General features: G+C 68.0%; 43 protein-coding genes, 1 tRNA gene and 2 pseudogenes (1 of these 46 cut by a window edge). 26 read left to right on the forward strand and 20 right to left on the reverse strand.

Translation table 11 applies throughout. The annotated features are described in order from the left end of the window. The 4 genes from KW835_RS22510 to KW835_RS22525 all read left to right on the forward strand — a co-directional run. Positions 1-1,154, forward strand: the 3' portion of a protein-coding gene (locus KW835_RS22510) for a SulP family inorganic anion transporter (protein WP_218386589.1). It extends 532 nt beyond the left edge of the window; only the last 1,154 of its 1,686 coding nucleotides appear in the window; its start codon lies beyond the left edge, outside the window; the stop codon is at positions 1,152-1,154. An 82-nt stretch (positions 1,155-1,236) separates the two neighbouring features. Continuing rightward, positions 1,237-2,007 (forward strand): GGDEF domain-containing protein, encoded by a 771-nt coding sequence (locus KW835_RS22515; RefSeq protein ID WP_218386590.1) that lies wholly within the window; start codon positions 1,237-1,239, stop codon positions 2,005-2,007. 10 nt (positions 2,008-2,017) lie between these two features. Then, on the forward strand, positions 2,018-2,872 hold the full coding sequence (locus tag KW835_RS22520) for a MinD/ParA family protein (RefSeq protein ID WP_218386592.1): 855 nt from the start codon (positions 2,018-2,020) through the stop codon (positions 2,870-2,872). Between the two features lie 143 nt (positions 2,873-3,015). Then, complete coding sequence (locus tag KW835_RS22525; protein WP_339385469.1) at positions 3,016-3,819, forward strand: sulfurtransferase; 804 nt, start codon at positions 3,016-3,018, stop codon at positions 3,817-3,819. 121 nt (positions 3,820-3,940) lie between these two features. Here the strand turns inward: KW835_RS22525 and KW835_RS22530 are convergent, their stop codons facing one another. The 5 genes from KW835_RS22530 to KW835_RS22550 all read right to left on the reverse strand — a co-directional run bounded on the left by KW835_RS22530 (position 3,941) and on the right by KW835_RS22550 (position 7,281). Beyond that, positions 3,941-4,831 carry a pirin family protein gene (locus KW835_RS22530; protein WP_218386594.1) on the reverse strand — a complete coding sequence of 297 codons (891 nt, stop codon included), beginning with the start codon at positions 4,829-4,831 and terminating at the stop codon, positions 3,941-3,943. Positions 4,832-4,898: 67 nt separating this feature from the next. Beyond that, positions 4,899-5,306 carry an OsmC family protein gene (locus KW835_RS22535; RefSeq protein ID WP_218386596.1) on the reverse strand — a complete coding sequence of 136 codons (408 nt, stop codon included), beginning with the start codon at positions 5,304-5,306 and terminating at the stop codon, positions 4,899-4,901. Between the two features lie 94 nt (positions 5,307-5,400). Then, the gene (locus tag KW835_RS22540) at positions 5,401-5,955 is read right to left on the reverse strand and encodes a flavodoxin family protein (RefSeq protein WP_218386597.1); all 555 of its coding nucleotides are present in this window, start codon (positions 5,953-5,955) and stop codon (positions 5,401-5,403) included. A 132-nt stretch (positions 5,956-6,087) separates the two neighbouring features. After that, on the reverse strand, positions 6,088-6,501 hold the full coding sequence (locus KW835_RS22545; RefSeq protein ID WP_218386598.1) for a DoxX family protein: 414 nt from the start codon (positions 6,499-6,501) through the stop codon (positions 6,088-6,090). Between the two features lie 78 nt (positions 6,502-6,579). Then, positions 6,580-7,281, reverse strand: coding sequence for a pirin family protein (locus KW835_RS22550; protein WP_218386600.1), 702 nt, complete (start codon positions 7,279-7,281; stop codon positions 6,580-6,582). A gap of 107 nt (positions 7,282-7,388) precedes the next feature. Between KW835_RS22550 and KW835_RS22555 the strand changes: the two genes are divergently transcribed. From KW835_RS22555 to KW835_RS22575, 5 genes are all read left to right on the forward strand, one after another. Next, on the forward strand, positions 7,389-8,327 hold the full coding sequence (locus tag KW835_RS22555) for a LysR family transcriptional regulator (protein WP_218386602.1): 939 nt from the start codon (positions 7,389-7,391) through the stop codon (positions 8,325-8,327). 252 nt (positions 8,328-8,579) lie between these two features. Beyond that, positions 8,580-9,584 (forward strand): FAD-dependent oxidoreductase, encoded by a 1,005-nt coding sequence (locus KW835_RS22560; RefSeq protein WP_255593842.1) that lies wholly within the window; start codon positions 8,580-8,582, stop codon positions 9,582-9,584. Further along, a complete protein-coding gene (gene gluQRS / locus KW835_RS22565) occupies positions 9,581-10,582 on the forward strand; it encodes a tRNA glutamyl-Q(34) synthetase GluQRS (protein ID WP_218386606.1) in 1,002 nt (333 codons plus the stop codon). Before KW835_RS22560 ends, gluQRS begins: the two co-directional genes overlap by 4 nt. Continuing rightward, positions 10,540-11,343 carry a tRNA (guanosine(46)-N7)-methyltransferase TrmB gene (gene trmB / locus KW835_RS22570; protein ID WP_255593836.1) on the forward strand — a complete coding sequence of 268 codons (804 nt, stop codon included), beginning with the start codon at positions 10,540-10,542 and terminating at the stop codon, positions 11,341-11,343. Before gluQRS ends, trmB begins: the two co-directional genes overlap by 43 nt. Before the next feature lie 34 nt (positions 11,344-11,377). After that, positions 11,378-12,427, forward strand: coding sequence for a GGDEF domain-containing protein (locus KW835_RS22575; RefSeq protein ID WP_218386607.1), 1,050 nt, complete (start codon positions 11,378-11,380; stop codon positions 12,425-12,427). 55 nt (positions 12,428-12,482) lie between these two features. Here KW835_RS22575 and KW835_RS22580 read toward each other — a convergent pair whose 3' ends face one another. Together KW835_RS22580 and alaS are read right to left on the reverse strand one after the other, a co-directional pair. Continuing rightward, on the reverse strand, positions 12,483-15,461 hold the full coding sequence (locus tag KW835_RS22580) for an HD domain-containing phosphohydrolase (protein ID WP_218386609.1): 2,979 nt from the start codon (positions 15,459-15,461) through the stop codon (positions 12,483-12,485). Between the two features lie 118 nt (positions 15,462-15,579). Further along, entirely contained in the window at positions 15,580-18,207 is a 2,628-nt protein-coding gene (gene alaS, locus KW835_RS22585) for an alanine--tRNA ligase (protein WP_218386611.1), read from the reverse strand. A 238-nt stretch (positions 18,208-18,445) separates the two neighbouring features. Between alaS and KW835_RS22590 the strand changes: the two genes are divergently transcribed. The 7 genes from KW835_RS22590 to KW835_RS22620 all read left to right on the forward strand — a co-directional run bounded on the left by KW835_RS22590 (position 18,446) and on the right by KW835_RS22620 (position 25,291). Next, positions 18,446-19,363: a dihydrodipicolinate synthase family protein gene (locus tag KW835_RS22590; RefSeq protein ID WP_218386613.1), complete on the forward strand. Its 918-nt coding sequence runs from the start codon at positions 18,446-18,448 to the stop codon at positions 19,361-19,363. 82 nt (positions 19,364-19,445) lie between these two features. After that, on the forward strand, positions 19,446-20,594 hold the full coding sequence (locus KW835_RS22595; protein ID WP_218386614.1) for a branched-chain amino acid ABC transporter substrate-binding protein: 1,149 nt from the start codon (positions 19,446-19,448) through the stop codon (positions 20,592-20,594). Positions 20,595-20,816: 222 nt separating this feature from the next. After that, a complete protein-coding gene (locus KW835_RS22600) occupies positions 20,817-21,770 on the forward strand; it encodes a 4-hydroxyproline epimerase (protein WP_218386616.1) in 954 nt (317 codons plus the stop codon). Between the two features lie 28 nt (positions 21,771-21,798). Then, positions 21,799-22,920 carry an FAD-binding oxidoreductase gene (locus tag KW835_RS22605; RefSeq protein WP_218386618.1) on the forward strand — a complete coding sequence of 374 codons (1,122 nt, stop codon included), beginning with the start codon at positions 21,799-21,801 and terminating at the stop codon, positions 22,918-22,920. Beyond that, positions 22,917-23,192 carry a 2Fe-2S iron-sulfur cluster-binding protein gene (locus KW835_RS22610; RefSeq protein WP_218386620.1) on the forward strand — a complete coding sequence of 92 codons (276 nt, stop codon included), beginning with the start codon at positions 22,917-22,919 and terminating at the stop codon, positions 23,190-23,192. The genes KW835_RS22605 and KW835_RS22610 overlap by 4 nt, the downstream gene beginning before the upstream one ends. Then, positions 23,189-24,529 carry an FAD/NAD(P)-binding oxidoreductase gene (locus KW835_RS22615; RefSeq protein ID WP_218386621.1) on the forward strand — a complete coding sequence of 447 codons (1,341 nt, stop codon included), beginning with the start codon at positions 23,189-23,191 and terminating at the stop codon, positions 24,527-24,529. Before KW835_RS22610 ends, KW835_RS22615 begins: the two co-directional genes overlap by 4 nt. 87 nt (positions 24,530-24,616) lie before the next feature. Beyond that, positions 24,617-25,291 carry a GntR family transcriptional regulator gene (locus tag KW835_RS22620; protein ID WP_218386623.1) on the forward strand — a complete coding sequence of 225 codons (675 nt, stop codon included), beginning with the start codon at positions 24,617-24,619 and terminating at the stop codon, positions 25,289-25,291. A 130-nt stretch (positions 25,292-25,421) separates the two neighbouring features. On the opposite strand, the gene KW835_RS22625 is transcribed toward KW835_RS22620, so the two are convergent. Further along, positions 25,422-26,840 carry a PLP-dependent aminotransferase family protein gene (locus KW835_RS22625; RefSeq protein ID WP_218386625.1) on the reverse strand — a complete coding sequence of 473 codons (1,419 nt, stop codon included), beginning with the start codon at positions 26,838-26,840 and terminating at the stop codon, positions 25,422-25,424. Positions 26,841-27,030: 190 nt separating this feature from the next. Here KW835_RS22625 and gabT point away from each other — a divergent pair, with 190 nt between their 5' ends. From gabT to KW835_RS22655, 6 genes are all read left to right on the forward strand, one after another. After that, positions 27,031-28,323 carry a 4-aminobutyrate--2-oxoglutarate transaminase gene (gene gabT / locus KW835_RS22630; protein ID WP_218386627.1) on the forward strand — a complete coding sequence of 431 codons (1,293 nt, stop codon included), beginning with the start codon at positions 27,031-27,033 and terminating at the stop codon, positions 28,321-28,323. A 44-nt stretch (positions 28,324-28,367) separates the two neighbouring features. Continuing rightward, positions 28,368-29,471 carry an ABC transporter ATP-binding protein gene (locus KW835_RS22635; protein ID WP_218386666.1) on the forward strand — a complete coding sequence of 368 codons (1,104 nt, stop codon included), beginning with the start codon at positions 28,368-28,370 and terminating at the stop codon, positions 29,469-29,471. 74 nt (positions 29,472-29,545) lie between these two features. Then, positions 29,546-30,589: an ABC transporter substrate-binding protein gene (locus tag KW835_RS22640; protein WP_218386628.1), complete on the forward strand. Its 1,044-nt coding sequence runs from the start codon at positions 29,546-29,548 to the stop codon at positions 30,587-30,589. Between the two features lie 42 nt (positions 30,590-30,631). Beyond that, on the forward strand, positions 30,632-31,897 hold the full coding sequence (locus KW835_RS22645) for an ABC transporter permease (RefSeq protein ID WP_218386630.1): 1,266 nt from the start codon (positions 30,632-30,634) through the stop codon (positions 31,895-31,897). 32 nt (positions 31,898-31,929) lie between these two features. After that, positions 31,930-32,748 (forward strand): ABC transporter permease, encoded by an 819-nt coding sequence (locus KW835_RS22650; protein WP_218386632.1) that lies wholly within the window; start codon positions 31,930-31,932, stop codon positions 32,746-32,748. 180 nt (positions 32,749-32,928) lie between these two features. Next, a complete protein-coding gene (locus KW835_RS22655; protein ID WP_304505175.1) occupies positions 32,929-34,419 on the forward strand; it encodes an NAD-dependent succinate-semialdehyde dehydrogenase in 1,491 nt (496 codons plus the stop codon). 117 nt (positions 34,420-34,536) lie between these two features. Here the strand turns inward: KW835_RS22655 and KW835_RS22660 are convergent, their stop codons facing one another. The 3 genes from KW835_RS22660 to KW835_RS22670 all read right to left on the reverse strand — a co-directional run bounded on the left by KW835_RS22660 (position 34,537) and on the right by KW835_RS22670 (position 38,088). Next, positions 34,537-35,682, reverse strand: coding sequence for an ROK family protein (locus KW835_RS22660; RefSeq protein WP_218386635.1), 1,146 nt, complete (start codon positions 35,680-35,682; stop codon positions 34,537-34,539). A 157-nt stretch (positions 35,683-35,839) separates the two neighbouring features. Beyond that, positions 35,840-37,051, reverse strand: a complete 1,212-nt coding sequence (locus KW835_RS22665; RefSeq protein ID WP_218386637.1) for a YeeE/YedE family protein — start codon at positions 37,049-37,051, stop codon at positions 35,840-35,842. Positions 37,052-37,218: 167 nt separating this feature from the next. Continuing rightward, positions 37,219-38,088, reverse strand: coding sequence for a sulfurtransferase (locus KW835_RS22670; RefSeq protein ID WP_255593843.1), 870 nt, complete (start codon positions 38,086-38,088; stop codon positions 37,219-37,221). 271 nt (positions 38,089-38,359) lie between these two features. Between KW835_RS22670 and KW835_RS22675 the strand changes: the two genes are divergently transcribed. Continuing rightward, positions 38,360-38,433: transfer RNA gene (locus KW835_RS22675), tRNA-Gly, on the forward strand. Positions 38,434-38,447: 14 nt separating this feature from the next. Here the strand turns inward: KW835_RS22675 and KW835_RS22680 are convergent. Beyond that, positions 38,448-39,182, reverse strand: coding sequence for an aspartate/glutamate racemase family protein (locus KW835_RS22680; RefSeq protein WP_218386640.1), 735 nt, complete (start codon positions 39,180-39,182; stop codon positions 38,448-38,450). 80 nt (positions 39,183-39,262) lie between these two features. On the opposite strand from KW835_RS22680, the gene KW835_RS22685 reads away from it, so the two are divergent. Continuing rightward, positions 39,263-40,087 carry an AraC family transcriptional regulator gene (locus KW835_RS22685; protein ID WP_218386642.1) on the forward strand — a complete coding sequence of 275 codons (825 nt, stop codon included), beginning with the start codon at positions 39,263-39,265 and terminating at the stop codon, positions 40,085-40,087. 27 nt (positions 40,088-40,114) lie between these two features. Here KW835_RS22685 and KW835_RS22690 read toward each other — a convergent pair whose 3' ends face one another. Both KW835_RS22690 and KW835_RS22695 read right to left on the reverse strand, forming a co-directional pair. Further along, on the reverse strand, positions 40,115-42,133 hold the full coding sequence (locus KW835_RS22690; RefSeq protein WP_218386644.1) for a Cache 3/Cache 2 fusion domain-containing protein: 2,019 nt from the start codon (positions 42,131-42,133) through the stop codon (positions 40,115-40,117). A 191-nt stretch (positions 42,134-42,324) separates the two neighbouring features. Beyond that, complete coding sequence (locus KW835_RS22695; protein ID WP_218386646.1) at positions 42,325-43,233, reverse strand: pseudouridine synthase; 909 nt, start codon at positions 43,231-43,233, stop codon at positions 42,325-42,327. Positions 43,234-43,426: 193 nt separating this feature from the next. On the opposite strand from KW835_RS22695, the gene KW835_RS22700 reads away from it, so the two are divergent. After that, a complete protein-coding gene (locus tag KW835_RS22700; protein WP_218386647.1) occupies positions 43,427-45,772 on the forward strand; it encodes an AsmA family protein in 2,346 nt (781 codons plus the stop codon). Between the two features lie 145 nt (positions 45,773-45,917). Here the strand turns inward: KW835_RS22700 and KW835_RS22705 are convergent, their stop codons facing one another. From KW835_RS22705 to KW835_RS26980, 6 genes and pseudogenes are all read right to left on the reverse strand, one after another. Then, the gene (locus tag KW835_RS22705; RefSeq protein ID WP_218386649.1) at positions 45,918-49,205 is read right to left on the reverse strand and encodes an error-prone DNA polymerase; all 3,288 of its coding nucleotides are present in this window, start codon (positions 49,203-49,205) and stop codon (positions 45,918-45,920) included. 75 nt (positions 49,206-49,280) lie between these two features. After that, complete coding sequence (locus KW835_RS22710; RefSeq protein ID WP_218386651.1) at positions 49,281-50,789, reverse strand: DNA polymerase Y family protein; 1,509 nt, start codon at positions 50,787-50,789, stop codon at positions 49,281-49,283. Continuing rightward, the gene (imuA, locus tag KW835_RS22715; protein WP_218386653.1) at positions 50,749-51,639 is read right to left on the reverse strand and encodes a translesion DNA synthesis-associated protein ImuA; all 891 of its coding nucleotides are present in this window, start codon (positions 51,637-51,639) and stop codon (positions 50,749-50,751) included. The genes KW835_RS22710 and imuA overlap by 41 nt, the downstream gene beginning before the upstream one ends. Before the next feature lie 175 nt (positions 51,640-51,814). Continuing rightward, positions 51,815-52,219 carry a VOC family protein gene (locus KW835_RS22720; protein ID WP_218386654.1) on the reverse strand — a complete coding sequence of 135 codons (405 nt, stop codon included), beginning with the start codon at positions 52,217-52,219 and terminating at the stop codon, positions 51,815-51,817. A 32-nt stretch (positions 52,220-52,251) separates the two neighbouring features. After that, positions 52,252-53,142: pseudogene (locus KW835_RS22725) on the reverse strand (HD-GYP domain-containing protein); the annotation flags it as partial. Positions 53,143-53,157: 15 nt separating this feature from the next. After that, a complete protein-coding gene (locus KW835_RS26980) occupies positions 53,158-53,556 on the reverse strand; it encodes a hypothetical protein (RefSeq protein WP_255593839.1) in 399 nt (132 codons plus the stop codon). A 473-nt stretch (positions 53,557-54,029) separates the two neighbouring features. On the opposite strand from KW835_RS26980, the pseudogene KW835_RS26985 reads away from it, so the two are divergent. Beyond that, positions 54,030-54,144 (forward strand): annotated as a pseudogene (locus tag KW835_RS26985) (DUF4148 domain-containing protein); the annotation flags it as partial.

Genomic DNA, 54,144 nt, shown 5'->3' on the forward strand with positions numbered 1-54,144 from the left:
CCGCAGCCGCGTTCGGCCTGGGCAGCCTCGCGCTGCTGGTGCTGGCACGGCGCTGGCGGCCCAACTTTCCGGCCGCCATCGTCGTGGTGGGGGCCGCTGGCGCGCTGAGCTGGGCGTTGGGGTATGCGGACGCGGGCGGCGCCGTAGTGGGCGCGCTGCCGTCCGGCCTGCCGGCGCCTTACTGGCCTGGCGCCCTGCCCTGGTCAGGGTTCGGCGCGCTGGTGATGCCGGTGCTGGTGGTCACGCTGGTGAGCTTCCTGGAGACCGCGTCCAGTGCCAAGGTGGAGAGCCAGCGCTCGGGCGAGCGGTGGAACGAGAACCAGGACCTCATCGGCCAGGGCCTGGCCAAGATCAGCAGCGGGCTGTGCGGCAGCTTCGCCACCAGCGCGTCCTTCTCGCGCTCGGCCATCAACCTGTATGCAGGTGCCAAGAGCGGCTGGGCGACGCTGTTCGCCATCGGCCTCGTGCTGGTGGTGCTGCTGTGGCTTACGCCCGCCCTGTACCACGTGCCCCAGTCGGTGCTGGCGGCAGTGGTGGTCACGGCCGTGACCAGCCTCATCAAGCCCGGCACGCTGCTGCGCCTGTGGCGCGTGTCCCGGGTGGAGGCGGCAATCGGCGGGGTGACCTTCGCCCTCACGCTGGCCACCGCGCCGCGCATGTACTGGGGCGTGCTGGTGGGGCTGCTCATGAATCTGAGCCACTTCCTGTACCAGCGATTGCACCCGCGCATCATCGAAGTGGGCCTGCACCCCGACGGCAGCCTGCGCGACCGCCACCTGTGGCACCTGCCGCCGCTGGCACCTCATCTTCTGGCGCTGCGCATGGACGCCGAACTCGACTTCGCGTCGGCCAGCGCGCTGGAGCGGTGGGTGACCGAGCACCTGGCGGCCCATCCCGATGTGGTGCATCTGTGCCTGCTGGCCCAGCCCATCAACCGCGTCGACGTGACGGGCGTGGAGACCTTCGCGCAGTTGCTGGCGCTCATGCGCGGACGCGGCGGCACGTTGCACCTGAGTGGCCTGAAGCTGCCGGCCGAAAAGGTGCTGCGCCAGGCCCGGCTGCTGGAGCCGGGTTCCGGGCTGGCGATGTACCGCACGGACACTGAAGCGTTGATGGCCCTGCAGCAGCTCTCCCACGCCGAGAGCGGCGCCTGACGCGGGTTTTACCTATAACGAGGCCAGGCACGCTGCGGGCCGGGGCACTGGTACACTTGCCCAACTTTTCTTGCTCCGATTTGTGTCTGATTCTGCAGCCTCCCATCTTGTAGATCTGCGCGACCTCCGCCTGGATACTGCACACGCGCTGGTGGCCCAGGCCGGCGGCAGCGAAGCAGCGTTGCACCGGGACGTGCCGTCGCGTTACCTGCAAAGCCTGATCGACGGGCTGTGCGAACTCTCCCTGAAAGACCCGCTCACCGGGCTGGCCAATCGTCGACATTTCCGGGCCGTGCTCGAGCGGGAGATCGACCGCGTGACGCGTTCCGGCGAAGCCGCCCTGCTGCTCATGCTGGACATCGACCACTTCAAGAAGGTCAACGACACGCACGGGCACCTGGCGGGTGACATCGTGCTGCAGTCCGTGGCCCGCACCCTCAATGCCTGCGTACGGCCGATGGACACCCTGGCCCGCTACGGTGGCGAGGAGTTCGCCGTGGTGCTTCCGGCCTGCCAGGCCGGTTTCGGCAGCGTGGTGGCTGAGCGCATCCGCCGGGCGGTGGCCAATACGCCCATCAAGGTGTCCGGATCGGTCGAGCTGAACATCACCGTGAGCATCGGCGGCGCATTCGCGATGCAGTGGATCCGCTCCACCACCTTGCTGTGGACGGACCGCGCCGATCACCAGCTCTACCAAGCCAAGGAGGGTGGGCGCAACTGCATCAGCATCGAGGAGCAACCTGACAGCACCGTCAGTGCGGAAGAGAAAAGCCTGTTGTTCGGCCCGCTCTACACTCCTTCGGGCTGGGGCGACCTGCCCCCGCTGGATCCACCAACAGGCAGCGCCTACTGAAAGTTAGAAGATGAGCGACGCGCTGTCCCCCCAACCCACATCGCCAGCAGCACCTGCTGGCTCCGCCACGCCCCAGGCCCCAGCGCCCGGGGGTGCCCGCATCATCGCCATCACCAGCGGCAAGGGCGGTGTTGGCAAGACCTTCGTTTCGGCCAACCTCGCGGCGGCCCTCACCCGCCGCGGCCACCGTGTGCTGGTGCTGGACGCCGACCTGGGCCTGGCCAACCTGGACGTGGTGCTGAACCTGCACCCCAAGATCACCCTGCATGATGTCTTCACCGGCAAGGCCACGCTCGACCAGGCCGTGATCCAGGCACCCGGCGGCTTCAACGTACTGCTGGCCGGCTCGGGCATGGTGGAGTATTCGCGCCTCACGCCCGAGGTACGCGGCCAGTTCCTGAACGTGATCCAGGCCCTCACCCCGCAGTACGACGTGGTGCTGCTGGACACCGGTGCGGGCATCTCCGACGTGGTGCTGTTCTCCATTTCGCTGGCCTCCGAGGTGCTGGTGGTCGCCACGCCCGAACCCACCTCGCTGACCGATGCCTACGCCGCCATCAAGGTCCTGGCCATGCAGCAAAAGCGCCAGCACGTACGCATGGTCATCAACCAGGCCGCGCGCGCTGGTGACGGCCGCGCCATCACCAGCCAACTGCAGCAGGTGCTGGACCGCTTCGTGAGCACCGAGTCCGGCCGTCCGATGCGGCTCATCCACATGGGCGACATTCCCGCCGACGCCTCCGTGCGCGACGCCGTGATGCGCCGCCAATTGCTGTTGCTGCAAACGCCCGGCTGCCCTGCCGCCCTGGCGATCGCCCAGTTGGCCAACAAGATCGAAGGCGCGCTGCTCGCGCCCGTGACCTGACAATCCGACCCGGCTGCAGGCGCACGGGCGCCAATGCCATGTGCCCCTTGCCGTGGTGCGTCGTGGCCGGATTCCTGTCCGCGCAGGCCCGCCAGCGCCCGCAAGGCCGCCACACTCACCGCAGCCTCCATGTCCCATTTGCCGTGAACGCCACCGACACCATCCTCAATATCTCGTGCTACAAATTCGTGCCCCTGCCCGATGCGGCAGCACTGCGCGAGCTGCTGCACGCCCGCGCCACGCAGGCCAGCCTGAAAGGCACCATCCTGCTGGCCGAGGAAGGCATCAATTTCTTTCTGGCCGGGCCCGCCGATGCGGTGCGCGGCTTCGTCGATGCGTTGCGCGCCGACGCGCGCTTTGCCGACCTGGAGCCCAAGGAGAGCTGGTCTGCCGCCGTGCCCTTTCGCAAGATGCTGGTCAAGGTCAAGCGCGAGATCATCCGCATGGACCACCCCACCATCCGGCCCGCCGCCGGCCGCGCGCCCTCGGTGGACCCGGCCACGCTGCGCCGCTGGCTGGATCAAGGCCACGACGACCAGGGCCGCGAGGTGGTGACTTTGGACACGCGCAATGCCTTCGAAGTGGACCAGGGCACGTTCGACAACGCCATCGACTGGCGCATCGACAAATTCACCGAATTCCCCCCGGCCTTGCGGGCCCACAAGGACGAACTGCGAGACAAGACGGTGGTGAGCTTTTGCACCGGCGGCATCCGCTGCGAGAAGGCCGCCATCCTGATGCATGAGGAGGGCCTGCCGCATGTCTACCAGCTGGAAGGCGGGATCCTCAAGTACTTCGAGCTGACCGACGGCGCCCACTACCATGGCGGTTGTTTCGTGTTCGACGAGCGCGCCGTGCTGACCAGCGATCTTGCAGCCGATGCCACGACCAGCGTGCGCGACATCGCCAGCAAGGCCGGCCAGGCAGCCGTCAAAGAAAAGCTATGAAAATATGAGCATCTGGCGCCCTGCCATCAAGCGCCAGAGGCTGTTTTGACCCGAAATCGCGGGCTGTTTGGGCACGGCCAGGGCACCACGGCACGCCCCTGGGTGCGGGGCTGGCCCTGCATCAGGGCTTGAAGCGGCGCTCTGGCAGCGCAATCCACTCCACCTCGCCCGGCACCTGGCCCATCGCCTGGGCCTCCCAGTCATCCGCCGCCTGCACGATGCGCTCCTTGCGGCTGGAGACGAAGTTCCACCACATGTGGCGCGGGGCATCGAGCGCATCGCCGCCGATCACCATGAGGCGTGCGGGCGCCTGGCCGGGCACCGACAGATGCATGGCCTGGCCCGCGTCCATCACCGCGAGCAGTTGGGCGCCCACGGCCTCGCCGTTGAGCTGCACCGGGCTGTCCACGGCGTACACCGCCATCTCCTGCGCCAGCGCGGGAATCTCCAGCGTGGCCCCGGCGGGCAATTGCACGTCCAGGTACACCGTGGGCGAGTAGGTCGCCACTGGAGAGGTCTGGCCGAACGCGCTGCCGATGAGCACGCGCACCGTGGCGTCGCCCACGCGCACTTCAGGAATGGCGGCCGATGGCGTGTGCACGAACGAAGGCTCGGCCTCTTCGTGCGCCTGCGGCAGCGCAGTCCACAGCTGGATGCCGTGGTTCACATAGGTCTTGTCCGTCAGGCTCTCGGGGCGGCGCTCCGAATGCACGATGCCTCGGCCGGCCGTCATCCAGTTGATGGCGCCCGGCTCGATCTGCTGCACATAGCCCAGGCTGTCACGGTGCATGATCGCGCCCGAAAACAAATAGGTCACCGTCGCCAGACCGATGTGCGGGTGCGGGCGCACATCGTGGCTGTCGCCCGGCACCACGGTCACCGGGCCGAAATGGTCGAAGAACAGGAAGGGGCCGACCGCCTGACGCTGCACGGCGGGCAGCAGGCGGCGCACGGTAAAGCCGCCGCCCAGGTCCTTGGCATGGCCCTTGAGTTGCAGGATGGCATCGGTCATGGTCTGAATCTCCACGCTGCACCCGCAGGTGCGTTTTTTTGTGTTGCTCAGCGGTTCGGCGCGGCGCTCAGGCCACGCGCTCCACGGAGGTGCTGATTTCGGTGGTCACCGTGGTCATGAGCTTGTGCACCGGGCATTTGTGGGCCACGGTTTCCAGCTCGGCGATCTGCGCATCGGTCAGGTCACCACTGATCTGCAGGCGCGCCGCCAGGCGGTAGGTGCCGGCGCGCTCGGCCGAGGCATCGCGCTCGATCACGGTCTTCACGTCCTGCACCGGCAGGCCCTTGCGCCGGGCGTACCACAGCACCGTGAGCGCCTTGCAGGCGCCCAGCGCCGCGTCGTACAGGTCGTGCGGGCTCGGGCCGCCATCGGCACCGCCCTCTTCCACGCTGCCGTCCGCCACGAATTCATGGGCACGGATGTGCACGGCCTGGGCCATGGGCGCGCCGGGAATGCGCTGCAGTTCGATCGCCATAGGTATCCTCTGTGGGTCTTTCAAGACGGTGGCACTGTAGCGCGATTCGACGCGCTCCCGATGCCGTTGCGGCACTCCAGCGGTGCGTCGGTGTTCAGCGCGCCCAGCGTTTGGCGGCGACGGCCACGCGCTCGCCGAACTGGCGCCCGGTTTCCAGGTCGCCCGGGGCCATCTCTGCGGCCGACGCGTCGGAGGGCGACTGGGACATGGCGCCGCTGAACGAACCGATCCAGTTCACATCGTTGCGCGTAGCCGCCTTGGAGTTGGCCGGCATCATGCCGTTGCCCACCCACAGGCCGCCGTGCTGCATGGCCAGGTGGTACAGGTAGTCCAGCGTGACCTGTTTGTCGCCATTGGTGCTGGCGCTGTTGGTAAAGCCCGCGAAGAGCTTGTCCTTCCAGGCCTGGCCGAACCAGGCCTTGGACGACGCGTCGGCAAATTTCTTGAACTGCCAGCTCGGGCCGGCCATGTAGGTGGGCGTGCCGAAGATGATGGCGCTGGCGCCGGCCAGCGTCTCCCAGCCGCCCTCGGGCAGGTTGCCATCGGGATCAATGGCGATGAGTTCGGCGCCTGCGCCTTCCGCCACGGCCTGGGCCAGGCGTTGCGTGTGGCCGTAGCCGGAATGGTAGACAACTGCGATGTGTGCCATGGAGGCGCTCCTGGATATTCAGTGGCGAAGAAACGAAAAAATGAAAGCGGTCGGCAGGCCGGCGGGACGCGCGGGCGCCCTGCACGGGCATTGCCGTGCGCGCCAGGCCGCCCCGGAATGACGTCGAAGATCTCAGCGCTCGCCGCGGCGGGCGTCCAGGCTCCAGGCGCCCGCGCCAAAGGCCACCAGGGCCAGCAAGCCGCCGCTGATGGCCACGTTCTTGAAGAACATCAACTGCTGCATCATTTGCTTGTCCGCTGGCAAGCTCCAGTACGCGTGGAAGAAGAAGCTTGCCACCAGCGTGAACACCGCCAGCGCCAGAGCGGCAAAGCGCGTGCCGAAGCCGAAGATCAGCGCCAGGCTGCCCAGCACCTCGACAGCGGCGGCCAGGGCGGCCGCCACGGTGGGCATGGGCAGGCCGACGGAGGTGATGTAGCCGACCGTGCCGGCAAAGCCCGTGATCTTGCTGATGCCGGCGGGCAGGAACAGCGCAGCCAGCAGAAAGCGGGATGCCAGGGCGAACGGGTTTTGCAGATTGGCGAACATGGTGAACTCCTCAGGTTGACGTGTGAATGAAGCGAAAGAAAGACAGGCGGTTGCGAAAGGGCGGCGCGTGAAGAATCGTCAGGCGGCCAGGTCGAACACCAGCACCTCGGCGTTGCGGCCCTGGGTCAACGACAAGGCGGTTTCGTTGTCCATCAGCGCGGCATCGCCGCCCGACAGTGGGTGGCCATTGACCTGCAGTGCGCCCCGGATCAGATGCACATAGGTCTTGCGCGCGGGGTTCAGCGCCAGTGTGACGGCCTCCTGACCATCGAGCAAGGCCGCGTAGACAGCGGCGTCCGCGTGGATGCGCACGGAGCCCCGCGCGCCATCGGCGGAGGCCACCAGGCGCAGTGCGCCGCGCTTGTCGGCGTCGGCAAAGCTCTTTTGCTCGTAGCTGGGCGGGATGCCGCGCACGTTGGGCTCGATCCAGATCTGCAGGAAATGCGTGCTCTGGCCGTCGGCATGGTTGAACTCGCTGTGCATCACACCCGAGCCCGCGCTCATGCGCTGCAGGTCGCCGGGCGGTATGGCCACGATGTTGCCCATGCTGTCCTTGTGGGCCAGTTCGCCCGACAGCACGTAGCTGATGATCTCCATATCGCGGTGGCCGTGTTCGCCGAAGCCCGTGCCCGCAGCGATGCGGTCCTCGTTGATCACGCGCAGGTTGCCAAAGCCCATGTGCTCGGGGTCGTAGTAGCCCGCGAACGAGAAGCTGTGGAAAGACTGGAGCCAGCCATGATCGGCGTGGCCGCGGTCCTGGGATTTGCGAACAGTCAACATGGCGGTGCTCCTTTCCTCAAGCCCTCACTGTAGAACTGCAGGCTGGCGCACGGGCCCAGGTGGATTGATGGCATTGTTCAAAAAAATTGAATTACCATGGCACGACCATGCAAAACGCACGCGATGTCCTGACCCCTGACGCATTGACCATGCTGCAGGTGATTGCCGAGGCCGGCAGCTTCGCCGCAGCGGCGCGGCAGCTGGGCCTGGTGCCCAGCGCCCTGACCTACCGGGTGCGGCAGATCGAGGATGCGCTGGACGTGCTGCTGTTCGACCGCAGCGCACGCCAGGCCAGGCCCACCGAAGCGGGCGTGGAGCTTTTGCGCGAAGGCGCGCGGCTTTTGCAGGATATCGACGCCGTGGCCCACCGCGTGCGCCGCGTGGCCACCGGCTGGGAGCCGCAGCTCACCATCTCGGTGGACGGCATCATCTCGCCCCACACGATGCTGGAGCTGGTGGACGCCTTCTACGCCATGGCACCGCCCACCCGCCTGAAGCTGCGCGACGGCATCATGACCGGCACGCTGGAGGCGCTGACCTCGGGCCGCGCGGACCTGGCCATCGGCGTTTCGGTGGCCGGTGCGAACGTGGCAGGGCTGCAGCAGGGCACGCTGGGCGACGTGCTCTTCATCTACGTGGTGGCGCCACACCACCCGCTGGCCTCGGTGCCCGAGCCCATCACAGACGCCACCTTGCTGCAGCACCGCGCCGTGGCGGTGGCAGATTCGGCGACGCGCGGCGGCGCCACCATGGGGCTGCTGGGCGGACAGGACGTGCTCACCGTGGACACCATGCAGGCCAAGGTGCGCGTGCAGTTGCGCGGCCTGGGCGGCGGCTTTCTGCCCGAGCCCATGGTGCGCCCATACCTGGAGGCGGGCCGCCTCGTGGCGCGTCGGGTGGCGCGCCCTGAGCGCAACGTGCGCGTGCACTACGCCTGGGGCGGCCCCGGCTTCACAGCTCCCGGGCGCGCGCTGCAATGGTGGCTGAGCCAGTTGCAAAGCCCTGCCACACGGCGCGCCCTGCTGGAAAACCACCATCACTTCTGATCCCGATCAGGCTCCGGGAGGGCAGCACCGCGTGTAGAGTGGTTCCTGTTGGTTTTGTCCTGTTGGTTTTGCATTGCATTTCACCTGTCGACCGTCACCGAAAGGCTTTCCATGAGCAAACCTGATCCTCTCCCCGCCAAACGGCTCCGACGCACCAGCGCCCCTGCATCCGCCCCCCAGGCCTCTCCCGCCCCCGCCCCAACCACTTACTCCGGCAAGCCCCAGCGCCATTTCGCCATCATCGGCGCTGGCATGGCGGGCATTGCCTGCGCGCGCACGCTGGTACAGGCCGGGCACCGCGTGACGGTGTTCGAAAAATCCTCCCGTGCCGGCGGCCGCACCGCCACCATTGAAAGCCCGTTTGGCAACTTCGATGCAGGCGCCCAATACTTCACGGTGCGCGACCCACGCTTTGCCCGTGCGATCGACACCGTCCCCGGCGTCTGCAAGCGATGGAGCGCCAACTCGGTGCAGGTGCTGGACGCCGCAGGCCGCGTGGCCGCTGTCGGACTGCCGCACCGCGAGGCGCATTGGGTGGCCAGCCCAGGCATGCAATCGCTGGTGGCCGCCTGGGCCGAGCCACTGCGCCTGGCCGGCCAGTTGATCACCGACACCCGCGTCTCGCGCATCGAGCGCGACGCAGTCAATCGCTCGGGCTGGCAATTGCGCACCGAAGGCGCGGGCGGCTCGCAGCATGTCTTTGCCGGCTTCGATGCCGTGCTGCTGGCCCAGCCCGCCGTGCCTGCGCAAGCCCTGCTGGCCAGTTCGTCCGTGGACACGCCCCTGTCCGAATCCCTGTCCACCGTGGCCATCGCCCCCTGCTGGACACTGATGCTGGCCTACCCTCAGGCGGTGCGTCCCGACCTGACCACGCTCGGCCCCCAGTGGAACGCCGCACGCAGCACCCACCACCGCATCGCCTGGCTGGCCCGCGAGTCGTCCAAGCCCGGCCGCAACGTGGTCGAGCGCTGGACGGTGCAGGCCAGCCCCGCCTGGTCCGCCGAACACCTGGAAGACGACGAGGCGCGTGTGCAGGCCAAGTTGCTCAAGGCCTTCTCCGAGGTCACCGGCATCCGGGCCCAGCCCGCGCACACCGACACGCGCCGCTGGCGCTATGCGCAGACCACGCACCCGCTGGGCAAGAGCCACCTGTGGGACGCCGGCATGGGCCTGGGGGCCTGCGGCGACTGGTGCCTTGGGCACCGGGTGGAAGACGCCTTTGTGTCGGGCCTGGAACTGGCGCTCGCCGTGGCATGACAGGAGGTGCGCCCGCGGAGCGCCACGTCATCGACTACATCGGCCGCTTTGCGCCTTCGCCCACGGGCCCGCTGCATGCGGGGTCCCTCGTGGCCGCGCTGGCAAGCTGGCTGGACGCACGCGCACACCACGGCCGGTGGCTGGTGCGCGTGGAAGACGTGGACACGCCGCGCTGCATCCCCGGCGCCGACGCCTTCATCCTGCAGCAGTTGGCCACCTGCGGGCTGGTGCCCGACGCACCGCCCCTGTGGCAATCAACGCGCGGCGCCGCCTACCAGCAGGCGCTTGACCAGCTCATCGAGCAAGGTGACGCCTACCCCTGCGCCTGCTCGCGCAAGGACATCGAGGAGGCCCAGGCGGCCCTGGGCCATGCACGCGAGCGGCATGCCGCACTGCCCTACCCCGGCACCTGCCGGCACGGCCTGCAGGGGCGGGCGGCGCGCTCGTGGCGCTTCAAGGTGCATGAATTCAAGCCAAAACAGCCCCTGACGCTGGATGGAAAAGCGCAAGCAGCTACAAATTCAGTAGCAAATTATTCAACGACCAACGGCATGGTGCGCTGGCACGACCGCCGCCTTGGTCCGCAGCAGCAGGACACGGCAGCTGAGGTGGGCGACTTCGTGCTGCGCCGTGCCGACGGCCTGTGGGCCTACCAGCTGGCCGTGGTGGTCGACGATGCCGCGCAGGGCATCACCGACGTGGTGCGGGGCGAGGACCTGGCCGACAACACGCCGCGCCAGATCCTGCTGCAACAGGCGCTGGGCGTGCCCGTGCCCCGCTACCTGCACACGCCGCTGGTGTGCGGCGACAACGGCGAAAAACTCTCCAAGCAGAACGGCGCGCAGGCACTGGACCTGTCCAGCCCTCTGCGGGCGCTCGGAGACGCGGCGAAGTCGCTCGGACTTCCCGTGCCGGCCGATGCAAACACTGGTTGCATTTCGGACGCTTTGCATACATGGGTTTCAGCGTGGCGACGAAACTACAATGGCGCACCGTGATTGAACAGAACAACGCCTTAGCCCCCGCCGACGCTGCCGCTGCTGCTGCCGTCGCCCCCGCCACGACCGGCACGGTCCCTGCCGGGGTGACGCACCCCAAGACCATCAAGAGCTTCGTGCGCCGCGCAGGACGCACGACCACCGGCCAGGCCAAGGCCTTCGAAGATTTCGGCCCCCGCTTCGTGCTGCCCTACACCCCCGCCCCCCTGGACGCCCCGGCCGCCTTCGGCCGCAGCGCGCCCCTGGTGCTGGAGATCGGTTTCGGCATGGGCGAGGCCACCGCCCACATCGCCCGCGTGCGGCCCGATGACAACTTCCTGTGCTGCGAGGTGCATGAACCCGGCGTGGGCGCGCTGCTCAAGCGCATCGGCGAGCAGGAACTGACCAACATCCGGATCCTTCAGCACGACGCCGTGGAAGTCATCGACCACATGCTGCCCGAGGGCAGCCTGGACGGCGTGCACATCTTCTTTCCCGACCCCTGGCACAAGACCAAGCACAACAAGCGGCGCCTGATCCAGCCGCCGCTGGTGGCCAAGCTGGCCGCGCGCCTGAAGCCCGGCGGCTACCTGCATTGCGCCACCGACTGGCAGCCGTATGCAGAGCAGATGCTGCAGGTCCTGAGCGCCGAGCCCCGGCTACAGAACACCGCGCAGGGCTACGCTCCACAGCCAGACTATCGACCCCTCACCAAATTCGAGAACCGCGGATTGCGGCTGGGACACGGTGTATGGGATGTTGTGTTCACAAGACGCCATTGACAACGTGTCCTCGCTGGCCCAACGTACATCCCCGATGAAACCCATTCTCCAGAACCTGGTTGAGATGACCGGCCACCGCGACCACCTGCGGTTGGAAGTGTCGGTGTTGTCCACGTTGCAAAAGCTCAGCAGCATCGTCGAGGTCCGGGCCCTGGAGCTGTTCACGCATGCAGGCGTGCCGCACGTGCGGCCCCGCACCTGGGTGGACAACGGAAACCTCGTGTCCACAGACTCCGAAGCTGCCGCCGACCCGCGGCGCGAACCGCTGGATCAGTACCCTGCTTTGCGCGAATGCGTGGCCGCGCATGGCGACAGCGCGCTTTCATCGCCCCGCAGGGGCCGCCATGTGCTCTGGCTGCCGGTATGGATGCAGGACAAGGTCAGCACCTGCCTGGAAATCACCCAATCGCGGCCGTTTTCGGCCCACAAGCTCGACGTTCTCAAGGGCGTTTTCCAGGTCTACCAGAACTACCAGAGCCTTCTGGATTACAGCGAGCGCGACGCGCTCACCGGCCTGTTCAACCGCAAGACCTTCGACGAGCAGTTCTCCCGCCACGCGAGCGCGCTGGCCAGCAGCAATACGGCGGCCATCAGCGAGTCCTTTGCCCCCGAAGACGGCCCGCTGCCCAGCGAGCCCGTCCAGCAGTGGCTGGCCGTGGTGGACATCGACCACTTCAAGCAGGTCAACGACCGCTTCGGACACCTGTACGGCGACGAGGTGCTGATCCTGATCGCCAACATCCTGCGCAGCTCGTTCCGCAGCCATGACCGCATCTTCCGCTTCGGCGGAGAGGAATTCGTGGTGCTGCTGCGCTCCACCACGCTCAGCACGGCGCATCGCGTTTTCAACCGCTTTCGCATGGCGGTGCAGGAATACAACTTCCCCCAGGTCGGCGCGGTCACCGTGAGCCTGGGCTTCGTGAGCACCGCCCAGGGCTCGCCGGTGGAGATCCTTGGCCAGGCTGATCAAGCGCTTTACTACGCCAAGGAACACGGCCGCAACCAGGTCTGCTTCTACGACGACCTGGTGTCCAGCGGCCATCTCGCGGCCAAAGTCGCCAACGACGACGTCGAATTGTTCTGAGCGTGGTTCCACCGGCCTGCGGCTGATACGCGGCGCTGGCCTGTGCTGCAGGCGCTCAGCCCACCTTCGCCAGGATCGCCTCCACGTCCACCACATCGCGCTGCGCCTCGGGCAGGAAGCGCTCCGCGTACTCGCGCCACACGCCGCTTTCCAGGAAGAACCTGAACACCTGCGGGTCGATGTGCCGCTCGCGCACCATCTGCGCCATGATCCCCAGGGACTCCGACAGGGTCTTCGGTGGCTTGTAGGGCCGGTCAGCGGCGGTCAATGCCTCGAAGATGTCTGCCAGCGTCATCACGCGGTCCGCCAGTGTCAGCTCCTCTTGCTTCAGACGCCGTGGATAGCCGGTGCCGTCGAGTTTTTCATGGTGAGACCCCGCAATCGACGGCACGCGCGCCAGGTGCGGAGGAAACGGCAAGCCGCTGAGCATCACGATGGTCTGCACGATGTGGTCGTTGATCCTGAAACGGTCCTCCGCCGTGAGCGTGCCGCGCCGTATCGACAGGTTGTGCAGCTCGCCCAGGTGCGCCTGCTGCTGCGGCAGCACCATGTCGAAGCCCCAGCGGTTGGCCGGGTTGCCCGCCTCCACCGGCGGGCGCCGCTCGCCCCAGGGCACGATGTGCTCTGGCCGGTCCGCCAGCAAAGGCTCGTTGGCGGGCAGCGGCCGCACCGGCACTTGGGCCAGGCGCGCCGCCTCGGCCGTGGACAGGCCCAGCCGATCGTCGAAGTGGCGCTGCCACACCTGCCGCGCGATGCCCGCCAGCCGCTGCACGTCGGCATCGCCCATGAACTCGCCGCCCACATTGCAGCGTGCCACGAAGGCGAAGTCATCCTGCAGCCGATCGCGCCGCTGCAGGAGCTCGCGCTGCAGCCGCACCGGGTCCACCCCCGCCACGTGCTGCTTCCAGTAATCCAGCTCCGCGTCGCGCCATAGCACCTCAAAGCGCATGCGCACCTCGTGGATGCGGTTGTGCAGCGTCTCCAGCTTGGTGGCCTTGTCGATGATGTGCTCGGGGCTCGTGACCTTGCCGCAGTCGTGCAGCCAGGCACCCAGGCGGAACTCGTACCGCTCGTCATCGGTCATGCCCACGTGGGCGAACGGCCCCTGCTGCGCATCGCACATGCGCTGCATCAGCGATTCGGCCAGTTGCGGCACCCGCTCGCAGTGCCCGCCCGTATAGGGGCTCTTGGCATCGATGGCGTCCGCCAGCAGGCGGATCACGGCGTCGAACAGCTTCTTTTGCCCCTCGATCAGGTTGCGCGTCTCGATCGCCACTGACAAGGTGCCCGAGAGCTTCTCGACGAACGCCCGGAAATGCACGTCCTCGTGCCGCCCTGGGGTCAGAACAAAGCGCAGTACCAGCAGGCCCAGCGGCTGGCCGTCGCGCGTGCGCAGCTGCACCCGCAGCACACGGTGGGGCTCTGCTGCGTCGTCATCTTCGTGCTCATCGCCGGGCTGCGCCACGCCATGGTTGATGAAATGCACCATCGGCAGGTGCTCGGGATAGCGCGACTGGTGCTCCTCGTCCTCGCAGTAGCGGGCAGCGCGCAGCAGCCCGGCGCGCTGGGGTTCCACCAGGTACACCGCTCCTGCGGTGCAACTGGTGGCGCGCACCAGCTCGAACAGCACGCTGGACAGCATCAGGTCCAGACGGGACTCTGCGCTGATGTGGTGCGTGATGTGAAGGAACTCCTGAATGGTCTCGGACATGCGGTCCATCACCTGACCGAGCTCGCGCACCTCGCGCACCGGCGAGCTTCGCAATGTGGCCCTCCGGAAGTCGAACCGTGCCAGCGCCTGCGCCTGCACAGCCAAGCCCGACAGGCTGCGCCCTACCCTGCGCCCGGCCAGCCACCCCAGCGGCAGCATCAGGGCGATCAGCCCCAGTGACAGCCAGACCTGGCGGCGCAGGTTGTCATTCACGCCTGACAGCAATTCACGGGTGGGAATCGCCATCAGGATGTGCAGGCCCTGCCAGCGCGCAGACGTGAGCGGCAACACCTTGGCCAGCCACTCCTCGCCGCCGGCCATGAAGCGGTGCGAAGGCCCTTCCTTCAGACCCCGCGACTGGATGGCCTGCAGGCTCGGCACACCAAGGGCATCCAGCGTGCGCAACTGCAGGCTGCGCGCGCCGCCCCCGTCGGTGTCCTGCTCGCCGCGCACCAGCACACGGGACATGTCGGGATAAGCCAGTACGCGGAAATCCGGGTCCACCACGGCAATCTCGGTGCGCGGCATCAGCCGCAGGCTGCCTATCTCGGCGCCCAGGTCGGTCAACGCCACATCCAGGCCGATCACGGCGCGGCCGTCCTCGCTGGGCTGGCTCAGTGTCACGCCTACCTCCTGCGTGGTGAAGAACACATACGGCGCCGTGAGCACCTGCGCGTTCTGCAGCGCTGCCTCGGCGTACCAGGGCCGGCTGCGCGGGTCGTAGCGGTACTCGGGGCGCACGGCCGTGTCGATGACCCGCAACTGCGCATCGTAGTAGCTCCAGCGGCCCACCATGCCTGCCGCGCCGCGTTCGCGCGCCATGGACTGCAGCAGATAGGCCGCATCGGGCGGCGCCTGCAGCCGAGCGTGCAGCGCTGCGTTGCGGATGGGGCGCAGCAGCAGAAACTGCCCGTCCGGGTAGCCGATGAACACGGCGGACAGCAGCTTGTTCTGCTCCAGAAGACGGGCCAGCACCGGCAGGCGCCGCAGGCGCGCAGGCAGGTTGGTGGCCGATGCCAGAGGATCGAAGGCCAGCAGTCGGATGGTGGCGTCCGCCGGGTCCACGATCCGGTGCACCCTTTCGCTGATCAACTGGCTGATGTGCTGAGCGCTGTCATCCGAGGCATCGATCATGGCCTGGCGAGCGCTGGTGCCCACCTGGTAGACCAGCAGCGCCGTGAGCAGCAGCATCGCCAGCACCACCACAGAGGCGATGAGCACCTCGAAAGGGATGGTGACGCGGCGCCACCAGGCCAGCCCGTCTCCCGTCAGGGCCGCGCGCGGCATCGTCCCATCGCGCGGTGGGGGGCGCATTGTGTCCATGCGCCGCAATGTAGGACGAAAGACGGCGCTACGTCACCCACTTTTTGGCAGCGCAGCGGCGCTGCTTGGGGGAGAAAGCTGAAGGTGGCCGCAGGAAGGCCACCCTCACCCGCCAACCTCAACCGAGCTGCTGCGTCACCCAGCCCGTCACCGAAGCCAGCGCCGCGGGCAGCTTGGAAGCATCGGTGCCGCCGGCCATGGCCATGTCGGGTTTGCCACCCCCCTTGCCACCGACCTGCTGGGCCACGAAGTTGACCAGTTCGCCGGCCTTGAGCTTGCCGACGCTGTCGGCCGTCACGCCCGCGGCGATCTGGACCTTGTCGCCATCCACAGCAGCCAGCACGATGGCGCCGGTCTTGAGCTTGTCCTTGAGTTTGTCCATCGTGTCGCGCAGGGTCTTGGCGTCCGCACCGGGCAGCGCAGCAGCCAGCACCTTGAGGCCCTTCACGTCCACCGCCTGGTTCACCAGTTCGTCGCCCTGGCTGGATGCGAGCTTGCCCTTGAGCGCAGCCACTTCCTTTTCGAGGGCGCGCACGTTGTCGAGCGCCTGCCCGATGCGGCCATTGAGTTCGGTCGCGGACGTCTTGAGCGTGCCTGCCGCCTGGTTGACGGTGCTCTCGAGCTGCTGCAGGTAAGCGAGCGCATTGGTGCCGGTCACGGCCTCGATGCGGCGCACGCCTGCGGCCACGCCGCCTTCGGCCACCACCTTGAACAGGCCGATGTCGCCGGTGCGCTGCACGTGGGTCCCGCCGCACAGCTCGCGGCTGGAGCCGATGTCGAGCACGCGCACGGTCTCGCCGTACTTTTCGCCAAACAGCATCATCGCGCCCGTCTTCTGGGCGGACTCGATGTCCATCAGCCGGGCCTGTGTGGGTTGATTGGCCAGGATTTCGTCGTTCACCAGGCGCTCGATCTCACGCACCTGCGCATCGGTGACCGGCGCGTTGTGCGCGAAGTCGAAGCGGGTGCGCTCGGCGTTCACCAGACTGCCCTTTTGCTGCACGTGGCTGCCCAGCACTTCGCGCAAGGCCTTGTGCATCAGGTGGGTGGCCGAGTGGTTGCGCACCGTGGCGGCTCGCAGGGCCGTATTCACCTCGGCCTGCACCGTGTCGCCCACGTTCAGCGTGCCCTCTTCCAGCGTGCCGTGGTGGCCGTACACGTCGGCCTTCACCTTGAGCGTGTCGCCCACCGCAAAGCGCGCCGAGCCGCTGGTGATGGTGCCCTCGTCACCCACCTGGCCGCCGCTTTCGGCGTAGAACGGCGTCGTGTCGAGCACGACCACGCCCGTTTGACCAGCCTTCAAGGCAGCAGAGCTTGTCCCATCGACGTAGATTGCTACGATTTTTGCAGTCTCAGCCAGCTTGTCGTAGCCGGTGAACTGGTTGACGGCGCCGGTGTACTCCAGCGCCTTGTCCATCTTGAACTTGCCGGCAGCGCGGGCCTGGGCCTTCTGCTTTTCCATGGCGGCCTTGAAGCCTGCCTCGTCCACCTCGACATCGCGCTCGCGGCACACGTCGTTGGTCAGGTCCAGCGGGAAGCCGTAGGTGTCGTGCAGCTTGAAGGCCACGTCGCCGGGCAGCACCTTGGCACCACCGCCCAGGGCGGAGTCCAGGATTTCCATGCCGTTGGCCAGCGTCTCGAAGAAGCGCTCTTCCTCGGCCTTGAGCACCTCGGTGATGCGCTGCTCCTGCTCGCGCAGCTTGGGGTAGGCGTCGCCCATCAGGCGCACCAGTTCGGCCACCAGCTTGTGGAAGAACGGGGTCTTCTTGCCCAGCTTGTAGCCGTGGCGGATGGCGCGGCGCACGATGCGGCGCTGCACGTAGCCGCGGCCTTCGTTGCTCGGGATCACGCCGTCGCTCACCAAAAAGGCGGTGGCGCGGATGTGGTCGGCGATCACGCGCAGGCTCTTGTTGTTCAGGTCCTCCACGCCGGTCTCGCGGCCTGCGGCCTTGATCAGCGCGTCGAAGAGGTCGATCTCGTAGTTGCTGTGCACGTGCTGCAGGATGGCGGCCAGGCGCTCCAGGCCCATGCCCGTGTCCACGCAGGGCGCGGGCAGCGGCGTGACCGAGCCGTCTTCGGCCATGTCGAACTGCATGAACACGTTGTTCCAGATCTCGATGAAACGGTCGCCGTCTTCATCAGGGCTGCCAGGAGGGCCGCCAGCGATGTGCGGGCCGTGGTCGTAGAAGATTTCCGAGCAGGGGCCGCAGGGGCCGGTGTCGGCCATCATCCAGAAATTGTCGGACTTGTAGCGGCCGCCCTTGTTGTCGCCGATGCGGATCACGCGCTCGGGCGGCAGGCCGATTTCCTTGGTCCAGATGTCGTAGGCCTCGTCGTCTTCCTGGTAGACGGTGGCCAGCAGGCGCTCCTTGGGCAGCTTGTAGACCTCGGTCAGCAGCTCCCACGCCCACTTGAGCGACTCGCGCTTGAAGTAGTCGCCGAACGACCAGTTGCCCAGCATTTCGAAGAAGGTGTGGTGGCGCGCGGTGTAGCCCACGTTCTCCAGGTCGTTGTGCTTGCCGCCGGCCCGCAGGCAGGCCTGCACGGACACGGCCCGGTTGTACGGGCGCTTGTCGGTGCCCAGGAACACGTCCTTGAACTGCACCATGCCCGAGTTGGTGAACATCAGCGTAGGGTCGTTGCCGGGCACCAGCGGGCTCGACGCCACGATGGTGTGGCCCTTGGAGGCAAAGAAGTCCAGGAAGGACTTGCGGATGTCTGCGACGGAAAAAGTGGGAATGCTCATGGTGTGTAGGAGTGGTTTCACACAGCAGGCCGCCCTGCAGGCCAATGCCTGGGGGCCGCCCATCGGGACCAACCTTTCATTATAGGTTTGCTGCCCTTCGCGCCGTGGCTGGGGAGCCACACGGCTGACGCCACCACCCGGCACATCCCGCTTGCGCAATTTAGATATGTTGTTAATATATTTATAAATCAACGGAGCCGCAGCGCTTCACCCTCAGCCCAGACCGCAAGGAGCACCCGTGAACCCCCAACCCCGCTGGCAAGGCATCTTCCCCGCCATCACCACCAAGTTCCACGCCGACGAGTCCATCGACGCCGAAGGCACGGCCCGCCACATCGACTTTCAGATCCGCAACGGCATCCATGGCCTGGTGACCTGCGGCTCGCTGGGTGAAGCCAGCACGCTCACCCTGGAAGAGAAGCTCCAGGTCGCCCAGATCGCGCTCGAAGCCGCCGACGGCCGCATTCCCGTGCTGGCCAACGTGTCCGAGACCAGCACCCGCGAGGCGCTGCGCTACATCGACGGCGCCAACCGGCTGGGCGTGGCGGGCTACATGGTCATGCCCTCGGTGATCTACGTGGCCGACGCCCGGGAGGCCATGGCCAACGTGCGCGCCATGGCGGGCGCCGCCCAGCGCCCGCTCATGGTCTACAACAACCCCGTGGCCTACCGCGTGGACCTCAAACCCGAACACATGGTCGAGCTGGCCGACTGTGAGTGGATCGCCGCCATCAAGGAAAGCACGGGCGACATCCGCCGCATCACAGACCTGCGCAACACCGTGGGCAACCGCTACCAGCTCTTTTTGGGCGTGGACGACCTGGCCTACGAAGGCCTGGCCCTGGGCTGCGACGGCCTGCTGGCCGGCGTGGGCTGCGCCTTCCCGCGCGAGACCGTGGCGCTGTACGACCTGATGAAGGCCGGCAAGTTTGCCCAGGCGCTGCCGCTGTACCAGTGGATGACGCCCATGCTGCACCTCGACGTATCGAACAAGCTGGTGCAGAACCTCAAGCTCATCGACGCACTCGTCGGCGTGGGCACCGAGCACATGCGCCGCCCTCGCCTGCCGCTGGTGGGCGAAGAGCGCGCATTCGTCGAGCGCGTGGTGAAAAAGGCGCTGGAGACCCGCCCCACGCAGTACCAGTCCGTGGCCTGAGCAGGCCCGACCTGCCAGACCGCACCGCCGGGCCGCAGGAGACAGCGGCCCTTTCATTCACCGCACACAAAAAAGGTTTGCCATGACACGTGCTTTCGGATTTCGCGCCCTGACCCCTGCCACCATCGCCGCGCTGGTGCTGGTTGGCCACGCCCACCACGCCAACGCGCAGGAGCAGGTCGTCAAGATCGGCCACAGCGGCCCGCTCTCGGGACCCAACGCCTTTGCAGGCAAGGACAACGAGAACGGCGTGCGCCTGGCCATCGAGGAGCTCAACGCCAGGAAGATCACCATCGAAGGCAAGACGATCAAGTTCGAGCTCGTGTCCGAAGACGACCAGTGCGACGCCCGCACCGGCGTCAGCGTGGCGCAAAAGCTCGTGGACAGCGGCGTGAAGTTCGTCATGGGCCCCTACTGCTCGGGCGTGGCCATCCCCGCGTCGCGGGTCTACAGCGACGGCGGCGCCATGGTGTCCACCGTGGGCACCAATCCCAAGGTGACGGAGGGCGGCTACAAGAACCTGTTTCGCATCATCGCGAGCGACACCCAGATCGGCTCGAACATGGCCGTGTATGCCGCCCAGGTGCTCAAGGTAAAACAGGTGGCCGTGATCGATGACCGCACTGCGTTCGGCCAGGGCGTGGCCGACCAGTTCACCAAGGAAGCCAAGAAGCAGGGCCTGACCGTGGTGGGCCAGGAGTTCACCACCGACAAGTCCACGGACTTCCTGTCCATCCTCACCAGCCTCAAGGGCAAGCAACCGCAGGCCATCTTCTTTGGCGGCTACGCACCGCAGGCCGCCCCCATGGCGCGGCAGATGAAACAACTGGGCCTCACGGCCAAGCTGCTGGGGGGCGACACCCTGTGCAGCCCCGAGGTGGGCAAGCTGGGTGGCGACGCCGTCAACGACACCGTGTTCTGCGCGCAGGGCGGCACCATGCTGGACAAGGCGGCCAGCGGCCCGGCCTTCAAGGCCAAGTACAAGGCACGCTTCAAGCTGGATGCGGACGCGTATGCGGCTTCCTACTACGACCAGGTGATGTTCATGGGCGAGTCGATGCAAAAGGCCAACTCCACGCAGCCCGCGAAGGTGGGCGCGCAGATGTACAGCGCCAGCTACCAGGGCGTCGCCGGAACCTATGCCTACGACGACAAGGGCAACCTCAAGCAGGCGCCCATCACGGTGTTGACCTTCCGCAACGCTGCGCCGTTTCCCCTGGCGAGTTATTGAAGCACCCTGACGAGCCTCTGCCCCCTAGAAGCCGTTTCTTCACAATGCAACCACCGTTCACGCTGAGCCTTTCGAAGCGCCGCGCAAGGCTTCGACAGGCTCAGCCTGAACGGTTTTGAATGATTCATTGAAAGCACATCCGCACCAGCTGCCGGCGGCGCCCTCCCACCCGAATCGCCCCGACTCTCCGACCATCTGTCACGCACTGAACTACGCCACACCATGAAACGCATCCAGATCATCGACTCCCACACCGGCGGCGAGCCCACGCGGCTTGTCGTTGGCGGCTTTCCCGACCTGGGTGCGGACAGCATGGCCGAGCGCCGAGCGCTGCTGGCCAGCCAGCACGATGCATGGCGTGCCGCCACGGTGCTGGAGCCGCGCGGCAACGATGTGATCGTGGGGGCCCTGCTCTGCGCGCCACAGGACCCTGCCAACACGGCGGGCGTCATCTTCTTCAACAACACGGGCTACCTCGGCATGTGCGGCCACGGCACCATCGGCCTCGTTGCATCGCTGGCCTACATGGGCCGCATCACGCCGGGCGAGCACCGTATCGAAACTCCCGTGGGCACCGTCACCACCACGCTGCACGGCGACGGCTCGGTCAGCGTGCGCAACGTGCCGGCGTACCGCCTGCACCACCAGTTGGCCGTCGACGTGCCGGGCTACGGGCGTGTGGTGGGCGACGTGGCCTGGGGCGGCAACTGGTTCTTCCTGGTGGCCGAGCACGGCCAGCGCGTGGCCAGCGACAACCTCGATGCCCTGACGGCCTACACCTTCGCCATCCAGCAGGCGCTCAAGGACCAGGGCATTCGCGGCGACAACGGCGGAGAGATTGACCACATCGAACTCTTCGCCGACGACGACCGGGCCGACAACCCCGCCGACAGCCGCAACTTCGTGCTGTGCCCCGGCAAGGCGTATGACCGCTCGCCCTGCGGCACCGGCACCAGCGCCAAGGTGGCGTGCCTGGCGGCAGACGGCAAGCTGCAGCCGGGCCAGCTCTGGCGCCAGGCCAGCATCATCGGCAGCGAGTTCGAGGCCAGCTATGCGCTGGCCGAAGACGGCGGCGGCAAGGTCATCCCCACCCTGCGCGGCCGCGCCCACATGAGCGCCGAGGCCACGCTGCTCATCGAAGACAGCGACCCCTTCGGCTGGGGTATCCGGCTGTAGTTCGTCGCTCACCCAGAACCTTCCAGTCATGCAGCACACCGATGTCCTTGTGATCGGCGCCGGCATCATCGGCGCCGCCTGCGCGCACGCGCTGGTGCAGGCCGGGCTGTCGGTGCGCATCGTCGATGCGCGCCTGGGTGGCGCCACGGCCGCCGGCATGGGGCACCTGGTGCTGATGGACGACAACCCGGCAGAGCTCGCGCTCAGCCAGGCATCGCTCAACCTGTGGCACAGCTGGGCGCCCCGCATGGATGAAGGCTGTGCCTTCACCGCCTGCGGCACGCTATGGCTGGCCGCCAACGACGCCGAGCTGCAGGCCGCGAACGACAAGCGCGCTACGCTGCAGGCCCACGGCGTCGCCTGCGAGCTGCTGGACGCCGCCGAACTCGCGCGCGCCGAGCCCGCGCTGCGCCCCGGCATGGCCGGCGCCCTGCGCGTGGCGGGCGACAGCGTGGTGTACGCCCCCCGCGCCGCCCAGTGGCTGCTGGATGAGGCCACAGCGCACGCCGGCCCTGGGCGCCTGGCCATCGAGCAGGCGCAGGTCGTGCAGCTCGACGGCCCACGCGCAACGCTGCAGGACGGCAGCACCCGCCAGGCCGGCGCGGTGGTGCTGGCCAGCGGCATCCACGCCGCCGCGCTGTGCCCCGGCCTGCCCCTGCGTCCCAAGAAGGGCCACCTGCTCATCACCGACCGCTACCCCGGCACCGTGCACCACCAGCTGGTGGAGCTGGGCTACATCACCAGCGCGCACCACAGCGACGGCACCTCGGTGGCCTTCAACGTGCAGCCACGGCCCACGGGACAGTTGCTGATCGGCTCCTCGCGCGAGTTCGACACCACCGACCCGGCCGTCAACGACGCCGTGCTGGCGCGCATGCTGCAGCGCGCGCTCTCGTACCTGCCGGGCCTGGCGGACCTCAACGCCATCCGCACCTGGACCGGGTTTCGTGCCGCCACGCCCGACGGACTGCCCATCATCGGCCCCCACCCGCACCGCCCGCACCTGTGGCTGACGGTGGGGCACGAAGGGCTGGGCGTGACCACCGCGCCGGCCACGGCGCAACTGCTGGCAGCGCAGATCACCGGCGCGCCGCTGCCGCTCGATGCTGCGCCGTTCGGGGCCCACCGATTCGCATCGCTGCAGACATGAACGACCCAGCCACCATCACCCTCACGCTCGACGGCCAGACCGTGCGCGTAGCCCTCGGCACCACGGTGGCGGCGGCCCTGGCGCAAGCCCTGCCCCCTGGCGCCACGCACCGGTCGGTGCGCGGCGAAGTGCGCGCACCACTGTGCGGCATGGGCATCTGCCACGAATGCCGCGTGCAGATCGATGGCGTGCGCCGCCTGGCCTGCCAGACGCTGTGCCGCGATGGCATGCAGGTACAGACCGGCCTGCAGCCCCTGGAGGCCGCGCCATGAGCGGCCCTCACCCCAGCTCGCCAGGCCCCGCGCAAGGCCCCGTGCGGGAGTGCGATGTGCTCATCGTGGGCGCGGGCCCTGCCGGCATCGCCGCCGCGCTGGCAGCCGCGCCCAGCGGCGCACGCATCGTGCTGCTGGACGACAACCCCGCCCCCGGCGGGCAGATCTGGCGCGACGGCCCTGCCGCCCACCTGCCGCCCGCCGCCCTGCAGCAGCGCGAGGCCCTGGCACGGCACGCCAACGTGCACTTGCGCTGCGGCACGCGCGTGGTGGGCCTGGCCCGCATGACCCACGCGAACCCCGGTCTGCACGCCCTGCTGCTCGAAAACGCCGAAGGTGGCTGGGTGCAGCAGGCGCGCCACATCATCCTGTGCACCGGCGCGCGCGAACTGCTGCTGCCCTTTCCCGGCTGGACGCTGCCGGGCGTGACCGGTGCCGGCGGCCTGCAGGCGCTGATCAAAGGCGGTTTGCCCGTGGCCGGCCAGCGCATCGTGGTGGCCGGCAGCGGGCCGCTGTTGCTGGCCGCCGCCCACACAGCGAGGCGGGGGGGCGCACAGGTGGTGGCCGTGATGGAGCAGGCGCCGTGGTCAGCGCTCGCACGGTTTGGCGCCGGGCTGGTGCGCTGGCCCGGCAAAGCGGTGCAGGCCGCATCGCTGCTGCCCGCTGCCTACCGGGCGGACAGCCACGTGGTGCGTGCCCACGGCGCCGGCGCGCTGCAGTCAGTCACCCTGCGCCAGGGCGGGAACGACCGCGAAGTGGCCTGCGACCGGCTCGCCTGCGGCTTCGGACTCCTTCCCAACACCGAACTGGGACAGATGCTGGGCGGCCGGCTGAACGAGCGCCAGGGCCTGGCGGTCGACAGCGCCCAGCACCTGCTGGGCGAGGCCGGGCTGGACGGCCTGAGCGGCGTACTGGCCGCGGGCGAATGCACCGGCTTCGGCGGGAGCGAACGCTCACGCGCCGAAGGAGCCATCGCCGGCCACATCGCGGTGGGCAACGTCGCCGCGGCCCGCGCCCTGCACGCCGAGCGTGCGCGCTGGCACGCATTTGCCGATGCACTGCACCGCCATTTCGCGCTGCAGCCCGCGCTGCGGCACCTTGCCGAGCCCGACACCCTGGTATGCCGCTGCGAAGACGTGCGCTACGCCGACTTGAAGGAACGCACGGGCTGGATCGACGCAAAGCTGCACACCCGCTGCGGCATGGGCGCGTGCCAGGGCCGCATCTGCGGTGCCGCCACGCGGCACCTGATGGGCTGGACGCCGGCGCCGCCGCGCCACCTTCTGGCTCCCGCGCGCATCGCCACGCTGGCCGCGCTGCCGTCTTCGCCTGAATGACATGCGGCGCCCCGCAGCAGCGGGGACTTTGGCCCAAGCCACTAAGATGCGGTCCGCAAACAGCCTTCACCCACACGCCACCCTGCCATGACCACCCGCAGCGCCCCCACCCCGCGAGACCCCGCCCCCAAGCGGCGCGCGGCCGACGTGGCCTATGACGCCATCGAGGCCATGATCTCCACGCTGCAGCTGCAGCCCGGCTCGCCGGTGGTGGAGGCCGAGATCGTCGACAGCACGGGCCTGGGCCGCACGCCCGTGCGCGAGGCTCTGCTGCGCATGGTGTCCATCGGCCTCATCGCGCAGCAGCCCCGGCGCGGGCTGCTGGTCTCGCACATCGACCTGGCCGACCACCTGGACGTGATCCAGACCCGCCGCGTGCTGGAGCGCCTGATCGCCTCCTGCGCCGCCCGCCGCGCCACGTCGCCGCAGCGCCAGGCCATCGTGCTGTGCGCAGAAAAAATGGTGGACGCTGCAGCGCGCGGCCACCTGGACGACTACATGCAGGCCGACCACGCGCTCGACGTGGTGGTGCACCAGGCCAGCCAGAACCACTCGGCCGTCAAATGCGTGCAGCCCCTCATCGTGCAGTGCCGGCGCTTCTGGTACGCCTACCAGCACGAAGGCGAGGTGTCCGAAGGCGCCCGCGCGCACATGCACCTGGCCCAGGGCATCGCCAGCGGCGACGAGGCCCAGGCCATGGCGGGCGCGGAGCAGCTCATGGAATACCTGGAGCGCTTCGCGCGGCGCATCATCGACCAGTGAAGCCCGGGCCCGCGGTACACCGCCCACGCTTGTCTGCTATTTTTTCAATAGCAATCCGCGCTTGCGCATCAAGCGCCAGCGGCCCGAAAGGCTTGTAAAAAGGGGCTGCAGGCGGGGCCACAGCCCAGCCTCACTCGCCCGCCTGCTGCCCCATCAGGATGCGCTGCTCCAGAAAGCGCCACATGCGCTCGTCCTGGCTGAACGACACATTGAAGCGCAGCCAGCCGGTGGGGCGTGGCTCCACCAGGAACAACTGGCCGGGCCCGAGCATGATGCCCGCGCCCGTGGCCTCCTTCGACAGCTCCGCGCTGTCGGGCAGGTCGGGGTGGCGCGCCCACAGGTACATGCCGGCCTCCGGCTCATGGAACAGCTCGAACCCCAGGCTCAGCAAGCGCCGGCCCACGGTGCGGTGCGCCTCGGCCAGGCGTTCGCGCAGCGATTTGAGGTGCTTGCGCCAGCGGCCGTCCGTCACCACGCCGAAGGTGACGCGCTCGGTGATCTCGGACGAGGTCAGGCCCGAGATCATCTTGAGCTGCACCAGCTCGTCCAGCAGCTCGCGCCGCGCCGCCACGTAACCCGTGCGCAGGTTGGGCGAAATGGTCTTGGAGAAACTGCCGATGTAGATCACGCGGCTGAGTTGGTCCAGGCTCGCCAGCGACGGGCGCACGCCGCTGTCCATGTCGGCATAGATGTCGTTTTCGACCAGCACAAACCCATGCTGCTCGGCCAGCTGCAGCAGGCGGTGCAGGTGGGCCGCCGACGCCATCGAGCAGGTCGGGCTCTGCAGCCGCGGCTGCGTGAAGAACGCCGTGGGCTTGTGCCTGGCCAGCAGCGCCTCCAGCGCGGGCAGGTCGTAGCCGGCGGCCGTGCGCGGCACGCCCACCAGTTGCGCGCCTGCAAAGCGCAGCATGAACAGCAGGTTGGGATAGCCCGGGTCGTCCACCAGCACCACGTCGCCGGGCTTCACGATTCGCCGCGCGATCAGGTCCAGCGCCTGGCTGGAACCCTGCGTGAGCAGCACCTGGTCCGCATCCACCGCCAGATGCTGCTCTGCCAGCGACTCGGCCACCACCATGCGCAGCGCCATGTGGCCGTGCGGCAGGCCGTAGCCGTCGAGCTCCGGCCCGTCGGCCGACAGCTGGCGCATGCTGCGGCGCACCGCGTCGCCAAACAGCCAGTCGTGCGGCAGCCAGCCGCAGCCGGGCTTCATAGGCAGGTTGCGATTTTCAAAAATTTGCTTGAGGTACCAGCGTGCATCGAAACGGGGCACGGGTCGCGCCTGCGCACCGGCACTGGGCACAGCGCCATCGGTGTCGCGCCGCTTCACGAAGAAGCCGGCGTTGGCGCGGGAGACCAGCCAGCCTTGCGCCACCAGGCGGTCATAGGCCTCGACCACCGTGAACACGCTCACGCCATGGGCCGCCGCGAACGCACGGATGGAGGGGAGCTTGCTGCCCGGCTTGAGCACCTGCCCGGTGATGAGGCCCCGCAGGCCGTCGACGATCTGGCTGACCAGGGGGGTCTGGAGATCGGGGCTGAGAGTGAGCATCAAGAGGGCCAAAAAGGGGGCGAATTGTGCACCGTCCTGGCGCACACCCCATCAGGGATTGCCTGTACAGGATTCTAGACCTGCACAGTGCGCGCCAAACAGCGCCCCGGTGTACATGGACGGTCCGCGGGGCGGCTTCCAGAATTCGCCGCATCCGTTCACTGATCCGTTCTCACCGACACCCGACGCCATGCAACAAGACCGCCACTTCACCAACGCCGCCCTCCTCGCCCGCCGCCATGCCGCCGTGGCGCGGGGCGTGGGCCAGGCCCACGAACTCTTCGTCCAGAAGGCCCGCAATGCCGAGCTGTGGGACGTGGAGGGCCGCCGCTTCATCGACTTCGCAGGCGGCATCGCGGTGCTCAACACCGGACACCTGCACGCGGGCGTGATCGACGCCGTGCGGGCGCAACTGGAGCTGTACACCCACACCTGCTTCCAGGTCGTGGCGTACGAGCCCTACGTGGAAGTGGCCGAGCGCCTGAATACGCTGGCCCCCGGCGCCTTCCAGAAGAAGAGCCTGCTCCTGACCACCGGCGCCGAAGCGGTCGAGAACGCCGTGAAGATCGCCCGCGCCTACACCAAACGCCCCGGCGTGATCGCCTTCACGGGTGGCTACCACGGCCGCACCAACCTCACGCTGGGCCTCACGGGCAAGGTCGTGCCATACAAGACCGGCTTCGGCCCCTTCCCCGGCGAGGTGCACCACGCGCTCTTTCCCAACGCGCTGCACGGTGTGAGCGTGGAGCAGGCGCTGCAGTCGGTGGAGCTGATCTTCAAGAACGATGTGGAGCCCGAGCGCGTGGCCGCGTTCATCGTGGAGCCGGTGCAGGGCGAAGGCGGCTTCTACGTGGCGCCGCCCGAGTTCATTGCCGGCCTGAAGGCGCTGGGCGACCGCCACGGCATCCTGCTGATCGCCGACGAAGTGCAGACCGGCGCAGGCCGCACCGGCACCTGGTTCGCGTGCGAGCAGTGGCCCGTGGCGCCGGACCTCATCACCACCGCCAAGTCCCTGGCGGGGGGCTTTCCGCTGGCCGGCGTGGTGGGCCGGGCCGACGTGATGGACGCCCCCGCCCCCGGCGGCCTGGGCGGAACGTACGCGGGCAGCCCCGTGGCCTGCGCGGCGGCGCTGGCCGTGATCGAGGCGTTCGAGAAAGAGCAGCTCCTGGCCCGCAGCCAGGACATGGGCGCGCTGCTGGTGCGCAGCCTCAAGGACCTGGCGGCCCAGGTGCCGGCCATTGGCGATGTGCGCGGCCTGGGTGCCATGGTCGCCATCGAGCTCTTCGAGGAGGGTGACGCGCACCGCCCCGACGCTGCGCTCACGAAGAAGGTCGTGGCCGAGGCCGCGCGGCGCGGGCTCATCCTGCTGTCGTGCGGCACCTACGGCAACGTGATCCGCATCCTGGTGCCGCTCACCGCCTCCAACGAGCTGCTGGACGAAGGCCTGGCCATCCTCGCGGCCAGCTTCGCCGCCGTGGGCTGAGCCCCGGATTTTCATCTGCCCGCATTCAACCCATGGCCACCACGATGACCCCTGCAGAACCCCTGGTCCGCTTCAGCGGCGTGCAAAAGACCTACGACGGCGAACAGCTGGTCGTGCGCGCGCTGGATCTGGACATAGAGCGCGGCGAGTTCCTGAGCCTGCTGGGCCCTTCTGGGTCGGGCAAGACCACCACGCTGATGATGCTGGCGGGGTTCGAGTCGCCCACGGCCGGCGACATCCTGCTGGAGGGCAAGCAGATCACCCGCACGCCGCCGCACAAGCGCAACTTCGGCATGGTGTTCCAGAACTACGCGCTGTTCCCGCACCTCACGGTGGGCGAGAACGTGGCCTACCCGCTGACGGTGCGCAAGGTGCCCAGGACCGAGCAGGCCGAGCGCGTGAAGAAGGCGCTGGACATGGTGCGCCTCGGAGGCATGGCCGACCGCCTGCCCACGCGCCTGTCGGGCGGGCAGCAACAACGCGTGGCCCTGGCCCGCGCCCTGGTGTTCAACCCCGAACTGGTGCTGATGGACGAGCCCCTGGGCGCGCTGGACAAGCAGCTGCGCGAGCACATGCAGATCGAGCTGAAGGAGCTGCACCGCCAGCTGGGCGTGACCTTCGTCTACGTCACGCATGATCAGGGCGAAGCGCTGACCATGAGCGACCGCGTGGCCGTTTTCAACGAAGGCGTGATCCAGCAGCTGGCCGACGTGGAGACCCTGTACGAAACGCCGTCCAACCGCTTCGTGGCCGGCTTCGTGGGCGACAGCACGGTGCTGACCGGCACGCTGCACGGCACGGGCGGCAGCGACGCGGCCATCCAGATGCCGGGCGGCCACCTGCTGCCGGGCCTGAACGTGAACCGCAGCGCTCGCGGCGCCCGCGTGCAGGCCTGCGTGCGGCCCGAGCGCATCGTTCTGCACCCGCGCACGGCCTACCCCAAGGTGTCGGCCGTGCCTGCCACCGTGGCCCGCACCATCTACCACGGCGACCACCTGCGCCTGATCTGCGACATGGGCCACGGCCAGGAGCAGGCCACCGTCAAGCGCGCTCTCGCGCAGGCCGGCGACGCATTCCCGCCACCGCAGCCCGGCGATGCCGTTCTGCTGGAGTTTCCCGCCGATGCCACGCGCATCTACGCGGTGTGAGGCACATCACTGCCGTCGATTTCCGTCCCGCGTCTGTTGTCCCCTTCCCTTTTCAACCCAAGGAAACCTGCACCATGAAAAACAAGCGCCTGATCGCCTGCGCATCCCTGGCCGCCTGCCTCGCCCTGCCCAGCATTGCGCAACAGCCGCAAACACAGCTCACCGTCGTGAACTTCGGCGGCGCCAATGCCAACGCCCAGAAGAAGGCGTTCTATGAGCCCTATGAAAAGGCCGGCACCAAGATCGTCGCCGTGGAATACAACGGCGAGCAGGCCAAGGTCAAGGCCATGGTGGAGGCCAAGAAGGTCACCTGGGACGTGGTCGAGGTCGAGTCGCCCGACGCTGCGCGCGGCTGCGACGAGGGCCTGTACGAAAAGCTCGACTACAGCAAGATCGTGGACAAGTCGGTGCTGCTGCCCGCCGCAGTGAACGAGTGCGCCGTGGGCATCTTCGTGTGGTCCACCGTGATGGCCTACAACGGTGACAGGCTCAAGACCGCCCCCACGAGCTGGGCCGACTTCTGGGACACGAAGAAGATCCCCGGCAAGCGCGGCATGCGCAAGGGCGCGCGCTACAACCTCGAATTCGCGCTGCTGGCCGACGGCGTCAAGCCCGCCGACGTGTACAAGGTGCTGGCCACCAAGGACGGTGCCGACCGCGCCTTCAAGAAGCTGACCGAGCTCAAGCCCCACATCCAGTGGTGGGAAGCCGGCGCCCAGGCACCGCAGTTCCTGGTGGCTGGCGATGTGGTGCTGACCACCGTGTTCAACGGCCGCATCGACGCTGCCAACCGCGAGGGCCGCAACCTCAGGATCTACTGGCCCGGCGGCATCTACGACCTGGACTACTGGGCCATCCCCAAGGGCACGCCCAACAAGGATGCTGCGGTGAAATTCATTGCCTACACGCTGCAGACCGCCAACCAGGCGGCCTATGCACAGAACATCGCCTACGGCCCGGCCAACACCACGGCCCTGGCCAAGCTGGACAAGAAGGTGCTGGACGACCTGCCCACATCGGCCGCCAACGCCAAGGAAGCGCTGCAGTTCGGCGTCGCCTTCTGGTCGGACCAGGGCGAAGCGCTGGAAAAGCGCTTCGCCGCCTGGGCCACGCAGTAAATCCGCAAGCCCGCAACAAGCCCCCCAGCGCAAAGCCCCGCCATGCACGCCACTGCTGCCGCCGCCCCCTTCGCCACAACCCCCGGCGCACCCACTGCGGCTGCCCTGCGCCAGGCCCTGTCGCGCGCCGAGGCGCGGCGCAAGTGGCGGGCATTCGCCCTCACGCTGCCGCTGCTGGTGTTCCTGCTGCTCACGCTGCTGGTGCCCATCGCGGCACTGCTGCAGCGCGGCGTGGAGAACCCCGAGGTGGCCAACGCCTTGCCCGCCACCGTGAAGGCACTGCATGGCTGGGACCGACAGGAGCCCCCGGGCCCGGCCGCCTACGCTGCGCTGATGGCCGACCTGGCGCGATTGCCCGATAGCTCGGACGCTGGCGCCCTGGCGCGCCGGCTCAATTCGGACATGCCCGGTGCGCGTTCGCTGGTGATGGGCGCCTTTCGCGCGCTGCCGATGCAGGGCTCGCCCGAGGGGGTGCGTGAACAGCTCATCGCCAAGGACCCGCGCTGGGGAGAAGCGCTGCTGTGGCGTGCCATCGCCAAGAACGGCGCACGCTGGACGCCGGACTACCTGCTCGCGTCGGTGGACCTGCAGCGCGACGCGCTGGGCCACATCGAACGCATGCCCGAGGAGCAGCGCGCGTTCGGCGGCATCCTGCTGCGCACCTTCCACATCAGCCTGGTGGTCACCCTGGTCTGCCTGCTGCTGGGCTACCCGCTGGCCTGGTGGCTGGCCCAGTTGCCGGCGCGGCAGGCCAACGTGCTGATGATCCTGGTGCTGGTGCCGTTCTGGACCTCCATCCTCGTGCGCGTGGCGGCCTGGATCGTGCTGCTGCAGTCCGAAGGCCTGGTCAATCGCGGCCTGATGGGGCTGGGCGTCATCGATCAGCCGCTGGCGCTGCTGTTCAACCGCACGGGCGTGGTGATCGCCATGGTGCACATCCTGCTGCCCTTCATGATCCTGCCGCTGTACAGCGTGATGAAGAGTGTGCCGCCCACCTACCTGCGCGCCGCCGTATCGCTGGGCAGCGCGCCGCTGGCCGCGTTCTTTCGGGTGTATGTGCCGCAGACCTACCCGGGCATCGGCGCCGGGGTGCTGCTGGTGTTCATCCTGGCCATCGGCTACTACGTCACGCCCGCGCTCCTGGGCGGGGCCGACGACCAGATGCTCAGCTACTACATCGCCCGCTATACCAATGTGGAGGTGAACTGGGGCATGGCCTGTGCGCTGGGCGCACTGCTGCTGGCCGCAACACTGGTGCTGTACGGCGTGTACCGACGGTTCGGCAAGGCTGAACTAAGCCTCGGATGACCTCCACCTTCTGACGCAGAAAGCCGCTGACCATGCTTCGCCTTCCTCAATTTCCTCTCTACGCCACGCTGGCCGACAAGCTCGGCTGGTGGGCCGTTCGCGTGCTGTGCGTGGCGGTGCTGGTGTTCCTGCTCGCCCCCATCCTCGTGATGGTGCCGCTGTCGTTCTCCGAGAGCTCGTTCCTGGCCTACCCGATCCACGGCTGGTCGCTCAAGTGGTACCGGCACCTGTTCGAGTCGCCCGAGTGGGCGCGCGCCACGCGCAACAGCTTCATCGTCGCTCCTGCCGCCACGCTGGTGGCCACCGTGCTGGGCACGCTGGCGGCGGTGGGCCTGTCGCGGGCGAACTTCCGCTTCAAGGGCCTGCTCATGGGCATCTTGATCGCGCCCATGGTGGTGCCCATCATCGTGGTGGGCGTGGCCACCTACCTGTACTTTGCGCCGCTGGGCCTGGCAGACAGCTATGCGGGCCTGATCATCGTGCACGCCGCTCTCGGGGCGCCCTTCGTGCTGACCACCGTGCTGGCGACGCTGGCGGGCTTCAACCACAACCTGGTGCGCGCATCGCTCAGCCTGGGCGAGACGCCGCTCAACACCTTCTTTCGCATCACGCTGCCGGTGATCGCGCCGGGCGTGATCTCGGGAGCGCTGTTCGCTTTTGCCACATCGTTCGACGACGTGGTGGTCACGCTCTTCCTGGCCGGCGCCGAGCAGGCCACGCTGCCGCGCCAGATGTTCACCGGCATCCGCGAGAACATCTCGCCCACCATCGCGGCCGTGGCCACGCTGCTCATCCTGTTCACCACTGGCCTGCTGCTGGTGCTGGAGTGGCTGCGGGGGCGGCGCGCTTGATGGCCGCCCTTCGCTTCAAACCCCTGTTGCCAATGCCGCCTTGGTGACAACCTCGACGCGGCTGCGTGCTAGCCTTTGCCGATGCCATCGGTGGCGTGGCCGAAAGCGCCGCCACCCGCAGACCACGGCAACCGCTGACGCCCCTTCTTCACACCCTTCACCCTTCCCGGAAGCACTCCCATGGACATGAAGACATCCCCCCTCGCCCTGCTGAATGACCCCAGCCTGCTCAAGACCGACGGCCTCATCGACGGCCAGTGGGTGGCGGGCAGCAGCCGCTTCGACGTGAACGACCCGGCCACGGGCCTCAAGCTCGCCGACGTGGCCAATCTGGGCCCGGCAGACGCCGAAGCCGCCATTGCCGCCGCCAACAAGGCCTGGGGCCCCTGGAAGCGCAAGACCGCCAAGGAGCGCAGCAATATCCTGCGCAAATGGTTCGACCTGCTGATGGCGAACCAGGACGATCTGGGCCGCATCATGACCGCCGAGCAGGGCAAGCCGCTGGCCGAGGCCAAGGGCGAAGTCGCCTATGGCGCCAGCTTCGTCGAATGGTTTGCCGAAGAAGCCAAACGCGTGAACGGCGAGGTGCTGCCGCAGTTCGACAACAGCCGCCGCCTGCTGGTGCTCAAGCAGCCCATCGGCGTGTGCGCCGCCATCACGCCCTGGAACTTCCCGCTGGCCATGATCACCCGCAAGGTCGCGCCCGCCCTGGCCGCGGGCTGCCCCGTGGTCATCAAGCCGGCCGAGCTCACGCCACTGACTGCCCTGGCCGCGGCCGAGCTGGCCATCCGCGCGGGCATTCCGCCAGGCGTGTTCAACATCCTGCCCGCCGACAGCGACAACTCCATTGCCATCGGCAAGGTGCTGTGCGCGAGCGACGTGGTCCGTCACATCAGCTTCACCGGCAGCACCGAGGTGGGCCGCATCCTGATGGCGCAGTCCGCCCCCACGGTCAAGAAGATGTCGCTGGAATTGGGCGGCAACGCGCCCTTCATCGTTTTCGACGACGCCGACATCGACAGTGCCGTGGAAGGCGCGTTTGCCAGCAAGTACCGCAACGCGGGCCAGACCTGCGTGTGCACCAACCGCTTTTACGTGCAGGAAGGCGTGTACGACGAGTTCGTGGCCAAGTTCGCCGCCAAGGTGAAGACGGCCAAGGTGGGCAACGGCTTCGAGGCCGGCGTGAACCAGGGACCGCTGATCGAGGAAGCCGCGCTCGTGAAGGTGCAGCGCCACGTCCAGGATGCGCTGGCCAAGGGCGGCAAGGTGGTGGCCGGCGGCCAGCGCCTGCAAAGCCTGGGCTCGGGCCAGTTCTTCGAGCCCACGGTGGTGGCCGATGCCACGCCCGACATGCTGTGCGCGCGCGAGGAGACCTTCGGCCCGTTCGCGCCGGTCTTCAAGTTCAAGACCGAGCAGGAGGCCATCGACGCCGCCAACAACACCGAGTTCGGCCTGGCCAGCTACTTCTATAGCCGAGACGTGAGCCGCATCTTCCGCGTGGGCGAAGCGCTGGAGTACGGCATGGTGGGCGTCAACGTGGGCCTGCTGGCCACCGAGCATGTGCCGTTCGGCGGCGTCAAGCAGTCGGGCCTGGGCCGCGAGGGCTCGCACCACGGCATGGACGACTACGTGGAGATCAAGTACCTGTGCCTGGGGGACATTCAGCAGTAGTCACGGACTCACCGCAGCGCAGGCTGCATTGCTGATGAATCTTGCGCTGCAAACTATCATTTCGATAGCTACCGCCGCTCGCCCATAAAGCGCGAGCGGCATTTTTTATTCAAATTTTCAGTCGTCACCGGCCGGGGACCGGTTGGTGTAGCTCGCGTTGCCGAGCCCCGTGCCCACGGTCAGCACCGCCCAGCGCTTCACATCCTGCGTGAAGGGCAGCTGCGACAGGCCCTGCACCACCGCGTCGTTGTGCAGGCACACCTGGGTGCGGCCGTGGCCGATGGTGGGCAGGCGCTCGCACAGGTCGCGCGGCAGGTGAAAGCGCGTGCTCTCCCAGTTGCCGGGCAGGTTCTGCGTGCCGCCCGCAATCGAGCCGTCCTCCACGATCAGGCCCGGGCAGGCCACGCCGATGTAGGGCGCCAGCGCGATCTTCTTTTTCTCGGCGTGGGCGATCAGGTCCTCCAGCCGCTCGGCGATGCCTTCGACCAGTTCATCGCGCCGGGGGCTGTCGTCCCTGTGCGCCCACTTCTCGCGGCGCAGCACCTCGGCCAGCGACATGTCGGGCGCGCGGTGCAGGTGCGTCTGCACGATGCCGCAGCGCACGTTGGTGCCGCCGATGTCCACCGCCAGGATCGCGTCGTAGCTTTGCAGCAGCGCCGGCGGCGCCAGGTGCACCCAGCCAATCAGGCCGCCCTCGTCGGCGTGGTGGTGCAGCGTGTGCAGCTCCACCGGCACCTTGCCGGCCTTGAGGATCTCGCGCACACGATCAACGGCACGCCCGCCGAACTCGCTCTGGTGAAAGCCGCCGCCCAGGATGACGCGCTCCACGCCCCGCCAGGTGGGCTGCTTCATGAAGCGCTGCACGACGCCTGCGAGTTGCAGCGCATAGTCTTCACAGGCCTGCTCCAGGGCGTGCGCCGCCTCGTCGCTCTTGTCGGCCAGCTTGTCCAGCTGTTTCTTGGAGAAGTCGCGAGTGGCCTTGCTGCCGAAGGGGTCCTTGCCTGACATGGAGGTGACGAGCTTTCGCCAGGCATCCAGCATGTGGCGAAATGCGGTGCCGCTGGCCACGTCACCCACGAAGCCGTCACCTTCGCGGTCGCGCAGCTCCAGGCTGTAGCCATCGATGATGACGGAGGCCAGCCTCATGTCGCCGTGGGGGCCGAGGATGCCCAGCTCGCGCTGTGCCTTGGCGTCCTTGGCGTCTTTTTTTTCGCTCCCCTTGCCGTTGCGGGTTTCCTTGCTGCCAGTGTCCTTCGAAGCCATTCGTGCCCTCTTGCGGTAGGCCCTCACGCGGGGCCGAGCAGGCATCGTGCCGCAGCGCCCGGCATCCGCGCGTCAGCCAACGCCGTGACCGCACACGGGACCACAGGCCGCAATGGCCCTGCGGCACGCCATGGAATGCCGCCTTTGGCGGCCAGCCCTACCGTGCGCCAAAGCCTCGCCGCAGGGCCACGCGCTTGACCCACAACCCCAGCCACACCGCAAGGAACACTGCAGCGCCGAACACCCAGCCCGACAGCGCCCCCGCCATGCCGCCCGACAGCAAGGTGCCGATGGTGCAGCCCAGCCCCGTCATCGCGCCCCACCCCAGCAGCACGCCGCCCGACAGGCCACGCGCCGCATCGCGCCAGGTCGGCCAGCGCGGTGCGAACTGGCGGCTGGCGAACGCCGCCACAAACGCTCCGCCCACCAGCCCCGCCAGCAGCAGCGCGTTGGGCGTGAGCCAGGTGGACGGTGGCAGCGTGGCGCAGCCCGCAAAACCGTCCAGACCATCGAGCCGCTCCGGTATCCACCCCTGCCCTTGCGCCCATTGCCGTGCCGCACCACCCAGCGTGGCCGTCACGCCCAGGGGCCGCATGCGCACGATGGCAAACGCGCCGATCAGGCCCACGGCAAGACCGCCCACCCAGTAGTGCCAGCGCCCCGTCCAGAGGCTGCGCCATGCCTCGTGCAGCGGGGGGACGCCACCGGTACGCTGCCGGCCAGCCTCGCGCGCGAAGCCGCGCCACAGCCAGGCGGCCACCACCGCGAGCACGCCCAGCTGCACCAGCAAGGCGCCGCCGTATCCCAGGTGCGCCGGCAGCCACACCACGGGTGCATCGGCCACGCTCGCGCTGTACAGGGCGTTCCACGTCTTGAAGCCGAGAATGAATCCGAGCGCAGATCCCACCAGTGCGAAGGGCGACACCACGGACCCTTCGGCCAGCCGATACCAGTGCGCGCTGATGCACGAGCCCGACACCACCATGCCCGCGCCGAACGACAGCCCCGCCACCACCAGCACCCAACTTACCGGGCCGATGTGCATGTCCGGTGGCAGCTTGCCAGGCTGCGGCACGGGCAGCCAGCTGCCCAGCACCACGGTGTAACCCACAACGCCCACCGCCAGCGCCAGCGTGATCGCCAGCAGACCGCGGGGGTTGCGGTCTTCGAACCAGTCGCGTGCGTGGCAGTAGAAGCAAAAGCGCGTGCGCTGCAGCACGATGCCCAGCACCGCGCCGCAGGCCAGTGCAAACACCAGGGTGCGGCCGCCAGGCTGGCCCTGCAGCCACTGGGCGGCGCCGACCAGCGCGGCCAGCAAGATCAGCGCCAGCCATGCCGCTGCCTGGGGAAGTCGAAGGGATGAACTCATGGATCGATGGATGGATCGGTGGCTATGGCAAGGCCGCGCGGCGGTGCGCGCTCTCGCAAAAAAAGCCCGCACGAAGCGGGCTGTAAAGGAGACCCCCTACCAAAAGCCGTGGACTGGTCGCGGACTTTCGTCGTCTCTCGCTCGTCGCTTCACTCTCTCACTCGAACTTACTTGGCCGCCCACACGGTGCCTGCCGGGTTGGCGATGGGCACGCCGACCGCGTTGCCGTATTCCGTCCAGGAGCCGTCATAGTTCTTCACGTTGTAGCCCAGGATCTTGGACAGCGCGAACCAGGTGTGGCTGGAGCGCTCGCCGATGCGGCAGTACGTGATGATGGGCCGGCTGCCGTCCACGCCGGCACTGGCATAGAGCTTCTTGAGTTCGTCGGCGGACTTGAAGGTGCCGTCTTCCTTGACGGCCTGGCCCCACGGCACATTGGCCGCGCCGGGGATGTGTCCGGCGCGGATGCTCAGCTCGGGCACGCCGGCGGGCGCAAAGATCTTGCCGCTGTATTCATCGGCCGAGCGGATGTCCACCAGCTTGGCATTGGTCTTGCCCTCGGCGGCGGCCAGCGCGTCCGACAAACGTGCGCGCAACTGGGTGTTGACCTGGCCGACCTTGTAGCTGGTGGCTGTGAACTCGGGCACGCGGTTGTTGAGCGGATGGTTCTCGGCCTCCCACTTCTTGCGGCCACCGTCGAGCAGCTTGACGTTCTTCACGCCGTAGATGTCGAACACCCATGCACCCCAGGCCGCGAACCAGTTGTTGGTGTCGCCGTACAGCACCACCGTGGTGTCGGGCGAGACGCCGGCCTTGGACAGCAGGGCCTCGAAGCCTTCCTTGCTCACGATATCGCGGCGCACGCGGTCATTCAGGTCCTGGTGCCACGAGAAGTTGACGGCACCGGGCACATGGCCCCGCTCATACAGGCCCGGGTTCACGCTCACCTCGACGATGCGCACCTGCTGGTTGTCCAGGTTCTGCGCCAGCCACTCGGTGCTGACGAGCGGGCCGGCAGGGATGGGCGTGGCGGCCATCAGGGCCCCACCGAACAATGCCAGACTGCCCGCCACACAGGTGCGAAGCCATGCGCGCCAGATGGTTTGCGTTGAGGGGGTGCGTTGTGTTGCCATGGGCGTCCTTTCCGTGTCTGTGAAGAACCTGCGCCGTCGTGCAGCAGGTGAAAGGAATTTAGGGCGCCCGGCCCGGGCACCCAACCAACAAGATCGGCTATGGATATGCGTTTTGCGCGCTTGCCCAGGCCAGGGGCCGGAGCCTGCGCGGATGCTGCCTATAATCGCAGCCTTCGCGGGTGTAGTTCAATGGTAGAACGGCAGCTTCCCAAGCTTCATACGAGGGTTCGATTCCCTTCACCCGCTCCAAGATTCCCCGGTACTCACACTCCCCCCAGCGCAAAGTCCACCGCCGCCTGCGCATGCAGCCGTGTTGTGTCCAGCACCGGCAGGGCGCTGTCCTGCGGCCGGATGAGGAGCGTGATTTCCGTGCAGCCCAGCACCACCGCCTGCGCTCCGCGCCGTGCCAGCGATTCGATGATGCGCTGGTAGGTCTTGCGGGACGCTTCGCAGACCACGCCGGTGCACAGCTCTTCGTAGATGACCCTGTGCACTTCGGCACGGTCCGCCTCGTCGGGCACCAGCACCTGCAGCCCGTGCTCGCGCTCCAGGCGTTCGCGCATGAAGGGCTGCTCCATGGTGAAACGGGTGCCCAGCAGCCCCAGCACCTGCACCCCGGTCCGCGCGGCCTCGCGCCCCACGGGGTCGGCGATGTGCAGGAAGGGGATCGATACCGCCCCGGCGACCCGGTCGGCGACCTTGTGCATGGTGTTGGTACACAGCACCACGCAGTCCGCGCCGCCACGCTGCAGGCGCAGGGCGGCGTCCTCGAGCATGCCCGCCAGGTCATCCCATCGCCCCGCATGCTGCGCCTGCTCGATGGGTCCGAAATCGACGCTGTACATGAGCAGCCTGGCCGAGCGCAGCGGCCCCAGGCGGCTGCGGACATCCTGGTTGATGAGTTTGTAGTATTCGGCGCTGGACTCCCAGCTCATGCCGCCGATGAGGCCGATGACGCGGGCCGTCTCGCTCCCCGGGTGGTGTGCGGATGTGTTCATGCGGGCAGTATCAATGTGCCTGATGCCGGCGTATATCATGGAATTTCAGCCTGCGGCCTGCACGCAGGCCTCGGCAAACGATGACCCAGCCTCCTCCTTTTCTCCTCCCCACCGTTGCGCCTGCGGGCCTGCAGATTCAGCTTTTGAGCCGCAGCCCCTATAGCGCCAGCGACCCGGTGCGCATGCACTCCCTGGGCATTGCGCTGGAGCGGCAGCAGGGCGTGCACGCGATAGGCTCCAGCCGGCGGGAGGACTTCGACACCTGGCCGGGCACGCTGGCCTACACGCCGCCCGGCGTGGATGTGTTCTCCGAGTCCGGGACAGGCGGCGAATACCTCGTGGCCCGCTGGAGCGACGGCGGCATGGCGCCAGGCGGGCACTGCGGCGCGCAACGCCGCATCCATTGGACGGGCCACGCGCAGGCACTCGCGGCTGCCAGGCATCTGCGCCGCCTTGTGCTGGCACCCGTGCCCGACGCGCTGGCCATCGAAGAGGCGGCCTTGGGCCTCGTCGGCGTGGCGGGAATGGGCGAAACCGCACGCAGCTCGGCCAACGCCGACCTGCAGTTGCGCCCGCTCTACGGGCGCGTGCTGGAGCGCATCGCCAGCGACTTCGCGCAGCCTTTGACGATTGCGCAGCTGGCACAGGCCGAGGGCAAGGAGCCGCTGCGTTTCCTGCGCGAGTTCACGCGGCTGGTGGGGATGACGCCCCATGCCTTCATTGTGGAAACGCGTGTGCAGGCCGCCCGTGCGATGGTGCGGCGCGGCGCCGAGCCCCTGGCGTCGATCGCGCTGGACTGCGGCTTCACCCACCAGTCGCACATGGGTCAAGCCTTTCGCAAGGTGCTGGGGCAGACGCCCGGGCAGTACGCGGCAGCCTTCAAGGCCGGCGCTACGGCATATTGAACGAGGCTGATCCGGGCGGCGCCCCGTTCAGCGCTGCGGCTTGGCGGACGATGGCAGCGCCAGTGCCGACGAGCTGCCCATGTGCCCCGCTCCGCCCAGATTGAACTGGGAGATCGCAGACACCATCTGCTGCGCCTGCGTGCGCAGGCTGCTGGCGGCAGCGGCCATCTCCTCCACCAGGGCGGCGTTCTGCTGGGTGGTCTGGTCAAGCTGGGTGACGGCTTCGCCGACCTGCCCCACTCCGGCGGTCTGCTCGCGGCTGGCCGAGCTGATTTCGGCCACCATATCGGCCACGCGGCGGATGGCGCCGACCACCTCCTGCATGGTGGTGCCCGCCTGGTCCGCCAGGGCCGAACCCTGCTGCACCATGGCGCTGCTGGCACCGATGAGTTCCTTGATCGACTTGGCCTCGGCCGCCGTGCGCTGGGCCAGGCTGCGCACTTCGGCGGCCACCACCGCGAAGCCCCGGCCCTGGTCCCCCGCGCGGGCGGCTTCCACGGCGGCGTTCAGCGCCAGGATGTTGGTCTGGAAGGCGATGCCGTCGATCACGCCGATGATGTCGCTGATGCGGTTGCTGCTGGCATGGATGTCCTGCATGGTGGAGACCACCTGCGAGACCACTTCGCCGCCGCGCGTGGCGACCTGGCTGGCGCCTACCGCGAGCTGGTTGGCCTGGCCCGCGCTGTCCGCGTTGTGGCGTATGGTCGCGCCCAGTTGCTCCATGCTGGCGGCGGTCTGCTCCAGCGAACTCGCCTGGCTCTCGGTGCGGCCCGACAAATCCTGGTTGCCCTGGGCGATTTCGGTGCTCGCGGCCGAGACGCTGTCGGCGCTGGTGCGCACCGTGCTCAGGCTCTCGACCAGGCGCAGGCGAAAGCCCTCCATGGCACCGGCCAACGTGCCGATCTCGTCGCGCGATCGCACGGACACCGCGTGCGACAAATCGCCCTGGGCCAGGTAGCCCAGCGCGGTGCTGAGTTGCTGCACCGGAGCACCCACCAGGCGGCGCGTCACGTACACCAGCACCACCGTGAGCAGCGCCAGCGCCACCAGCACGCCCAGCCACAGCCAGGTGAGCACGGCGCGCGCCTCTTCCATCATTTCACTGAGCGGTGCTTCGGCCACGATGCCCAGGTTCCAGGGCTTGTAGCGCTCCACCGCCACAAAGCGTTTCGCGTTGTCCCCGGCACTGGCACGGCGGGGAGACCAGGTGGACTCGAACGAGCCGGTCTGCTCGATGCCTTCCAGCGAGGCCATCCACGCCTTGGCTTCGCCATCGTTCTCGTCGACCTTGGCCGCCGGGCCGGCCAGCCCGAACACATTGCCGCGCGCCGGCCCTGCAGCAAGGCTTACGGAATACACGGCGCCGGTGGAATAGAGTTTTTGCGCGGCCATCACGGCATTGAGCTTGGCCAGGATCGGCCCCATGTCGGAGCCGATGAACAGGATGCCAATGGTGCGATCGCCCTCACGGATGGGTTCGTACACCGTCATGTACTCGCGCCCGAAGAGGCTGGCACGGCCGATATAGGTCTTGCCCTCGTTCATGAGTGCATAGGCCGGGTGCTTGCGGTCCAGCAGCGTCTTGTAGGCGCGCTCGCCATCCTGCTTCTTGAGCGATGTCGTGACGCGGATGAAGTCGTCGCCGGACCGCGCGAAGATGGTGGCCACGCCGCCCATGCTGTCCTTGGTGAAACGGTCCACCGCCTGGAAATCGCCATTGAGCGAAACCCCTTCGAGCGACAGCACCGCCTCGGGCTTGCCATCGGCACCGGCTGCCTCGCTCACAGCGAACTTGCCCGACAGGCTCGACTTGAAGAGGCTGAAATCTCGCTTGGCCTGGTCCTGCGCGGTTTCGTCGAACGACTGCACCAGCGTGCGCACCTGGGCCGCGTACTGCACGCCGTCGTCGCGCGACAGCCGGCCGAAGTCCTTCCACAACAGTGCACTGACCAGCCCCATGGTCGCCAGCAGCACCACCAGCAGGCTGAGCAATGCCGTCAGCGAGAGCTTGAAAGCCACGGAATGGCGAATGTTTGAGGTGGTCATATTGTGCTTTTCTGTAATTTGTGCAGCGGTGTGCATATCGCCGCCAAAAGTACCCTATCTGCCCGCAAAGACAAAACCACGGTCGCCGCAATGGCCTTTGGAGACATAGGGAAAACCCTTGTATCAATCGGACTGCTGCGGCAGGCGGACCACTGAGCAGGGCATCCGCCCGGCGCCCACCCAGCACGTGCTCAGCGCAATTGCAGGGTCTGCACGCTCTCGAACACCCGCGCCTGCCCGGTGAGAGGGTCGACGAACTCCAGGGACTGGGCCAGCAGCTGAAGGGGCCGCGAATAGTCGCCTGGCGGCGGGTCGTTGACGACCGGGTAGAACGGGTCGTTGCGCAGCGGCAGTCCCAGCGCAGCCATGTGCACGCGCAACTGATGGCGTTTGCCGGTCACGGGGGACAGCCGGTATCGCGCCCAGGGCTGCGCAACTTCCAGCACCTCGATGCGGGTCAGGCTATTGGGCTCGCCAGGTACCTCGTGCATCCGGAAGAACTGCGGGCTTTCCTCCAGGCGGCTGGCATGCTCGCGCGGGAAAGCCATGTCCGCACGCCAGGGCGCTATCGCGTCGTAGTGCTTGGTGATCTGCCGGTCCCTGAACAACGCCTGATAGGCCCCCCGGGTGCGCTGCTGCACCGACAGCAACACCAGCCCCGCCGTGTCACGGTCGATGCGGTGCAGGGGGGACAGCTCTGGCAAGCCCAGCTGGCGCTTGAGGCGCACCAGCAGCGTCCCATGCAGATAGCGGCCCGACGGTGTCACCGGCATGAAGTGCGGCTTGTCGGCCACCACCAGATGCTCATCCTGGTAGAGCACGGTTTCCGTGAAGGGCAGATCGGGCTCGTCCTCCAGGCTGCGGTAGTAGTAAAGCCGCAGCCCGCCTTCGAAGGGCCTGTAAGGCATCGCGGGCTCACCACGCTCATCGATCACCTCGCCCGCTTGCATGCGGCGCAGCCATTCGGCCCGGGTGACCACCGCCAGCCGCTGCGCGAGGAAATCGAGCAGGCTGCCGTCTCCCCGGCTGGGCAGCACCACGCAGCTGGGCCCCACGCCGTCGCGCGGGGGCGGAGCGTAGGGGTGGCGGGGGTTGTGCATGGCGCGCATTCTAGGTGCGGCGACGGACACGCTGACCCTGTAGGACAAGGGCGGCAGTTGGCCGCGCAGCGTCACAGTCTGCGGTGATGCGGTCTAGCATGGCGCCACCGTGGCCGTACCGGCGAGCAGGACTATGCCCTGTGGCTGCCTCCTCGTTCCAGCCCACGCCCACATTGCCCACCACCCCTCGCGCATGCCTTCCGACTCCATCCATCCGTCCGCCGACACATCGCCCGCAACCGGCTCTTTCGCGCAGCGCCCGTCCTCCAGTCCCACGCGCCGGCTCGTCCGGTGGGGTCTGTGGCTGGTGGCGCTGCTGGTGGCAGCGCTGGTGTTGCTGGCTGTGCTGGTGGCCGTGATCGACTGGAACCGTGCCAAGCCCTGGGTCAATGCCAAGGTGAGCGAAGCGACGGCCCGGCATTTCGCCATCGAAGGGGATCTGTCGGTAGCGTGGCGCTGGCCCCACCCTCTGGATGAAGGGTGGCAGCGATGGATACCCGGCGTGGTCGTGAAGGCGGACCGGATCGTGATGGCCAACCCCGAAGGATTCGTGCAGCCGTTTCGGCGCAAGGACGGCACGCCTGCGGCGGGCAAGGCGGGCCCGTCCACCACAGCCCTGGCATCGGACACGGGCAGCATGGCGCGTATCGACAGCGCCACCGCCTCTGTGCGGCTTTGGCCGCTGCTCGGAAAGTCCCTGTCCATCGACACGGTGGACCTTACCGGCCCCGACATCGCGCTGGCGCGCACAGCGGACGGCAGCAACAACTGGACTTTCGAGCGCAAGGACAGTCCCCGCAGCGGCTGGACGTTCGATGTGGACCGGCTGATCGTGCACCAGGGCGTACTGGCCTATGCCGATGCGATAAAGGACCTGGACCTGCGGGCCCGGCTGGATACCACTGCACCCGAGATGCCCACGCGGGTGCCCGGCACGGGCAAGGCCTCCGGCAAGGCCGCCTCGAAAGCCTCGGCCCCCACCGACCCGGCATCGTCCACCAGTAGCGCCGCAACGGCGGCCGGCGCCGTCCCGGACGGCGCAGGCGCGCGCGTCCCTTATGGCCTGAGGTTCGAGTTGGAGGGCCGCTACGCCAAGGCCCAGATCAGGGGCCAGGGGCGCGCAGGCCAGGTAATCAGCCTGCGCAACAAAGTGGTCAACTACCCCTTGCAGATCGATGCCGGCGCTGGCAGCGTGGCGCTGTCTGCCGAAGGCATTCTGGCCAATCCGGGGGCGCTGTCCGGCCTGGACTTCCAGGTACGGCTCAAGGCGGACAGCATGGCTGACCTGTACGAACTGACCGGGCTGGTGCTGCCCAGCACACCGCCCTTCGAGACCAACGGACTGCTCACCGGCAGCCTGGAGCCCGAGCGCGCCGTCTGGCAGTACGACGACTTTGATGGGAAGGTGGGCCAGAGCGACCTGCACGGCTCGCTCAGGTACGCATCGGGCAAGCCGCGCCCCCGGCTCACCGGCACCATGACGTCCAACCAGCTGCGCCTGGCCGACCTGGGCCCTACCCTGGGCACCAGCAGCCCCGACAACTCGCACCGCGGCCGGGACGGCGCTGGCAAGGGCCGGGGCAAGGTGCTGCCCGACTCCAAGTTCGCGGCCGAGCGATGGAATGCGATGGACATGGACATCGTGTTCAAGGGCCGCCACATCATCCGGCCCCAGAGCCTGCCGCTGCAGGACCTGAGCGTGCATGCCGTGATGGAAAACGCGCAGCTCAAGCTCGCGCCGCTCACATTCGGCGTCGCGGAGGGCAAGATCGAGTCGCAGGTCAGCATCGACGGCCGCACGCCCCCGCTCAAGGCGCAGATACGCGGCACCGTGCAGGGCCTGCAGCTGTCGGCCCTGTTCCCCAAGGTGCAGCTCATGAAGAAGAGCTTTGGCCGCATGGACGGCGCCATTGCGCTGGAGAGCACCGGCAACAGCGTGGCCGGCCTGCTGGGCAAGGGGACGGGCGAGATGCGGCTGTACGTGCGCGAAGGCACCCTCAGCAAGCAGATGCTGGACCTGGCCGCGCTCAATGTGGGCAGCATCATCGTGGGCAGGCTGTTCGGCGACACCCAGGAAGTGCACCTGCGCTGCGCGGTGGCCGACTTCACCGTGGTGGAGGGCCTGGCCACGGCACGCGTGGTGAAGATGAGCACCGACGACGCCATCGTGGAAGCGACCGGCACCATCGATCTGGGTACCGAGGAGATGAACATGCGCATCAAGCCCGAGTCGCTGGAGTGGAAGTTCTTCTCGCTGCGCTCGCCCCTGTACGTGAAGGGCACCTTCGGCAACCCCGACATCGGCGTGGAGGCAGGCCCGTTGCTGCTGCGCGCGGGCGCCGCAGTGGTGGCGGCCGCCGTGGCCCCCGCTGCACTGGCGCTGGTGCCCATCACCGTGCCGGCCGCCGATGACGACACGCACTGCAAGCCGCTGCTGGACCTGGGCAGGCAGCCGGTCAAGCCTGGAGCGCAGGGCGCCGCAGGCACGGCATCGCAGCCGGCGCGGCAAGCGGCGAGCAAGCCTTCGCCAGCACGCTGAGATCCAGGCAACAGCACGTCTCCTCCACGGATAGTCCGTGAGCACCGCGGGATGGCACCACGCAGGCCACAAGAAGGGGCTTTTTTCCATCGCCCCCCGCACGCGCGCCTGCTCGAACGTGCAAAGCCCGGAATCCAGCCAGGCTTCAATGGAAATCCCGGCTGCCCTGCAGCGCCTGCGCCATGCGCCCGAGCAGCGGGGTCAGGTCCTTGAAGCGCTGGGCCACCAGGTGCCGCACCACCATGGGTGCCCGGGCCTCTGACGACGGTGACGAAGTGCGCACCTTGCCAGCCGCGCCGTGCGCCCCTCCCTCAGGCACGCTGCACTGCCAGGTGCCCTCCACTGCCAGCAGCTGCGAGCGCAGCAGCGCATTGCGCCACGCGTCCACCATCGAGGGCCACACGATCACGTTGACGGGGCCGGTCTCGTCTTCAAGCGTGACGAACATCGTACCCTTGGCCGTGCCGGGGCGCTGCCGCACGGTGACGATGCCGCAGGCGCGCACCTTGCGGCCATGGGGCATGGCGCTCAGCTCCAGCGCGGTCAAAAGCCGCCAGCGCGCAAGGCGCGGCCGCAGCAGGGCCAGCGGGTGTCGGCGCAACGTGAGGCCGGTGGCGGCGTAGTCGAACAGAATCTCTTCGCCCTCCGGCGCGGCAGGCAGCACCAGCGGGGCCTCGTGCACCGGCACGTCGCGCAGCAGGGCCGGCGCGGCATGCTGCGCGGCGGCTTCCCACATCTGCTGGCGCCGGTGGCCCGACAGGCTGGCCAGCGCATCGGCCGCGGCCAGCGCCTGCAGGTCCTGCTGGGCCAGCTGCGCGCGCAGCGCCAGGTCTTCGGTGTTGGCAAAGGCAGGGCCGGCGTGTCGCGTCTGCACCAGGCGTTTGGCCGCCTCTTCGTGCAGGCTGGCCACCAGGCGCAGCCCCAGGCGCACGGCGGGCTGCGGCAGGGGCGGCACGGGCAGGCCCTTGTGGGGGCGCAGCGGCTCCAGCCCACCTTCCAGCGTGCAATCGACATCGCTCACGGTCACATCGATGGGCAGCACGCGCACGCCGTGGCGGCGCGCGTCCTGCACCAGCTGCGACGCAGTGTAAAAACCCATGGGCAGCGAGTTGAGCAGCGCGGTCAGAAAGGCTGCAGGCTCGTGGCACTTGAGCCAGCTGCTGGCGTAGGCCAGCAGGGCAAAGCTGTGGGCATGGCTTTCGGGGAAGCCGTATTCGCCGAAGCCCAGCATCTGCTGGAAGATGGCCTGGGCGAACTCCGTGCGGTAGCCGCGCGCCTCCATGCCCCCGATGAGCGGGCGCTCGAAGCGGTGAACCCCGCCCCGCCGCTTCCACGCCGCCATGGACCGCCGCAGGTCATCAGCCATGCCAGCACTGAAGCCTGCAGCCACCATGGCGATTTGCATCACCTGCTCTTGAAAGATGGGCACCCCCAGCGTGCGGGCCAAGGCTGCTTCGAGCTCGGGCTTTTCCAGCTCCAGAGGCAGGCCCTGGCGCCGGCGCTCCCGCGCCTTGAGGTAGGGGTGCACCATGCCGCCCTGGATGGGCCCGGGCCGCACGATGGCGACTTCCACCACCAGGTCGTAGAACTCGCGCGGCTGCAGGCGCGGCAGCATGCTCATCTGGGCACGGCTTTCAATCTGGAACACGCCTACGGTGTCGGCCGCGCAGATCATGTCGTAGGTGGCCGGGTCTTCGCGCGGGATGTCCTTGAGGCCCCAGCGCCCGCCGCGCAAGGCGGCCCGCAGGTTCAGGCAGCGGCGCAACGCGCTGAGCATGCCCAGGGCCAGCACATCGACCTTGAGCAGGCCCATGTCATCGAGGTCGTCCTTGTCCCACTGGATGACGGAGCGGTTTTCCATGCTGGCCGGCTCCACCGGCACCAGCCGCGTGAGCTTGCCCTGCGTGAGCACGAAGCCCCCCACGTGTTGGCTCAGGTGCCGTGGAAAGTCGATGAGGTCGCTCGCGATCTCCAGCCACAACCGGGCCGTGTGCCGGTGCATCGGCGTGCCCACGGCATCGGCCAGTTCCTGCAGCCGGTCGGTCGCGATCTCGGTGTCGAACCAGTGGTGGTCCTTGGCGAAGGCATCCACCAGCGCAGACCCCACGCCCAGCGCCTTGCCCACGTCGCGCAGGGCACTGCGGGTGCCGTAGGTGGTGACGACGGCGGCGATCGCGGCGCGGTCGCGCCCATATTTTTTGTAGATGTACTGGATGACCTCTTCGCGCCGGTCGTGCTCGAAGTCCACGTCGATGTCGGGCGGCTCCTTGCGCTCCTTGCTGATGAAACGCTCGAACAGCAGGTGCGATTCCTGCGGGTTGACCGCCGTGATGCCCAGCACGTAGCAGATCACGGAGTTGGCCGCCGACCCCCGCCCCTGGCACAGAATGTCCACGCTGCGCGCGAACTCCACGATGTCGTACACGGTGAGGAAATACATCTCGTAGCCGCAGTCCGCGATCAGCGCCAGCTCCTTGCGGATCTGGGCCGCGATCTTGTCGGGTACCCCTTCGGGATACAGCTGGGTGCCACGGGTCTCGACCAGCCTGGCCAGTGCCTGCGCCGGTGTCATGCCCGACGGCACCGTTTCCAGCGGGTACTGGTACTTGATCTCGTTCAGGTTGAAGGTGCAGCGCCCGGCCACGGTGAGCGTGGCCGCCAGCAGCTCTGGCGGGTAGATGCCCGCCAGCCGCACGCGGCGGCGCAGGTGGCGCTCGGCATTGGGCTGCAGCGCAAAGCCGCATTCGGCCACGGGGCGCCCCAGGCGCACGGCGGTGATCACATCCTGCAGCGGTTTGCGCGAGCGTGCGTGCATGTGCACGCCGCCCGCAGCCACCAGCGGCAAGTCCAGTTCGGCCCCCACCTGCTGCAGCGCAGCCAGCCACAGGCCATCATCCGCCGCCAGGTGCAGCTCGACCGCCAGCCAGATGTGTCCTTGTAAATTGGCATCGAATTGGGCCTTCGCGCTTGCTACACAAGCGCGAATAGCTATCAAATCTGCAGCATCAAGACACGATCGGCTGGGCGCCAGCAACAGCTCGCAACCTTGCAGCAGCGCGAGCGGGCTGCCCGGACCGACGTGGTACTGGCCCTTGGGCGCGGCGCTGCGCGCCGCCGTGATGAACTCGCACAGGTTGCCCCAGCCCTGGACATCGCGCGCCAGCGCCACCAGGCGCAGGTCGCCCCAGAGGAATTCGCTGCCCACGATGAGGTGCAGGCCCAGCGCCTGGGCCGCGCCATGCGCCCGCACCACGCCGGCGACCGAGCATTCGTCGGTCAGCGCCAAGGCTTGGTAACCCAGCTTCGCGGCCCGATCGACCAGCTCCCGGGGATGCGACGCTCCCCGCTGGAAACTGAAATTGGACAGGCAGTGCAGCTCGGCATAGTCGGGCAGCCCCGGCGTGCCGGCGCTTGGAGGCACGGGCGGGCTCATCGGAAGGCTCCGGCAGATGCAAGGGGCGCCGTGAAAGACAGGAAGGTGAACACCATGGGAGCGCTCCCAGCCACATCACCCGAAGATTCCATGCAGAAACCAGCGGTGCGGGCGCACAGAGGCCTGGGTGTCTTGCGACAGCCTTGCCAGGTGCTCACGAAACACCCACACCAGGCCGGCGACCTCGTTGTAGGCCACGAAGTAATCGCGCAGCGCCAGGCCGGCGTCGGGATGGGCCGGGTCGGCACCGTCCTGGGCAGCAGTCCACCACCCGGCTTCGAACCGGTGCGGCCCGTCCAGCAGGCGCAGCCGCCCGTGGTGGCAGGGCCGGTTGCCCTGCACGGCCAGGCGCCTGGGAGGGTTCAGCAGCCAGGTGGGCTGCAGTGCGGCATCGGGCGTGGCGTCCAGTGCCGCGTCGGTCGCCGCCGCCCTGGCTGCTGCCGTGGACACACGCCGGGCCGCCGTGCTGTCCGCAGGCGTGGCCACGCGCAGCACCTCGGCCGCCGGACGCCACTGCTGCATGCGCTCTGGCCGGTGGTCGGCCTGCAGGACCGGGGCAAGCACCCGGTCGGTGCCCAGGCGGGCCGACAGGCGCTCGACCAGCTGGTGCAGGGCTTCGGCCGGCGGTCCGCCTGCGCCGCCGTCGCTCCTGCGGTCATCGGGCGGCAGCAGGCTGGCGCTGCGGTGCGGCAGCGCAGCAGACTCCAGCAGCCGCAGCGCGATGTGGTTGGCCGGCGCGGCCAGCGTGGTTCGCGCCAGGTTTTCGGACAACAGCCGGCGCAGGTGGGCCATGTCCTGCGTGGCCTGGGCCGTGCGCACCTGCACCATGCCCGTGGGCGGCACGGCCACGCCGTCGATGCGGCGCAGGTCGTGCCGCCAGGTCAATTCCACCCCCTGTACTCCCTGCTGGCGCGCTTGCAGCCAGCCCTGCAGTGCCGTGAGGCAGCGACCCGCGCTCCAGAGCAAGGCATCGGCGGACTCTGCCAGCGCTGGCAGCTCGACGGACAACCCGAACGACTCGGGCAGCTCCAGCCAGGTGTGGGCCTGCGGCGCATGGCCCAGGGCCTGGTCCAGCGCCTGCAGCACGGCCGCACCGAAGCGCCGCGCCACGCCGGCGCGCGGCAACGCCTGCAGCGCCCCCCAGGTACGGCACCCCATCCGCTCCAGGCTGGCCACGTGGGGGCGCAAGGCTGTCAGGGTGTGCAAGGGCAAGCCCTGCGGCATGCGGGATGGCAAGGCACGCCCCGCCAGGGCCATGCGCAGCACGGCCTGCGCCAGCATCGCCGTAGGGCCAGAGCCCCAGACCAGGGCCGGACCATGTGGATGCGCGACCGGCCCACCAGGGCCCGTGCGCGTTCCAGCACCCGTGGCCGGGCCGGCCAGCGCCCAGGCCTCGCACACTTGCGCCAACAAGGCGTCGCGCCCGCCCCAGAGCCGCTCGGTGGTGGACACCTCCAGCAGCAGGGCCTCGCCATCGACGAGGGCAACGCGCGGTGTGAAGCGCAGCGCCCACCAGCCCAGCGCGCCCAGATCGGCGGGAGGCTCATCCTCCCAGCACGGCAGCGGCAGCGCGATCCAGTGCATGCCCCCTCCCCTCTGCCCCAGTCTCCTCGGGCAACGATGCGGCCGCATGGTGCCGTGCCAGCCCTTGCGCGGGTTGTACCGCCAATCCCATGCCGTGCGCCGCCTCGTGCAGGGCCTGACGGCGTGCGGCCTGGGCCGCAAGTTCCAGGGCCAGCCGGGTGTGGCATGCGGGCAGGTGAAGGTCCTGCACCAAGGGAGGTCCCCGGCGTTTGAGAATGTTCACCTCCATCGCCGGAAATGCAACGGCCTTGCCCTGAGCGCCCTGCCCTTGCCGCGAAACGCGTGTCGGTGACTGCACCTGCAGCCGCAGCAGCGCCGGCAATGCCTTGGGCGCTGCTGCCAACGGCCGAAACACCCACAACAGCTGTTGCTGCTGCGCAGCCGCCAGCTGCAGCCTGCGCAGTGCAGCCGGCTGCACCTGCGGAAGCCAGGCCATCACGGCCAGCACGTCGCGGCACCGCAAGGCCTGTTCCACCGCCCACAGTGCCGATGCGCCCTGGGCCTGCACCAGGCACAGCCGCCGGGCGGTCAACCCGCGCGCCTGCAGGACCGGACCAAAGGGTTCATACGGCGGCGCCACGCCGACCACCGCGCCAGAACGCGTCGCCAGGGCTTGCGCCAATGCGGGAAGCACCAGTTGCCATTCGTGCAGGCCCGGCAGGGGCTGCAGCACCTCGCTCAGCGCACCGACCGGCCAGCCGCCGCCAGGGAGCTGCTCATCCAGCAGCGCATAGCCTGAAGGCTGCGTCCGCTGCTGGTCCGCACTCAGCGAGTCCGCGTGCCATACGCCAGGGACGGCGGACGGCAGGTCGGATGTGGCCACCCGACGGGGAATACGCAGCGCAGACATGGGGAAAAGCGTCTTTCAACAACATTGATACTGTAAATATACACAGTATTTGGCTGTGTCTGCCAAAAGTTGCTGAAAGACCGTTCGGACAGCAATCCCCCGCGGCTGCGGGGGCAGGTTTCAAGGAACGGCCGCGCAGGCAGGCGCGCAGTCCTGCTTGATGCGCCAACCGCCACTACGCGTGGGCAGCAGCCGCGCCACTTCCATGAAAGACCGCCTCGATGTTGTAGCCGTCCGGGTCCAGCACGAAGGCCGCGAAATAACGTGCGTGGTACTGGGGACGCAGGCCGGGCGTGCCGTTGTCGCTGCCGCCTGCAGCCAGTGCGGCCAGGTGAAATGCGACCACCTGCGCCTCGCTGTCTGCACGAAACGCGATGTGCGACCGGGGCGTGAATGGCGGCCCTGCGGAAATCCAGAAATCCCCTCCAGGATCATCTCCGGGCGCAAGCTCACGGGCGCCGAAGCCCACGGCATCGTCCAGCGCCAGCCGCACGCCGTAGCCCAGCGTCGCCAGGACGGATTCGTAAAACTGCCGGCTGCGCGCAAGCTGGGATACCGTGATGCCCGTGTGGTCGATCATTCAGAACCTCCAATGTCCATGGCTGCCGCCCGCTACAGCTTGCGAATGGCCCAGTCGCACCAGTCCGCCACCGCCGCGTCTTCCGGTGTTGAGCGGTCAGGCAGCAGGGGCCACCGGCGGTGGCAGGCGTTCAGGATGCTTCTCAACTGCCACAGCGCTTCGCGGCCCACCAGGGCCACTTCGGCCAAGCCGATGGCATCGCCTTCGAGCTGGGTCATCAGTTCGCCTTGCTGCTGCGGGTGGGCGCCGGACTCCAGCAAGGTCTTTTGCAAGGCCAACAGGCGAGCGTCGGCAAATGCGAAGGCGCTTTCCGGCGACGGCTTGGCACCGCCTGGCACCGCCGCCTTGAGGCTGTTCCAGCAGGAAAAGGCCTCGGCCAGCAGATCGATCTGGCGCGGAGCGTCGTTGCCCAGGGGCATGAGCGACGACTCGCGGGCCACCTCCTCCTGCAGCAAGGGCAGGATGCAGGCCACCAGCGCCGCAGGAAACTTGCGGTGGTTGAGCCGCAGAACCAGCGACAGGCGCTGCGCCGGCATGTCTTCGTATTTTTCATAGAAGGCGGCCACCACCTCGGCCAGCAGCAGGATGCGCCCCAGCGGCGTGATGTCGGCGCCTGCCAGACCGCGCGGGTAGCCGCTGCCGTCCATGCGCTCATGGTGTTCGAGCACAGCCACTTCAGCCGCCTTGGCATACGCCCCGGTGTCGCGGACCATGAGCATGGCCGTGATGGGATGCGCCACCAGGTGCTTGCGCTGCACGCCCACCACCTTGTGGTCCGGGTCGCTCCAGGCCGGGTCCATGTGCAGCACCCCCAGATCGTGCAGCAGGGCCGCCGCCGCCAGGGTGGCGCAGTCGCGCTCGCTGAGGCCAGTCTTGAACCCCAGGAACAGTGCCACGGTCATCATCTGCAGACTGTGCTGAAAGAGCTCAGGGCGCTGCTAGCGCATCACCGTGAGCTTGCAGGCCATGGGAGCCGGCAGCGGTATCGACCGCAGCGGCGACAGCAGCCGTGCGCCCGAACCCAGCGCCTGGGCCAGCATGTTGGGCAGCGGTTCCTGCTCTATCAGCGCCTGGGCTGCGGCCATCAAGGCGGGCACGCCCACCGGGTTCTCTATGGACAGGTGGCGGTCGATGGGCTCGCGCAGCTTGTGCTGCACGAGTCGGTCGTACAAGCGGCTGTCGATGCGCGCCCCTTTCTCCACCAGCTTGATGCCGTTGTCGGTGTAGATGGCGGCATCGGCCACCACGGTACGCCGGTCGGCCATGTGGGTCAGGGCACGCAGGTAGTGGGGACTGTCTGCAGTATCGGTATCGGCCGGTACGGAAATGTCGGTCATGCAAAAGGCGCAAAAGCTTGCCTTCGAATATAAGACCTTCGGATGCCCGCGTTGCCGACAAGCGCCTCCAGCGCCGCCCAGGGGCTTGAGCCACATCAAGGGCGGCGATCAAGGCACAAGACCGTGGAGGCTGCCCAGCTTTGACCGCCGGCCGGACGGCAGGACGGCTTGTTGTGTACGATTTCACTGTCCCGAAATCGCATAGGTGGTTTCCAGCATAAAACGCCTTCCAGTGCCGCCACCAGCCTTATGGCATGGGTAAACCCTCAAAAGTTCCGCATTGATTGTTTCCAATACTGGAACAGTTAGTTTGCGACTCAGTGGTTTTTCTCTCGCTTCCACCCGCGTACAGTTCAACCCATCGATGAGCCGAACCCGCAAGGCGACTCACCGAACCCGGTCAGAAGCGGTTTCACCTGTTCGTCTTCTCTCCGGCTTTTTTGAGACGCTTTTTAACTTCTAAGGAAATCATCATGAACAAGACCGCACGCTTCCTGTCCATCGCCGCCGTGTCCGCTTTCGCAGCTTTTGGCGCCCACGCCGACGAAGCCGACGCTTCGCAATTCGCCACGAAGTTCGAAACCAACC

Origin of the sequence: Acidovorax sp. sic0104 (assembly GCF_019219095.1) — a bacterium.
In the GTDB taxonomy this organism is placed as follows: Bacteria; Pseudomonadota; Gammaproteobacteria; order Burkholderiales; family Burkholderiaceae_C; genus Acidovorax.

What these genes read in the sequence shown, in the direction of transcription:
- KW835_RS22665 (WP_218386637.1), bottom strand. Translation starts at nt 37,051, where the DNA reads ATGAGTTCATCCCTTCGACTTCCCCAGGCAGCGGCATGGCTGGCGCTG.
- KW835_RS22720 (WP_218386654.1), bottom strand. Translation starts at nt 52,219, where the DNA reads ATGATCGACCACACGGGCATCACGGTATCCCAGCTTGCGCGCAGCCGG.
- KW835_RS22605 (WP_218386618.1), top strand. Translation starts at nt 21,799, where the DNA reads ATGCAGCACACCGATGTCCTTGTGATCGGCGCCGGCATCATCGGCGCC.
- KW835_RS22530 (WP_218386594.1), bottom strand. Translation starts at nt 4,831, where the DNA reads ATGACCGATGCCATCCTGCAACTCAAGGGCCATGCCAAGGACCTGGGC.
- KW835_RS22655 (WP_304505175.1), top strand. Translation starts at nt 32,929, where the DNA reads ATGGACATGAAGACATCCCCCCTCGCCCTGCTGAATGACCCCAGCCTG.
- KW835_RS22670 (WP_255593843.1), bottom strand. Translation starts at nt 38,088, where the DNA reads ATGGCCGCCACGCCCATCCCTGCCGGCCCGCTCGTCAGCACCGAGTGG.
- KW835_RS22645 (WP_218386630.1), top strand. Translation starts at nt 30,632, where the DNA reads ATGCACGCCACTGCTGCCGCCGCCCCCTTCGCCACAACCCCCGGCGCA.
- KW835_RS22625 (WP_218386625.1), bottom strand. Translation starts at nt 26,840, where the DNA reads ATGCTCACTCTCAGCCCCGATCTCCAGACCCCCCTGGTCAGCCAGATC.
- KW835_RS22520 (WP_218386592.1), top strand. Translation starts at nt 2,018, where the DNA reads ATGAGCGACGCGCTGTCCCCCCAACCCACATCGCCAGCAGCACCTGCT.
- KW835_RS22555 (WP_218386602.1), top strand. Translation starts at nt 7,389, where the DNA reads ATGCAAAACGCACGCGATGTCCTGACCCCTGACGCATTGACCATGCTG.
- KW835_RS22580 (WP_218386609.1), bottom strand. Translation starts at nt 15,461, where the DNA reads ATGGACACAATGCGCCCCCCACCGCGCGATGGGACGATGCCGCGCGCG.
- KW835_RS22540 (WP_218386597.1), bottom strand. Translation starts at nt 5,955, where the DNA reads ATGGCACACATCGCAGTTGTCTACCATTCCGGCTACGGCCACACGCAA.
- alaS (WP_218386611.1), bottom strand. Translation starts at nt 18,207, where the DNA reads ATGAGCATTCCCACTTTTTCCGTCGCAGACATCCGCAAGTCCTTCCTG.
- KW835_RS22685 (WP_218386642.1), top strand. Translation starts at nt 39,263, where the DNA reads ATGACCCAGCCTCCTCCTTTTCTCCTCCCCACCGTTGCGCCTGCGGGC.
- imuA (WP_218386653.1), bottom strand. Translation starts at nt 51,639, where the DNA reads ATGTCTGCGCTGCGTATTCCCCGTCGGGTGGCCACATCCGACCTGCCG.
- KW835_RS22535 (WP_218386596.1), bottom strand. Translation starts at nt 5,306, where the DNA reads ATGGCGATCGAACTGCAGCGCATTCCCGGCGCGCCCATGGCCCAGGCC.
- KW835_RS22550 (WP_218386600.1), bottom strand. Translation starts at nt 7,281, where the DNA reads ATGTTGACTGTTCGCAAATCCCAGGACCGCGGCCACGCCGATCATGGC.
- KW835_RS22700 (WP_218386647.1), top strand. Translation starts at nt 43,427, where the DNA reads ATGCCTTCCGACTCCATCCATCCGTCCGCCGACACATCGCCCGCAACC.
- KW835_RS26980 (WP_255593839.1), bottom strand. Translation starts at nt 53,556, where the DNA reads ATGACCGACATTTCCGTACCGGCCGATACCGATACTGCAGACAGTCCC.
- KW835_RS22615 (WP_218386621.1), top strand. Translation starts at nt 23,189, where the DNA reads ATGAGCGGCCCTCACCCCAGCTCGCCAGGCCCCGCGCAAGGCCCCGTG.
- KW835_RS22660 (WP_218386635.1), bottom strand. Translation starts at nt 35,682, where the DNA reads ATGGCTTCGAAGGACACTGGCAGCAAGGAAACCCGCAACGGCAAGGGG.
- KW835_RS22650 (WP_218386632.1), top strand. Translation starts at nt 31,930, where the DNA reads ATGCTTCGCCTTCCTCAATTTCCTCTCTACGCCACGCTGGCCGACAAG.
- KW835_RS22680 (WP_218386640.1), bottom strand. Translation starts at nt 39,182, where the DNA reads ATGAACACATCCGCACACCACCCGGGGAGCGAGACGGCCCGCGTCATC.
- KW835_RS22705 (WP_218386649.1), bottom strand. Translation starts at nt 49,205, where the DNA reads ATGAGCCCGCCCGTGCCTCCAAGCGCCGGCACGCCGGGGCTGCCCGAC.
- KW835_RS22560 (WP_255593842.1), top strand. Translation starts at nt 8,580, where the DNA reads ATGGCGGGCATTGCCTGCGCGCGCACGCTGGTACAGGCCGGGCACCGC.
- KW835_RS22545 (WP_218386598.1), bottom strand. Translation starts at nt 6,501, where the DNA reads ATGTTCGCCAATCTGCAAAACCCGTTCGCCCTGGCATCCCGCTTTCTG.
- trmB (WP_255593836.1), top strand. Translation starts at nt 10,540, where the DNA reads ATGGGTTTCAGCGTGGCGACGAAACTACAATGGCGCACCGTGATTGAA.
- KW835_RS22635 (WP_218386666.1), top strand. Translation starts at nt 28,368, where the DNA reads ATGACCCCTGCAGAACCCCTGGTCCGCTTCAGCGGCGTGCAAAAGACC.
- gluQRS (WP_218386606.1), top strand. Translation starts at nt 9,581, where the DNA reads ATGACAGGAGGTGCGCCCGCGGAGCGCCACGTCATCGACTACATCGGC.
- KW835_RS22620 (WP_218386623.1), top strand. Translation starts at nt 24,617, where the DNA reads ATGACCACCCGCAGCGCCCCCACCCCGCGAGACCCCGCCCCCAAGCGG.
- KW835_RS22595 (WP_218386614.1), top strand. Translation starts at nt 19,446, where the DNA reads ATGACACGTGCTTTCGGATTTCGCGCCCTGACCCCTGCCACCATCGCC.
- gabT (WP_218386627.1), top strand. Translation starts at nt 27,031, where the DNA reads ATGCAACAAGACCGCCACTTCACCAACGCCGCCCTCCTCGCCCGCCGC.
- KW835_RS22640 (WP_218386628.1), top strand. Translation starts at nt 29,546, where the DNA reads ATGAAAAACAAGCGCCTGATCGCCTGCGCATCCCTGGCCGCCTGCCTC.
- KW835_RS22575 (WP_218386607.1), top strand. Translation starts at nt 11,378, where the DNA reads ATGAAACCCATTCTCCAGAACCTGGTTGAGATGACCGGCCACCGCGAC.
- KW835_RS22695 (WP_218386646.1), bottom strand. Translation starts at nt 43,233, where the DNA reads ATGCACAACCCCCGCCACCCCTACGCTCCGCCCCCGCGCGACGGCGTG.
- KW835_RS22600 (WP_218386616.1), top strand. Translation starts at nt 20,817, where the DNA reads ATGAAACGCATCCAGATCATCGACTCCCACACCGGCGGCGAGCCCACG.
- KW835_RS22710 (WP_218386651.1), bottom strand. Translation starts at nt 50,789, where the DNA reads ATGCACTGGATCGCGCTGCCGCTGCCGTGCTGGGAGGATGAGCCTCCC.
- KW835_RS22690 (WP_218386644.1), bottom strand. Translation starts at nt 42,133, where the DNA reads ATGACCACCTCAAACATTCGCCATTCCGTGGCTTTCAAGCTCTCGCTG.
- KW835_RS22610 (WP_218386620.1), top strand. Translation starts at nt 22,917, where the DNA reads ATGAACGACCCAGCCACCATCACCCTCACGCTCGACGGCCAGACCGTG.